Source organism: Amycolatopsis sp. NPDC004747, assembly GCF_053601335.1.
The window spans coordinates 53,953-108,701 of record NZ_JBSGBQ010000026.1; the positions used below are offsets into that span (position 1 = coordinate 53,953).

Consider the following 54,749-nt stretch of genomic DNA (forward strand, 5'->3'; position numbering starts at 1 on the left):
AAGTTCGGGATGGTCATCGCGCAACTCCCAGCTTGGCGTGCAGGCCGTCGAGGACTTCCAGGGCGTCGCAACCGGCGAAGACGTTGCCGTCCACGCCGTCGTAGGTGCCCTTGCCCGCCAGCAGGACGTACTCGGCGCCCAGCGACGCGGCCACGTCGGCCGCCTGGGCCGCGTAGGCGTCGTCGGTGCCGCACAGGCAGGCGATGCGGGCGCCGGAAGCGCGGAACGCGCCGGGCAGGTCGTCGGTCGCGCCCGGGTTGACGGCTTCGATCCCGCCCGCCTGGAACAGGTTGGCGGCGAACCCGGCCCGCGCGGTGTGCGCGGCGACCGGGCCGAGGGTCGCGAGGAAGATCTTCGGCCGCGAGCCCTCCGAAGCGAGGTACGCGTCCGAAGCGTCGCGAAGCGCCTCGAAGCCTTCTGCGTACCGGTGCCGTGGCAACCCGCCTTCCACGGTCGCCTCGGCAGGCGTCCGGACCACCGGCTTCTCGGCCAGGTTCGGGAACTCGCTGACGCCGGTGAGCGGGTCGCGCCGGGTGGCGATCCGCGAAGAGCGCTTCTCCCAGGTCGCCGCCAGCCGCCCGGCCAAGGCGCCGGAGCCCAGCGACGCCACCAGGCCGCCCTCACCCTCGATGGCGGTGAACTCGGCCCAGGCCGCGTGCGCGAGGTCGTCGGTGAGCTTCTCGACGTACCAGGAGCCGCCCGCCGGGTCGGCCACGCCGGCCAGCTTGGACTCCTCCAGCAGCACGGCGTGGGTGTTGCGGGCGATCCGCGCGGAGAAGGCGTCCGGACGGCCGATCGCCGCGTCGAACGGCAGCACGGTGACCGCGTCCGCGCCGCCGACGCCCGCGCCGAAGCAGGCCACCGTCGTGCGCAGCATGTTCACCCAGGGATCGCGCCTGGTCAGCATGGCAGGCGACGTCACGGCGTGCTGGCGCATCGGCGAGGTGAAGCCGCAGACCTCGGCGACGCGGGCCCACAGCCGGCGCGCCGCCCGCAGTTTCGCGATGGTGGAGAACTGGTCGGCGGTCGCGGCGAGCCGGAACTCCAGCTGCCCCGCGGCGGCCTCGACGTCGAGGCCCGCGTCCGTCAACGCCCGCAGGTAGGTGACGCCGGCGGCGACCAGCGCGCCCAGCTCCTGCGCGTCCGAGCCGCCGGCTTCGTGGAACGGCAGGCCGTCGGCGACGATCGTCCGCACTTTCGGGTACTTGCCGGCGACACGCGCCGCGAGCGCGGCCGCCGGTTCCAGCGCCACGGCGGAGCCGGACCGGGCCGCCAGCCCGACCGGGTCGGCGCCCAGCACGGCGGTGGCTTCGCTCGCCGGGATCTCGCGCTCGGCGAACAACTCGAACAACGCGTCCGCCGCGGCTTCGTACGAAGCACCCGCGTCCAGCACGACCGGCGCCAGGTCGAGGTAGACCTCGTTCAGCGCGTCGGCCAAGGCCGCGGGCGGCACCGAGAGCCAGATCGACGTCACGCCGCCTTCGAGGTCGGCGAGGATCGCCTTGTTGACTTCGCGCGGGTCTTCGCCGGTGAACCGCGCCCGGACGTCCCAGCCGGTGCCGACCTGGCCGTCCGGACGGGCGCCGCGCACGTACGGCGGCAGGCCGGGGAAGCCGATGTCGCCGGGGACGTCCTCGGCCGTGTACAGCGGCTGGATCTCGATCCCGTCGTAGGTGCGCGTGACGAGCTTGCTCTCCGGGGCGCCCGCGAAGTCCTCCGGCAGCTTCCCGCTCTTGCGCAGCACACCCGCGACCAGCTCTTGCCACTGCTCACGCGTCGCGTCGGGGAACTCGGCCGCCAGGTCGAGTTCGGAGATCGGCACTGACTCCGGACCGGCCACATCAGTCATAACCTGTGATGGTAGAGGCACCCGGCGGCGCCGACCTGTGAGTCTGGTCGCGCTAGGGGGCGGACCCGGGCCGGGTTAGGGGCCAGCTTGCAGAGACTGTCGGTCCCGTACGCCACAATTGGCGGGTGCCCCCCTCCAGCGAAGAGACACGAGTGGTCGCCGGTCGCTACCGGCTGCGTTCGGTGCTCGGCTCCGGGTCGATGGGCACCGTCTGGTCGGCCTACGACGAGTTCCTCCACCGGCAGGTGGCCGTCAAGGAGATGAAGGTGCCGCCGGGCATCCCGGCGTCGCAGGCCGACGAGCTGCGGGAGCGCACGCTGCGCGAGGCCCGCGCCATCGCCGTGCTCTCCCACCCGAACGTGATCATCCTGCACGACGTCGCCCGCGAGGACGACCAGCCGTTCGTGGTGATGGAGCTGCTGCCCTCGCGCAGCCTGGCGCACATCCTGCGCGACTACGGGCCGCTGACCGTCGGGCAGGCCGCGGCGGTCGGCATCGCCGTGGCGTCCGCGCTGGAGGCCGCGCACGCCGCCGGGATCACCCACCGTGACGTCAAGCCGGGCAACGTCCTGGTGGCCAGCGACGGCCGGATCAAGCTGACCGACTTCGGCATCGCCCGCAACGTCTCCGAGGCGACCATGACCCGCACCGGGATCATGCTCGGCTCCCCCGCCTACATCGCACCCGAAGTGGCCTCCGGCGGGGCCGTCACGCCGGCCGCGGACCTGTGGGGCCTCGGCGCGACGCTGTTCGCCGCGGTCGAAGGCGCGCCGCCGTACGACGCCGACGGCGATCCGCTGGAGACGGTCGGCAAGGTCGTCAACGGGAAGGTGCCGCAGCCGAAGGCCGGCCCGCTGGCCGACGTCATCGGCGCGCTGATGAAGAAGGAGCCGGGCAAGCGGATCACGCTGCGCGAGGTCCGGCACCGGCTGTACCCGCTGCAGACGAAGACGCCGCTCGACCTGTTCGGGCCCGAGCTGTTCCACACCCCGGACGGCAAGAAGACCTCCGCGCAGCCGGACGCGACCGACACGCAGATCATCAAGACCGTCCTGCCCGAGAAGGACAAGGCCAAGGCGGAGAAGAAGGCCGAGGCGTCGAGCAGCGAGCTCGCGGCCGACCCGGGCCCGCTGCCGTTCCTGCGCCCGCCCACCCCGGCACCGGCGGCGGCCCCCGCCGCGGGTGCGCCGACGGTGTTCGCCCCGGCGCCGCCGCGGCGCAGCTCCACGGCCACCGCCGTGCTCGTCGCGGTGGCGATCCTGCTCTTCCTCCTCGCCGCGGGCGGCGGGTTCGCGCTGGCCAGGGCGGTCGGCGGCCAGCCGTTGCTGCCACCGGACGCCGCCCCGCGGAGCCCGTCGAACGGCCCGACCGACGTCCCGCCGCCGACGCTGGTGCAGCAGTCCGGTGACGCGAGCTACGTGACCGGCAACGGCGGGCAGTTCGGCCTCCAGGTGCCGGAGGGCTGGCAGAAGTTCGTGGCCCCGCACACGACGACGAGGTTCGGGGCGAGCACGGCGGTCCAGTACGTCTCCCCGGACGGCCGCCGGTCGCTCCGGGTCGAGCGGCTGGCGAAGTACTTCACCCAGTTCCCCGACGACGGCGAATACATCGCCTGGCTGAAGGGGTCGTACCCGGGCAACGCGTTCTACCTGTTCCCGCCGACGCCCTTGCCCGACGGCAAGGGCACGACGCTGACGTACCGCCTGGCCGAGGGCGGCACCCTGCCCGAACACGAGGGGGGCGGCGGCACCCGGGTGACGTTCATGAACCTGGTCCAGGCGGGCACGAGCCTGTGGCTGCTCTCCGTCACCGTGCCCGTCGAGCAGGAGAACTCGGGCCGTCAGGACGTCTTCGACCGCGTCGCCAAGACGTTGAGCGTCTCGGACTGACCGCCGAGCACCTCGCGGGACACCTGTTCCTGCGCGAGGTGGCGCAGGCCGGCGAAGATCCGGTCGCCGAGGACGGTCGCGACCAGCCCGGCCTCGATGATCTTGTCGATCGACGTCAGGCCCCGCACCACGTCGACGTCGAGCTCCGCGACGCGCATGGCCAGTTCGGCGTACTCCTCGAGGTGGGCGGCCAGCGTCTCCTGGCCCAGCTCCTTGGCCGTCGCCAGGGCCGCGACCAGGTTGGCCATCGCGCGGTGCTCCGGCGGGTGCGCCTTCCAGCCGTGGCGGCCCATCAGGTCCGCCAGCAGCCCGGCCGCCCACTCGGCGGCCTCGTCGGACACCTTCGGCGGCGGCCCGGCCAGCTCCTGCTGGACGACACCCATCGTCCGGTGCGGCGTCTCGGCGCCGTCGATCGCGGTCAGCACGACGCCGACCGAGGCCAGCGACAGCCCGCCGACCTCGGTGAGCGCCTTGATCAGCCGCAGCCGCTGGACGTGCGCCGCGGAGTAGCGCGCCTGGTTCGGGCTGGTGCGCTCGCCCGGCGGGAGCAGGCCTTCGCGCAGGTAGAACTTGACGGTCGCGACCGGCACCCCGGACTCGGCGCTCAGCTCGGCCATCCGCATGCGTTTCCGCTCCGATCCCGGGGTTCGTCTCGGGGGCAACCCTGAAGACTTCTCAGCATGGATAGTTTAACTTCCCAAAACGGAGAGTTTAACTATCCGTTCTGGGAGGACCACATGACCATCCTTGCCGATCTCCGAAGCAGAACGAACACCTGGCACCGGCCGTCCGCGCTCGCGGCCGCCGCGCTGGCGGTGGTGGCGGTGCTGTGCGTGGCCGCCATGCTCCTCGACCAGCGGACCCTGGCGGGGGCGCCGATCTGGGCGAAACCGTTCAAGTTCGCGGTCTCCGGCGCGCTCTACTTCGCCACCTGGAGCTGGCTCGTCTCGCTGCTGCCGAAGTTCCGGCGCACGGCGAACTGGCTCACGAACCTCCTGGTCGCCATCTTCGGCGCCGAGTACGTCCTCCTGGTGTTCCAGGCCGCGCGCGGCCGGGCGAGCCACTTCAACGTCGCGACCCCGCAGGACGCCGCGATCTTCCGCAGCATGGCCGTGATGATCTTCGTGCTCTGGGGCGCCACGCTGGCGCTGACGGTGCTGATGCTGTTCACGAAGCTGCCCGACCGCGCGTCGCACTGGGCGGTGCGGGCCGGAGCCGCGCTGTCGCTGGTGGGGATCACGCTCGGCCAGCTGATGACGAACCCGACCGCGCAGCAGCTCGCGCAGTGGCGGACCGGCGGGCGGTCGGACATGGTCGGCGGGCACACCGTCGGGCTCGAAGACGGCGGCCCCGGCCTGCCGATCCTCGGCTGGAGCACGGTCGGCGGCGACCTGCGGATCCCGCACTTCGTCGGGATGCACGCCCTGCAGGCCCTGCCGCTGCTGGCCATCGCGCTGGCGGCGCTGGCCCCGCGTTTCCGGCGGCTGCGCGACGACGTCGTCCGCGCCCGGCTCGTCCTGATCGGTGCGGCCGGGTACGCGGGCCTGATCGCGCTGGTCACCTGGCAGGCGCTGCGGGCGCAGTCGATCGTGCACCCGGACGCGACGACGCTCGGGGCGTTCGCCCTGCTGGCCGCGGCGGCCGGGCTGGGTTCGTGGGCTACGGTGCGCGTCCGATGAACCTCTTCGACCTGGCCTTCCCGCTGGCCGCGCCGTTCTGGGCGCTGATGATCCTGGCGCCGCAGTGGCGGTGGACCGAGCGGGTCATGCGGTCGCCGTGGGTGCCGCTGCTGCCGCTGGTGTGCTACTTCGGGCTGGTGCTGCCGCACTTCGGCGAGTGGGGGCGGGCGATGCTGCGGCCCGACCTCGGCGTCCTGCAGGCGCTGCTGGCCACGCCGTGGGGCGCCGGGCTCGTCTGGGCGCACCTGATCGCGTTCGACTTGTTCATCGCCCGGTGGATGTACTTCGAAGGACGCGCCCGGAACATCTCGCCCTGGGTCGTCAGCCCGATCCTGCTGATGACGATCTTCCTCTCGCCGTTCGGGCTGGTGGTGTTCCTCGTGGTGAGGGCCGTCCGGTTACGCTCCCTCGCATGAGTGAACAAGAAGCCGCGAGCGCCATCGCCAAGCGCACCGGCGTGGACGCGCACGACATCGCGGTGGTCCTGGGATCGGGCTGGCGCCCGGCGGCGGACGTCATCGGGGAGTGCGAGACGGAGATCCCGTTCGCCGAACTGCCCGGCTTCACCACCCCCGGTGCGGTGGGCCACGGCGGCACCATCCGCTCGCTGAAGATCGGCGACAAGCACGTCCTGGTGATGCTCGGCCGGACGCACTTCTACGAGGGCAAGGGCATCGACCCGGTGGTGCACAACGTGCGCACCGCGGCGGCGGCCGGCGTCCGGACGGTGCTGCTGACGAACGCGGCGGGCGGCCTGCGCGAGGGCTTCCAGGTCGGTCAGCCGGTGCTGATCGCCGACCACCTGAACCTGACCGCGCGCTCGCCGATCGTCGGCGCGAACTTCGTCGACCTGACGGACCTGTACTCGAAGCGGCTGCGGGACATCGCCCGCGAGATCGACCCGTCGCTCGAAGAAGGCGTCTACGCGGGGTTGACCGGGCCGCACTTCGAGACGCCGGCGGAGATCCGGATGCTGCGCACGCTGGGCGCGGACCTGGTCGGCATGTCGACGGTGCTGGAGGCGATCGCCGCCCGCGCGGCCGGCGTCGAGGTCTTCGGCCTGTCCCTGGTGACGAACCTGGCCGCGGGCATGACCGGCGAACCGCTGAACCACCAGGAAGTCCTGGAAGCCGGCCGCGCCGCGGCCACGAAGATGGGCTCCCTGCTGCGCGAACTGGTCAGCCGCGCCTGACGAGTTCCGGCTTGAATCACGCACTCGCGTGATTCAAGCCGGAATCCGCGTGATCGGAGCCGGAACTCAGGCGAAGCTGGGGAGCTGGGCGGCGACCTCGGCCGAGGACGGCATCGCCGCGACTTCGGCGGCCAGGGCTTGGGCCGCGTCGCGGACCGCGGTGTCGGTGAGCAGGTGGCGGGCCTTGGTGGCGACGGCTTCGGCGGTGACCTCGGGGCCGATGAGGCGGTCGCCCACGCCGGCCGCGAGGACCGCGTCCGCGTTGGTGAACTGGTCCGCGCCCTGCGGCAGCAGCAGCTGCGGGAGAGCCGCGCCGAACGCGCCGAGCGTCGTGCCGCTGCCGCCGTGGTGCACCACCAGGTCGACGTGCGGGAGCAGCGCCGCCTGCGGGACCCACGCCTCGAGCCGGACGTTCTCCGGGACTTCGCCCAACGCGTCCTCGGGCAGCGACGGGCCGGTGGCGACCAGGACGTCGACGTCCAAACCGGACAGGCCGGCGATCGCCTCGGTGAGCACGCCCGCGTGGCCCATCGCCGTGCCGAGCGTCAGGTAGACCAGCGGACGCCGCTTGCCGAGCACGCCCGGCGGCAGCTCGCCCGGCTCGCTCCAGCCGACCGGGCGCAGCGGCACCCGGTGGGTGCGCGCCAGGAAGTCCGGGTCCTGCACCGACTCCGGGCAGATGTCGACGAACGGGCCGCCGAAGGCCAGGTCCTCGCCGACCTCGATGTCCAGGGAAGCCGCGTGCGCGCGGATCGCGTCCCGGATCTTCGTGGTCATCGGGTCGCCGGTCGACACGCGGCCGAAACCGTGTGCCACCACCGGCAACCCGGCCTTGATGGCGGCGAACGCCCCGCCCGAGTTGCCCGCCTCGCTCACCACCAGATCGGGCCGGACGTGCTCGAACAACGGCAGCAGATCGGCGACGAACCGTTTCGGCATCAGCTCGCCGAACACCTTCGCGACGACCGGGAAGAGCACCTCCCGCGGGATGTCACCCGGCGGGCCGGGCGGGCCCGCTTCGCCGAACACCTGGCCGAACGCCTGGCCGAAGGCGTCCTTGATGGCGAGCCCGGCGGCCGCCGTCTCGAGCCCGGCTTTGGTCAGCTGCGGCAGGAAGTCTTCCGAGGTGGCGAAGACGACGTCGTGGCCCGCCTCGCGCGCGGCGACCGCCAGCGGGACGAGCGGGAAGGTGTGGCCGAAGGACCCCAGTGAGGTGAAGAGTAAGCGCACCTACCCGACCATAGCCCGTAGGCTGTCGCGGTGACATCGGATTCCACCCTGCGTGACGCCGCTTCCCGCTGGATCGCCGCCGACCCGGACCCCGCCACCCGTGCCGAGCTGGAGGCCGTCCTGGCCCGGGCGGACGACGACCCCGCGGCCGCCGCGGACCTGGCCGACCGGCTGGCCGGCGCCCTGGAGTTCGGCACCGCCGGCCTGCGCGGCCCGGTGCGCGCCGGGCCGAACGGGATGAACGTCGCCGTCGTCACCCGCACGACGGCCGGGGTGGCGGAGTGGCTGAAGGCGCACGGGCACGCCGGCGCGCTGGTGGTCGTCGGCCGCGACGCGCGGCACGGCTCGGAAGCCTTCGCGACCGCCGCCGCCGAGGTGCTGACCGCGGCCGGCTTCGACGTCAAGGTGTTCCCTCGCCCGCTGCCGACGCCGGTGCTCGCCTTCGCCGTCGGACGGCTCGGCGCGGTGGCCGGGATCCAGATCACCGCGTCCCACAACCCCCCGGCGGACAACGGGTACAAGCTCTACGACGCCACCGGCGGCCAGATCGTCCCGCCGTCCGACGGCGAGATCGAGCGCGCCATCGAAGCCGCGCCGTCCGCCGCCGACGTGCCGCGGGCACCCGGCGCGGAGGTCGTCGACCTGCTCGACCGCTACCTCGACGAGGTCGCGACGCTGCCGCTGGGCTCCGAGCGCGCGGTGCGCGTGGCCGCGACGGCGTTGCACGGCGTCGGCGCCGGCACGCTGCGCGCGGCGTTCGACCGGGCCGGGTTCACCGACCTGCATCTGGTCGAAGCGCAGACCGCGCCGGACCCGGACTTCCCGACCGTGTCGTTCCCGAACCCCGAAGAGCCGGGAGCGACCGACCTCCTGCTGGCGCTGGCGTCCGAAGTGGACGCCGACCTGGCGATCGCGCTCGACCCGGACGCCGACCGGTGCGCGCTCGGCGTCCGCGAGCGCGACGGGAGCTGGCGGATGCTGCGCGGCGACGAGACCGGCGTGCTGCTCGGCTCGTACGTCCTGTCCACTGTGGATCGCACGGTGCTGCCGGACCCGCTGGTGGCCACCACGATCGTGTCGTCGTCGATGCTCGGCGAAATCGCCAAGGCCGAAGGCGCCCGCTACGCCGAGACCCTGACCGGCTTCAAGTGGCTGGTGCGCGCCGGGGAAGGGCTGGTGTTCGCCTACGAAGAGGCCCTCGGGCTGTGTGTGAACCCGGGCTTCGTGCGCGACAAGGACGGCATCGCCGCGGCGACGCTGGCCGCGGGGCTCGCCGCGCAGCTCAAGGCGCAGGGCCGGACGCCGCTGGACGTGCTCGACGAGCTGGCGCGGCGCCACGGCGTCCACCTGACCGACCAGGTTTCGCTGCGGGTCACCGACCTCGCCGTCCGCGGGCAGCTGATGGCCAAGGTGCGGGAGACCCCGCCGGCCCGGCTCGGCGGCGTCGACGTCACCCTCGAAGACCTGCTGCCGGACGCCGACGTCGTGCGCCTGACCGGCGAAGGCGTGCGCGTGGTCATCCGGCCGTCCGGGACCGAACCGAAGCTGAAGGCGTACCTGCAGGTGGTGGCCGACGTCCGCGAGGCGGCGCAGGAGCGGCTGACGGCACTGCGGGCGGACGTCGAGGAGCTGCTCGCCTGATGCCGAGGCTGCTGATCGTCCACCACACGCCGTCGCCGTCGACGCAGGCGTTGTTCGAGGCGGTCGTGGCCGGGGCGACGCACCCGGACGTCGAAGGGGTGGAGGTGGTCCGCCGGGCGGCGCTGGCGGCCACCGCCGTCGACGTCCTCGAAGCGGACGGCTACCTGCTGGGCACCCCGGCGAACCTGGGCAGCATGAGCGGCGCGCTCAAGCACTTCTTCGACACGATCTACTACCCGTGCCTGGACGAGACGCGCGGTCGCCCGTTCGGGTACTGGATTCACGGCAACAGCGACACTTCGGGCACCGAACGGCAACTGCTGGCCATCACGACCGGCCTGGGGTGGGCCAAAGCGGCAGAATCCGTCACAAGCACGGGTGAACCGGACAAGAAGACCCTGGAAGCCTGCACCGAACTGGGCGGCACCCTGGCCGCCACGCTGATGGGCTGACGAAAGTAAAGGGGCCTGTCACCGGAAGCCCTGGGGGTCGACCTCCGGCAACAGGCCGTGGCCAAGGGTTCGCCCGAGGGCGATCAACCTTGGCCTGTGAAGCGTACTACAGACGGTGCGATCATGACGAGTCGAAGGCACGACAACCTCTCGCCTGAGCCCTTCCGTGCACCCCCAGGGCACGGAGGGTCAGGCGAGAGGTGAGCCAACTGTAAACCACTGCATACGAGAGCTGTCAACATATGCGTACAGTGGTTCTCCGGCTAGAATTTCCGCGGCTGGATTCCAGGGGGTGGAGATGGCACGGGAGCGCACCTTCGCGGAGCGCCTGAGCGCCCTGATCGAGGCCGCTCGGGTCGACGGCCGCGCACCGCACAGCTACCGGGAGATCTCGGCCGCCGTCGAGCGGGCGGGCGGCCCGGCGATGTCGCCCGCCTACCTGCAGCAGCTCGCGACGGGCAAGCGCGTCAACCCGAAGATCCACTACGTCGAGGCGCTGGCGAGGCTGTTCGGCGTGCCGGTGACGTACTTCTTCGACGCCGAGGCGGCCGCGGCACCCACGGGCGAGGCCCAGCTGATGGCGATGCGGGCCCAGGAGCTGTCCCCGCAGGGCCGCCGTCAGGTGATGGACCTGCTGGAGCTCGTCGAACGCTACGAGCGGGCCGAACGCGAGGGCCGGAGCCCGGAGGACCGGGGCCCCGCGCGATGAAGGAGCGCGAGCTGCGCCGCCGCTGCCGGAAGCTGCTCAAGGAGCTGGATATCGGGCCGCCGCTGGACGTCGGGGAGCTGTGCGCCCGGCTGGGCGAGCGGCGCGGGAAGCCGATCCGGCTGCTGGCGTACCCGCTCGAAGTGCCGGGGCCGTTCGGCTGCTGGATCGCGACGACGTCCGCGGACTACATCTTCTACCAGGCCGAAACGACCAAATCGCACCAGGACCACATCATCCTGCACGAGCTCGGGCACATGCTGGCGGATCACCACCCGCACGGCGACGCCGAGCCCGCCGACTTCCTGCGCGGCCCGGCGGCCGATCTTGACCCGGATGCCGTACACCGCGCACTGCGCCGCTCGTCCTACGATGACGCGCACGAGTGGGAAGCCGAAACGGTCGCGACGATCATCCTCGAATGGGCGTCGGTCCTGAACTACACGATCCCCCGGCGCGCCGCTGACCGGGATCTCCGCCGGATCCAGGGGGCGCTCGGCGATCACCAAGGGTGGTTGTGAGCACACTTTTCAGCCCGGTCAACCTGATTGCCCTGGTGCTGTTCTCCGCCGCGCTGGCGTGGCGGATCTACCAGGTGGCGCGCGCGCCGACGGTGCCGAACTGGGCGGTCACCGCGTGCGTGGCCGGCTTCGCGGCGGCGTTCCTGCTGCAGCAGACCGTGGTCTCCGACGAGGTCGACGCGCTGCTGGGCCTGGGTGCGGCGCGGGTGGCCAACAACGCGCTGCTGGCGTGCGGCCTCTGCGCGCTGGTCGTCTTCTTCCTCGGCTCGGCGCTGGGCCCGCGCCGGTACCGCCGGGTGGCCGTCGAACTCGTCCCGCTGGCCGCGGCCATCACGCTGATGGTCGTCGCGATGGCCCTGACCCCGCCGGAGCTGCGCGGCCTGCCGCTGGGGCCGTCGACGATCCACGACGGCGGGGTCGCGGCGTTCTACCTCGGCGCCGGGCTGTACCTGATCTACGGGCTCATCGCCTGCACCGCCTGGATCGTGCGGTACCAGCGGGTGGCCGACCGGCACCTGCGGACCGGGCTGCGGCTGAGCGCCGTCGGCATGGCGAGCGCGGCCGCCGGCAGCGTCTTCCGCGCGCTGTACATCGTGGTGGCGTGGGTGTTCGGGCCCGTCGTCAAGATCCTGCTGCTGCTCGGGGTGCCGTTCGTGATCGTCGGCGGCATGCTGTTCCTCGCCGGGGTCACCTACCCCGGGCTGCGGGCGCGGGTTTCGGCGCTGCGGCGGCGCCGGCGGCACCGGCACGAACACGAAGCGCTGGCTCCGTTGTGGACCGTCCTGGTCGAGGCGTTCCCCAGCATCGTGCTGCGGACGCCGCCGCGAAGGCGCGGTGGCGTCAACCGGGTCCACTACCGCCGGGTGATCGAGATCCGCGACGGCCTGGTGCAGCTGTCGCCGTACCTCGACGCGGACTTCGGCGAGGTCGTCGCCGAAGATCCGAGCGCCGCGGCGGCCGCGCTGAAGGCGGCGCTGCGGCGGCACGCGGACGGCGAGCCGAGCGACGGCCGCGCCAAGCAGGTCCTGCCCGCCGGGGCGGACGACCTCGAATCCGACGTCCGGCCGCTGCTCGCGCTGTCGGCCGCGATGACGAACGGGAAGTGACGTGGACACCCTGATCACCGCCGGCCGGGTGCTGCCCCGGCCGGCCACCCCGGTCGAAGACGGCGCCGTGCTGGTGCGCGACGGCGTGATCGTCGCGGCGGGCCCGCGCGCGGACGTCGCCGCGCCGGACGCCACCCGGCACGACTTCCCGACCGGGACCGCGCTCGCTGGCCTGTTCAACGTCCACGTGCACCTGGCGTTCGACGCCTCGCGCGAGATGCTGGCCCGCTTCTCCGAGAGCGACGACCTGCTGGACGGCGCGCGTTCGCGCCTCGAGGCGATGCTGCGCAGCGGTGTCACGACCGTGCGGGACCTCGGCGACCGCGGGCACCTCGGCGCGGCCGTCCGGCGGTCGTTCGAAGGGACGGCCGCACCGCGGCTGCTGGTCTCCGGGCCGCCGATCACCGTGCCGGGCGGGCACTGCCACTTTTTCGGTGGCGCAACGGCATCGGATGACGAAATCCGCACGCTCATCGACGAAAACGCGGCCGCCGGCGCGGACGTGATCAAGGTGATGGCCAGCGGCGGCCAGATCACCGAAGGCGGCGCGGACATGTGGGAGTCGCAGTTCGACGCCCGGCAGCTGTCGCTGATCGTCGCGCACGCGGCGGCGCACGGGCTGCCGGTCGCCGCGCACGCCCACGGCGCCGACGCGATCGAGGCTGCCGTCGAAGCCGGGGTGTCGACGGTCGAGCACTGCAGCTTCATGACCGGGCCGCGGTCGTTCGACCGCCGGGAGCACGTGGCCAAGCGGATGGCCGCCGAGGGGATCTCGGCGTGCTCGACGAGCAGCCGCAACTGGCGGACGATCGTCGAGCGGCTCGGCGAGGAGCTCGGGATGGCGGTGTACGGGCGGCTGCCGTGGCTCGAGGAGCAGGGCGTCCGCCTGCTCGCCGGGACGGACGCGGGCCTGGCCGGTTCGGTGTTCGACGATCCGGCCGGCGCGCTGGAGCTCTACGAATGGCTCGGCTTCTCCCGGCGCCGGATCCTGGAGATCGCGACCGAGGACAGCGCGGCCGGGCTGGGTCTCGGGGACGTGACCGGACGGCTCGAAGGCGGGCTCGCGGCGGACGTCCTGGTCGTCGAGGGCAACCCGCTGGCGTCGCTGGCCGCGCTCCGCAACCCCCTGCTGGTGCTGGCTCAGGGCCGCGTCGCCTGACTTACCCGATCGGGGAATGCCTACTTTGGTGACAGCGTTTTAAAACAGTGTTACGGTAGCTGCACCACCCCGAAGGAGCTCCCGATGCACGGACCCACCCAGCTGTTCACAGTGATCGCCCTGGTCTCGCTGCCGACCGTCATGTACGGCGGCTACGCGCTGCTGGGCGTCATGCGCGACCGCAAGCTGACCGAGCACCAGCGCGCGATGTTCCGCGCCGGCCACGCGCACGCCGGCGTCCTGCTGATCCTCGCCCTGGTCGCGCTGCAGATCCTGAGCCGCACGACGCTGTCCGGGACGACGTTGTGGATCACCTGCTTCCTGCTGCTGTTCGGCATCCTCGCCCAATCGGGTGGCTTCTTCCTCCACCTGCTGCCGAACCGCGGCAAGCTCGGCGGGCGCGTGACGTCCGTCGGCGCGGTGCTGCTGGCCGCGGCAACGCTGCTCACGGCGTACGGGGTCGCTTTCGCCTGAGCGCCGGTCGTTAAGCTGGTGACGTGCCTGAATACCTGCCGACCGCGCCCTACAAGGGGACCCGGGACTTCCTGCCCGCCGAAATGTCCGTGCGTACCCAGGTGTTCGGTCATCTCTACGACGTCCTCGAGCGCCGCGGCTTCCTCCGCTACGACGGCCCCATCCTCGAGTCGGCCGAGATCTACGAGCGGAAGTCCGGTCAGGAGATCGCCGACAAGCAGCTGTACACGCTGACCGACAAGGGCGGACGGCGGCTGGCGCTGCGGCCGGAGATGACGCCGTCGGTGGCGCGGATGATCGCCGGGAGCGCGAAGTCGCTGTCGTTCCCGGTCCGCTGGTACAGCCACCCGAACTGCCACCGCTACGAGGCGCCGCAGCGCGGCCGCGTCCGCGAGCACTGGCAGATCAACGCGGACATCTTCGGCTCGGACAGCGCCAACTGCGAGATCGAGATCTTCGAGCTGGTGCACGACATGATGGCCGCGCTGGGTGCGACGCCGGACATGTTCGTGCTGCGCGTCAACGACCGGAACCTGCTGACGTCGGCGCTCACCGACGTCGCCGGGGTGTCGGCGGACCACCTGTCCCAGGTGTTCGCGCTGGTCGACCGCTGGGAGAAGTACCCGCGCGAGAAGCTGGCCGAGAGCGCCGGCGAGATCGGGCTTTCGGACAAGCAGTTCGAGAAGCTGGCCGAGACGCTCGACGCGGGCGAGGCGCTGCTCGACGAGCTGCCGGCCGAGGTGCGGGAGCAGTCGAACCTGGTGCGCGTGCTGAACAGCAGCGCGGGTTCGCTGGTGAAGTACGAGCCGATGATCGTGCGCGGGCTGGCGTACTACACGTCGACCGTGTTCGAGGTCTTCGACACCTCGCCGGAGAACCGCCGCGCCCTCTTCGGCGGCGGCCGCTACAGCGACCTGGCGTCGATGTTCACCCCGCTGCAGATCCCGGGCATCGGGTTCGGCATGGGTGACGTCACGCTGATGGACTTCCTGGACACGCACGGGCTGACGCCGTCCCCGCGCAGCGAGGTCGACGTCATGGTGATCCCGGTGACCGACGACCTCTCGGACGCGGCCCGGTCGGTCGCTTCGTCGCTGCGCGCCGCGGGGCTGCGGACGTCGACGCCGATCGAGCACCGCAAGCTGGGCAAGGAGCTGACCCGCGCGGACAAGGCGGGCGCGGCCGCGGTGGTGATCGTCGGCCAGGAGGACTGGGCCGCCGGGAACGTGACGGTCCGCAGCCTGGCGACGCGCGAGCAGAACCCGGTCGCGGTCGCCGACGCCCCGGCCGCCGTGCGGGCGCTGCTGGGGTAAATCGGCTCGACTCCCTTCCGGGGCCCGGGCATCCTGGGCGCCGGGAGGGGAGGCCGATGATCGAGTACGAAGATGTGCGGCAGTGGGTCGAATTCGACGTGGCCGTACGGCGAGCGTCGGGATATCGCCGCGGAAGGCGGCTGAGCCGCCGGCCTTCGCGCGAAGAGCTGGCCGAAGCCGTGTGCGACGGCGACGGGTACCTGCGCGAGGCCGCCGTCCGACAGCTGGCCGTGCGCACCGGACCCGAAGTGCTGCCGCTGCTGCTGCTCCGGTGCGTCGACTGGGTGCGGCCGGTCCGGGAGCTCGCCCGGTCGATCGTGCTGTCCAAACTGGACGATGAGTCGCTGCGCGTGGTGCTGCCGCTGCTCGGCGTCCTGCGACGGCGTCAGGTCGACGGCTGGATGACCGCGCTGCTGCGTGAGGCCCTGCCGGGCGTGCTCGAGGACGCGTTGGCGCTCGAGGACCGGGAAACCCGCCGGTGGGTGCACGCGGAGGCGGTCGGACTGCTGTCGAGCTCGCGGCTGCTCGGCATCGCGGTGGGCGACCCGGACTTCGTCGTGCGTTCGTCGTGCGGCAACGCGCTGCTCGACCGCGGCGAGTACGTCTCGGAGCTGCTGGCCGGCGGGGCGCCGAAGGTCCGGATGCGGGCGTTGACGCTGCTCGGGCCGGAGGCCGCGGTGGCCCACCTGGCGGACCGGTCGTCGGCGGTCCGGTCGATGGCGCAGGCGCTGGTCCTGAAGGCGGGCGGCGACCCGGCGGCGCACTACCGGGCGATGCCGCTGTCGTTCGGCGTGCTCGCGGGGCTCGGCGAGACGGGGATCGCGGCCGACGCGGCGGTCCTGGAGCGTCACCTCGCCGACGGCCGGCCCCGGATCCGCCGGACGGCGGTGCGCGGCCTGCGCCGGATCGCGCCGGAGTCGGCTTCGGTGCGGCCGCTGCTGACGGACCCGTCGCCGTCGGTGACCCGCCAGGCGGTGGCGTTCCTGCGCGGCCGGTCCGTCGACCCGGTCGCGCTGCGGGCCCTGCTGTCCCGCGGCCGTCCGGTCCACACGCGCCGGGCGGCCGCGGCCCTGCTCCGCGACCAGGACACCTGGCTGCGCCTGCACACGAACCTCACCCTGCTGACCGACCCGGACCTGGCCGCCGACGCCCACCGCGACATCCACGCCTGGCTCCACCACTCGGCGTCCACCTACACCACCCCGAGCCCGGACCTGGCCGCGGAGATCGACGCGGCCTGCGCCGCCCTCGCCCCGGCCTTGGCCCGCGAAATCCGCTTCGCTCTCCCGAAACCCACGTGATCAGCCCCGCAACTCACGTGATCGAGGCCGGATCTCGCGTGATCAGAGGCGCATCTCGCGTGCTCACAGGGGCATCACGCGTGATTGGGGAGGCATCAGGCCGATGCCCGCCCGATCACGTGTGATGCCCCTTCAATCACGCGAGTTCCGGCCTCGATCACGCGGGATACGGGCCTGGTCACGTCGGTTCCGGGTCTGGTCACGTGGGGTCGGCGCGGAGGAGGCGGAGGGTGAAGGTGGCTCCGGCTCCGGGGCGGGCCGCGGCCGCGATGGTTCCGCCGTGGCCCGTCACCACTTCGCGGACCAGGGCCAGGCCGAGGCCGAAGCGGCGGCCGTCGCCGTCGGAACCTCGGGCGAAGCGCTCGAAGATGCGGTCCGCGTCGGCGGCCGGGAAGCCGATTCCCGTGTCGCGGACGCGCAGTTCCACGTGCCGCTCGTCCGGGACGCCGAGCCAGACCTCGATCGAACCACCCGGTGGTGTGTGGCCGAGCGCGTTGTCCAGCAACGCCGACAGCACGCGGCGCAACGCCGTCGGCACCCCCTGGACCACGTACGGCCGCCGCTCGCGGGTCACCGCCAGGCGGACCTGACCTTCGGATGCGCGCACCGCCTCCGCCGCCACCGCCTCCTCGGCCAGCACACCCAGCTCGACCAGCTCCAGCGACGGCCGTTCGCCGCACGCCTGGGCCGACAGCAGCAGGTCCTCGACGACCTCGCCGAGTTCCCGCGTGCCGCGCACCAGCTGGTCGAGGTCCGCCGCGTCGCGGCCGGACGAGCGGCGGGCCAGCAGCTGCGCGCGCGTGTGCAGCCGGGTCAGCGGCGCCCGCAGTTCGTGGGACGCGTCCGCGACGAACGTCCGCTGCCGCCGCAGCGCGTCTTCCAGCGGCCGGATCGCCCGGCGGGCCAGCACCCGCCCGCACCCGAAGGCGGCCAGCAGCGCCAGCACTTCCGCGACGCCGAGCCCGGTCACCAGCGACGCGCGGTCCTGGATCTGGTAGCGCTCCTCGAAGAACGCCTGGGAGACGACGCCGCCGCGGTTCTCCACCCGGAACGTGTACGTCATCCCGTCGATCGACCGCCGTTCGGTGTGGACGTCGCCGGGCGCCGGCACCAGCGCGTTCAGCTCCGGGATCGGCATCCCCGCCGGTGGCGGCCCCGCGGGCGCCTGCGCCCCCGGCGTGAACAGCCAGACGCAGCCGGGCGGGGTCGCGCCGGGGCCGAGCTGGATCGTCCTGGCCAGCAGCCGGTCCGCGTCGGCGTGCTGGCCGGACAGCAGGATGCCGTACGCGATCGCGCCCGCGACGGCCACCAGCAGCGACACCACCACGGCGATCTGCGCGGTGATCACCCACCGCGCCCGCCGCAGGGCCCGTTCCTCCGGTTCCGGGCTCATACCACGCCGATCTGGTACCCCAGGCCGTGCACGGTCCGCACGGCGTCCCGGCCGAGCTTGCGCCGCAGGTAGTAGACATAGGTGTCCACAATGGACTCCCCGGTGGTGTCGGCGAACACGCGCGTGCGCAACGCCGCCCGCGGGTGGATCGCCTTCGGCCGCTGCGCCAGCGTCCGCAGCAGCTCGAACTCCCGCCCGGACAACGTGATCCGCTCGCCGCGCGGCAGCACGACCTCGTGGCGCTGCAGGTCGAGCGCCGCCGTGCCGAGCGGCAGGCACTCGGCGCCGTCGAGGTCGCGGCGGCCCAGCGCGCGCAGCCGCGCGAGCAGCTCCTCGGCCTCGAACGGCTTGACGAGGTAGTCGTCCGCGCCGGCGTCGAGGCCGGCCACGCGGTCGGCCACCTCCCCCAGCGCCGAGAGCACCAGCACCCGCGTGGTCACCGCGCGGGCCCGCAGCCGCCGCAGCAGCTCCAGCCCGTCGAGCACCGGAAGCCGGCGGTCGATGACCAGCACGTCGTACCGCCCGGTGAGCCCGAGGTGCAGGCCCCGCTGGCCGTCGTACGCCGCTTCGGTCTCGTAGCCTTCGTCGGTGAGCAGCTCCCCCAGCATGCCCGCCAGTTCCCGGTCGTCTTCGACCAGTAGCACCTTCGGTTTCGCCACCCCGTCGCGCACCGATCCATCTTGACAGTTATTTCCGAACTTGAATAATCAACTTTTCCCGGTCAGCGGTACAGGTTCGGCCGTCAGGAGTACGTCGGTGCTCCCCCTGCGGGCATCGCGCCGGTCGAGCCAGCCCAGCACCGGCGCGGTCATGATGGTGGTGACCAGCGCGACGAGCACCAGCACGGTGAACAACGCCGGCGAGACGATCCCGGCGGCCAGGCCGACGTTGAGCGCGATCAGCTGCATCAGCCCGCGGGCGTTGACCAGCACGCCGACGCGCGTCGCGATGGCCTGCGGCTCCCCCGCCAGCCGGGCCGCGCCCCAGGACGCGCCCAGCTTGCCGATGATCGCGACCACCACGCACAGCACCGCGAACGCGAGCAGCTTCGGGTCGGCGAGCAGGGCGAACCGGGTGTTCAGGCCGGAATAGGTGAAGAACAGCGGCAGGAACACGATCCGGCCGATCGGCATGATCTTCGCGAGCACGGCGTCGGCGGACGGCGTCCGGGGGAACGCGATCCCCACGCAGAACGCGCCGAACACCGCGTACAGGCCGATCACGTCGGTGAACCAGGCGGCGGCGAACAGCGTCATCGCGGTGACGAGCACCCGCTGGTCGAGCCCCATCCGCTCGCTGCGCATCGCCTTCGCCAGCAGCCGCCGCCCGACGATGAACACCAGCCCGGCGAACAGGACACCACCGCCCAGCGCGAGCGCGATCGGCCCGGCCGACCCGGCGTGCATCCCCAGCACGACCGCCAGCAGGAGCCAGGCCAGGACGTCGTCGAGCGCGCCGCAGGCCAGCGCCAGGGAGCCGAACTTCGTCCCGGCGATCCCGCGTTCGGTGATGATCCGCGCCAGCATCGGGAACGCCGTGATCGCCAGCGCGACCCCGACGAAAGCCGCCGACGTCACCGGCGAAACGCCGTCCTTGCCGATGCCGACCCACGACATGCCGACGACCGCGACCCCGATACCGAGCAGGAGCGGCACCAGCGTCCCGGCCGACGAGACGGCCGCGACGGACTTCCGCGACTGCCGGATGCTGCGGGGGTCGAACTCGTAGCCGGCGCCGAACATGTAGATGACCAGGCCGATCTGGCCGCCGACGTAGAGCAGCGGCCGGATCCCGTCCGGGAACAACGCCGTCTGGACGTCCGGCAGCAGCAGCCCGAGCAGCGAGGGGCCGAGCAGCACGCCGGCGATCATCTCCCCGACCACCGGCGGCTGGCCGAGCTTGACCGCGGCCAGGCAGACCAGCCGGACGACCACGAGGATCACCACGACGGCGAGGAAGAAGACCGGTGCCGCTTCGGACGGGCTCATCGGTTGCCTCCGGCGAAGTAGGTCGAACACAGGGCTTGGCGGCGGGCGTCGAGGACCATGTACGTGCCGAACACGAGCTGGGCGAAGCTGCGCCAGACGTCTTCCCAGCGGTCGCGCACCGCGAGCCACACCAGGGGCGCGCGCCCGTGCCGGGCCCTGCGGGGCGTGAGCAGCACCGGGCCGCGGTTGGGGATGGAACGCGTGTGGGCGGCCGTCGAGGCGAGGCTGAAACGGCGCAGCACTTCCTGCGCGACGACCCGCATGGTCGGCGGCGCGAGCCCGCGCGCCGGACAGGCCCGGTTCTGCGCGACGCCGAACGGGATGAACTCCTCTTTGGTGGACTGCTCGGCGAAATCGGGGTAGCTGAAGCACAGCACCGTCCCGGCCGGGATGGTGAGGTCGTCCAGCTCGATGTCCGCGGTGGAGATCCGGTGCGCGATGCCGAACAGCGGGTACGCGCGCAGCCCGTCGTCGATGATGCCGTCGATGTCCTCCGGATGCTCGGCCAGCCGCTGCTGGCCGCTTTCGTCCTGCGCGATGATCATCAGCAGGTGCGCCATCGCCTCCGACATCTGCACGACGGCGGTGGTGAAGAAGGTGCCCTGCAGGTAGTAGGCCTGTTCCTCGGGGGTCAACGACTCCGGGAGCGGGTGCGGGACGTCGGCGAGCCGCTGCCTGAGGTACTTCGTCAGCCGGGCCCGGCGGCGCATGTTCCGCGGCCGCACGCACTTCAGCGCCGAGGCGACGTCGTCCGCGTGCGCCACGATGAGGTCGCGTGCCTCGGGCGGGCACGGCTCGTCGAACACCAGCTCGTAGTACAGCTCCGCCCAGATCGGCATCATCTCGTCGCGCAGCCGGACGAGCCCGGGGCGGACGCCGTCCAGTACGTGGCCGGCCACCCGCCGGGCCAGCTCTTCGGAGTCCTTTTTGGACTTGACCAGGATGTGGCGGGTGCACTTGGCGACCTCGTCGTAGCGCGGCCCGGCTTCCAGGTGTTCCTGGTGCACCTCGGGCCCCGGCGACAGCCAGTACCAGAACAGGTCGGACAGCGCGGCGCCCCGGCTGCGGCCGTTCGCGGCCGGATCGGCGTAGACGCGCTTGAAGTCGGCGGCGCCGACCTGCGGCCCCGGGACCGTCACCACGTCCTGGCCGTTGACCAGCGCGAAGATCCGCATCCGCAGCGCCACCACGCGTTCCGGCAGCCAGGCGAGCACCTTGCCGATCATCGGCGCACCTGGTCCGGGGTCAGGTCGGCCGGGTGCCGGCCGCCGCACATCGCGAGGGCCTGGTCGAAGTCGTCGCGCAGCAGTTCCAGCACCCGCGTGACGCCTTCGCGCCCGCCCGCGGCCAGGCCCCACACGACCGGGCGGCCGACGCCGACCGCGTCCGCGCCGAGGGCGAGCGCTTTCACGACGTCGGTGCCCCGCCGGATCCCGCCGTCGAGCAGCACCGGGATCGCCCCGCCGACCGCCGCCGCGATCCCGGGCAGGACGTCGATGGTCGCGGGTACGGTGTCGAGCTGGCGGCCGCCGTGGTTGGACACCACGATCCCGGCGACGCCGTGGTGGACGGCCAGCCGCGCGTCCTCGGCGTGCAGGACACCTTTGATCAGCACCGGCAGCTTGGTCTTGCCCCGCAGCCACGCGATGTGGTCCCAGTTCAGGCCGGCCGACATGACGATCTCGCGGACGTGGCTGGCGTTGCCACCGCTGCGGTTCTCCAGCTCGAGGTTGCGGAGGTTCTCCACGACCAGGCCGGGCGGCAGGTCGTGGAAATCGTTGCGGTCGTCGCGCTCGCGGCGGCCGAGCACCGGCGAGTCGACGGTGACGACGAACGCCTTCACGCCCGCGTTCTCGGCCCGGCGCACGATCGCCTCGGTGAACTCCAGGTCCGGCTGCAGGTAGAGCTGGAACCACAGGCCCGGGTCCGGCGCGACCTCGCGGGCGGCCGCGGCGATGTCTTCGATCGCCGTGGTGGCCGCCATGCTGACGATCATGATCGTGCCCGCGCGGGCCGCCGCCCGCGCCGTGGCCAGTTCGCCGTCGGCGTGGGCGAGCCGGTGGAACGCGGTGGGCGCGACGAGGATCGGCATCGACGACGGCGTCCCGAGCAGTTCGACGCTGAGGTCGCGTTTGTCGCTGCCGCGCAGCACCCGCGGCAGCAGCCGCAGCTTCCGGAACGCGGATTCGTTCTCCGCCAGGGTGATCTCGTCCTGCGCGCCGCCGGCGAAGTAGTCGTAGTGCACGGGGTCGAGGCGCTGCCGGGCCGCCGCCTCGAACTCCGCGACCGTGCGCATCAGAGCTCCCGGGTGAAGAACGCGGTCAGCGGCTCGACGTGCACCTCTTTGTCCCACTCGTTTTCCAGGTTCTCGGTGACGTGGTGGGTCGCGACGAGCTCGCCGCGCCGGTAGTGCCGGACGATCGGGTGCAGGTAGTGGCCTTCGCCGTGGTCGTTGGCCTTGTCCTGGGCGGCCCGGGCGACGAAGTCGAACGGGTCGACCTTGTCGTGGTCCGGGCCGTAGTCGAGGGTGACGACGTAGAAGTCGTCCGGCGGGTTCTCGAGGACCCGGTCGACCGGCACCTCTTCGAGGTAGCGGGCGGTGTCGCCGTCCACGACCACGACGTCACCGAGGAAACCGAACTGCTGGTACAGCGCGGAAGTCCGGTTGATCCGGGTGATCACGGCTTCGGTCAGCGCGTCCGGTTTGGCGGGCAGCTCGGTGTGCGGCCACGGGACTTCGTGGTAGCGCTCGTTCAGCACCTTGGCCAGCGCGCGGACGCCGTAGCGGAAGCCGTGGATGAACGCGCTGGTGGCCTTCTTGAAGTCGCGGACCTGCGTGATCGTGCCGGCGAAGTGGAGGCCGGGCACGTTGACCGACTCCCAGCTCGGCGTCTGCGCCGGGAACCGGTCGTCGATGGTGAGTTCGGGGCGGCAGTCCTCGTCGAAGAGCGAGGCGTCGAAGCGGAAGCCGGTGCAGCCGATCACGCGGTCGTAGCGGATCTCCTTGATGACCTCGTCGGCGCGGGCGAAGGCGAACTTGACGTGGTAGCCGTCGGCGTCCTTGCGGACTTCGCGCACGTCGCCGTCGAGGATCGCGTGCTGCAGCTTGAGCTGGTACATGTCGAGGATGCCCGCGTTGTAGGCGCGGAGGTGGCCGACGAAGTGCGTGCGCCAGGCCAGCTTGACCGGCCGCGGCCCGCCGACGTGCACGACGGCGGCCTGCTCGATCAGGTTGTCCGCGGTCTCGAAGGCGGAGTTCCCCTTGCCCAGCACGAGGACGCGCTGGTCGGTGAAGCTCTTCGGGTCGACGTCGACGTCCACGTACTGGTCGATCAGCTCGGCGCCGGGGAACCGCGGGATGTACGGCTTGGTGACGCCGGTCGCCATGATCAGCCGGTTGGCCCGGAACTCGGCGTCACCGGCGGTGAGGACGAAAGTTTCGCCCTCGCGGCGGATGCGCGTGACGCGGGTGTCGTAGCGGACCTCGACCTTGTGCTTCTCGACGTAGTCGGCGAGGTAGCGCAGGAGGTCGGGCGCGTCCGGGAAGAGCTTTTCGCTGTAGTCGGTGAAGAGGACCGGCTCGTCGTCGCCGTCGGCGAGGATCGAGTTCCAGTCCATCCGCATGCGCAGCTCCGGGTCGGTGTACCCGGTGTGCTTCTTGTTGATGGAGATGAGGGTGCGGTGCCGCGGGAAGGTCTCGAAGAAGTGCCCGGGCGCGGACCCGGCCTCCAGCACCAGGTACCGGTGCCCGGCGTGCCCGAGGTGCTGTCCCAGCTGCACCCCCGCCGGCCCGGCCCCGACGACCAGATAATCGAGCACTTCCTCCGCCACGACGACCTCCTGGGGCTCGGCACCGACCACTTGATCGGCGCCGAGCCTGCTCCGGAGATCTCAGAAAAGCCTCAGAGCCCGGCTTTCCCGGGAAAGTTTCGCGTCAGCGGCTCGTGATCGGAGCCGGGACTCGCGTGATCAGCGGCCGGCTGCGCGGGCCAGGCGTTCGGGGTAACGCTCCCCCGCGATGGCCTCGGCGGGAGCCGCCGCCGCGATCGCGGCCAGGTCGTCGGCCGTCAGTTCCAGCGAAGCCGCGGCCACGTTCTCCTCGAGGTACTTGCGGCGCTTGGTGCCCGGGATGGGCACCACGTCCTCGCCCTGGGCCTGGACCCACGCCAGCGCCAGCTGGCCCGCCGTCACGCCCTTGTCCGAGGCCAGCTGCCGCAGCGCCTCGACGATCGCCATGTTGCGCTCGAAGTTGCCCTCGGCGAAGCGGGGCAGGCCGCGGCGCATGTCGTCCTCGGGCAGGTCGGCCATCGACGTCACCGCGCCCGTCAGGAACCCGCGGCCCAGCGGCGAAAACGGGACGATCCCGATGCCGAGCTCCCGGCAGGTGTCCAGGATTTCGCCTTCGATCCCCCGGGTCCACAGTGACCACTCGCTCTGCAGCGCCGTCACCGGGTGCACCGCGTGCGCGGCCCGGATCGTCGCCGCGCTCGCCTCGGAAATCCCGGCGTACCGGATCTTTCCGGCCGCCACCAGCTCGGCGAGAGCTCCCCAGGTCTCCTCGATCGGCGTGTCCGGGTCGACGCGGTGCTGGTAGTACAGGTCGATGTGGTCGACGCCCAGCCGGCGCAGCGACTCGTCGCACGACTGCTTCACGTACGCGGCGTCACCGCGGGCGCCCATCGCGCCGTCGTTCCACACGATGCCGAACTTCGTCGCGAGCACGACGTCGTCGCGGCGGCCGGCGATCGCGCGGCCGACCAGCTCCTCGTTGACGCCGCCCGCGTAGACGTTCGCCGTGTCCAGCAGCGTCACGCCGAGCTCGAGCGCGCGGTGGATGGTCGCGATCGACTCGTCGTCGTTGTCGCGGACGCCGTAGGCCTGGCTCATCCCCATGCAGCCGAGCCCCTGGGCGCCGACCTCCAGGCCGCCCAGCTTCCTGTTCTTCACGCGGAAATCTCCTCCATACCGGGTTCCACGCCGAGCACGTTGCGCTCGACCTGGGCGTAGTTCTCGATCTTGTAGTCGAGGATGTCCAGACAGCCCTGCAGCTCGGCGATCCGCTCGGCGACCGACCGGCGCTGCTCCACCAGCAGCGCCTTGCGGCGGCCCGCGCTCGCGACGCCGTGCCGGCGCAGCGACGCGTACTCGCGCATGCTCTTGATGGGCATCCCGGTGGTGCGCAGCTTGGTCAGGAAGCCCAGCCAGTTGAGGTCGTCGTCGGAGTAGGCCCGGCGGCCCGCGGCGTCCCGCGCGGGCGGGTCGAGCAGTTTGATGCGCTCGTAGTACCGGAGGGTGTCGATGGACAGTCCGCTACGTCGCGCGGCTTCCGCTATCGAGTAGCTCATGGCCCGACAGTACGACCTGGAGTGCACTCCAGGTCAACTCTTCACCCTGGTCTTCCATAACACCGTTCCGATACGCTGGGTACATGGCGCGACCCCGCACGCACGACGAAGCGCTCCGGCTCAAGCTGCTCGACCGGGCCGGCGAGCTCCTCGCGGCCGACGGGCCGAAGGCGCTTTCGCTGCGCAAGCTCGCCGCCGACGCCGGGACGTCGACCACCGCCGTGTACTCGCTGTTCGGCAGCAAGCCCGACCTGGTGAACGCCCTGTACACCGAGGGCTTCCGCCGCTTCGGCGCCCGGATGGCCGGGACGCCGCTGACCGGCGACGCCGTCGAGGACCTCGTCGCGCTCGGCAGCGCCTACCGCACCAGCGCGCTGGCCGACCCGCACCTCTACGGGATCATGTTCACCAAGTCGGTGCCCGGGTTCGAGCCGAACGAGGACGCCGAGAAGCTCGCCCGCGAGACGCTCAAGCCGCTGGAACGGATCATCCGCCGCGCGATCGCCGACGGCGTCTTCCTCGACGTCCCGCCGGAGACGGTGGCGGTCGGCTGCTGGGCCATCGTGCACGGCCTGGTGTCGCTGGAGCTGACCGGCAACCTGCCGGAGGAGTTCGACGTCACGGGTGCGTACGAAGCGGCCCTGCGCGCGAACGCCTCCGGCTGGCTGCGGCCTCACCTCAGCGGCAACGTCCCGTCGTAGACGACCACGCCCTGCGCGTCCCACGCCTTGACATGGCCTTCCGAGTCCGGCCCCAGCCTGCTGACCGGGAGCCAGATGGCGAACATGCCGTCGGTCACCAGGGTGTCGGCCCCGTTCCCGTTGCCGAAGTCGATCACGGCCTGGGTCGCCGAGCGGGGCACCAGCACCGCGAACGGCGTCCGCGAACGGCCCGCCCCGCCGCCGTTTTCGACCGCGCCCAGGGTGCTGAGCACGAGCCTGCGGGCGGGTACCGCCGGGCCCGCGTACATGTCCGGGTAGGCGCGCTCCCGCGGGCCACCGGGACCCGGCTCCGTCGTGCACGCGACGACCCGGTCGCCCAGGCGGCCGAGCACGACCTGGTAGCTCTGCTCGGTCAGCAGCGGGCCGGGCTGGTAGGCGGCGGCGTCCACGATCGCCTCCTCCGCCGCACCCAGGCAGTCGCCCAGTGCCCGGCCCGCGGCCGAGGTCCGGTCGGCCGGGGCCGGCCGGTCGGTGACCGAGAGCAGCGGCGCCGGCGCGGCAGGCAAGGAGAGCTCCGGCCGGGCACCCGGCCCGCCGCCGATGGTCAGTTCGGCCTTCGCCGGGACCGTGAGGGTGAACACCACGAACTGGCGGCTGACCGGCGAGGCGTCCACGCTCCACGACCCCGAAGAGCCTCCGGCCGTCTTCAGGCCGAAGTCCGCCTGTGGCCAAGCCGGGTCGACCACCCCGGCGGCCAGGCCGGTCGCGCTGTGCAGCAGCAGCCCGGACCGGCTGCCCGGGGCGTACGCGGGCGCAGCCGCCGGGTCGGACAGGGTCACCGTCGTCTCGGTGACCTCGCAGAACATCGGCTTGCCCGCGGCCGTGGCCGCGACCACCGCGTCGGTGCCGAGCGCCTGGGTGAACAGCGGCACCCAGTCCGCGCGGTCCGGCACGCTGCCCGTCTTCCCCTCCGCCCGCACGGCGGCCCAGCACCGGTCGAGCGCCGAAGTGGCCAGCTTGGCGTCCAGCGTCAGGCCGGTGCTCGCCGCGGGCGGCGCCTCGGCGGGCTGCCGCAGCGGCCGCGTCACCACGACCGCGCCGGCGGCCAGCACGAGCACCGCGGCCGCGGCCGCGTACCAGAGGTGCTTCGTCCGCCGTGGTTTGCCGATGCCCCGGCGGAGTCCGGTGCGCAACCGCGCCCGGACGTCGTCCGGCAGCTCCTGCCGGGCCGGCAGGCCGAGGTCGTCGCTCATTTCTCCTCCAGCAGCGTGCGCAGCCGGGCGCGGGCCCGGGACAGGTGGGCGCGGACGGTGACCTCGGCGACGGCCAGCAGCGCCGCGGCGTCGGCGACGCCGAGGTCGCCGAGCAGGCACAGCTCGACGACCTCTCGCTGCGCCTTGGGCAACGTCCGGACGGCCGCGAGGACCGCGCGCAGCCGCTGTTCGCCGTCGAGCCGCTCGGCCACGGCGTCGGCGTGGTCGGTCACGACCGGCGGGTCGGGCAGCTTCCGAAGCAGCCTCAGCCGTCTTCGCACGCCGCGGTACTCGTCGCGGGCCGCGTTGGCGGCGACGGTGTAGAGCCACGGCAGCGCGCTGTCCCGCACCAGCCGCACGTCCGCGCGGCGGCGCCAGGCGGTGAGGAAGGTGCTGGAGGTGAGGTCTTCGGCCGCCGACCACGAGCCGGTCAGCCGGTAGGCGTGGTTCCAGACGGCCTCGGCGTGCCGCTCGAAGAGCTCGGTGAAGGCCGCCTGGTCGCCCTCGGCCGCCCGGTCCCACAGAGCGCGGTCATCCACCGGCGCCCCCGTCGCTTGGCTGGTCACACCTCTCAGTGGCCGGCGTCACCGCGGTTGTTGTGCGGCCGGTCGGATTCCCTCGCGAACGAGGTGTCTTCGAAGTCGAACTCGTGCTTGCTGCGCTCGAACACCGCCTCGGCCTCGAAGCGCGCGTGGTGGAACCGCAGGCCGCCGGTCGAGGACGTCCGCGCGAAGCGGGCGGCGCCGCGGAACCGGGCCCAGGAGAAGAAGGCACCCTCGCGGAAGTCCGACCGGTCGAAGTTCGCCAGCGCGGTGAACTCCGTGCCGTAGAAGCCCACCCGCCGGCAGAAGGTGGTCTGCTGCATGTGCACCGCGCCGACGAACCGGGCGTGGCTGAAGTCCGCCGCCTGCGCCTCGCAGCCGCTGAACCGGAAGTCGACCAGCTGCGCGCGCTGCAGGTCGATGGCCAGGCCCGGCCAGAACGCGGGGTCGTCCCGGCGCAGGTGCGTCCGCAGCAGCTCCTGCACGGCGAGCCGGACCTGCAGCTCCGCCTCGTCGTACTCGGGCTTCGCCGGCTCCTCGGCCTTGCTCCGCACCGCGTCCACGCCGCGGATGCCTTGCTTCGGGCCGTCGAACGGCATCCGCAGGTACGCGCACCACACGTTGACGATCGTCTGGCGCTGCTTCGGGTTGTCCTGCCCGAGCCGCTCCAGCGCGTACAGCCCGCCGAGCCGCACCGGTGCCTTCTCGCTGCCGAGCTGCTCGACGGCCTTCGTGTACAGCTCGGTGACCCGCCGCTCCTCCAGGTCCCGTTCGGTCACCGCCGCGACCCGGGTCGCCTCGGCCAGCTGCAGCTCCAGCGTGCGCTGGCGGCGCGTCGCGAGCCACAGCGCGAACACCCCGCCCGCGCCCGCGCCGATGCCGAACGCCGTCTTGACCGCGTCGATCCGGACCGGCGCCTCCGGCCGCCCCGACCAGGCCAGGAACAGCCAGAGCAGCGCCCCGGTGGCGGCCGCGACCGCGACGGCGGTCACGGCGATCCACCGCCACTTCAGGACCGGCACCGGCTCAGACGGCGCCGTACTGGCGGTCACCCGCGTCGCCGAGGCCCGGGACGATGAAGCCCGAGTCGTTGAGGCGTTCGTCGATGCTTGCCGTGACCACCCGGACCGGCAGGCCGGTCTTCTCCAGGTGCGCCAGGCCTTCCGGGGCCGCGAGCGCGCAGATCGCCGTGACGTCGTCGGCGCCGCGGCCGGTGAGCAGCCGGATCGTGTACTCCATCGAGCCGCCGGTGGCGAGCATCGGGTCGAGCACCAGCACCGGCCGGTCGGCGAGCGATTCCGGCAGCGACTCCAGGTACGGCGTCGGCTTGAGCGTCTCCTCGTCGCGCGCCAGGCCGACGAAGCCCATCTGCGCGTCCGGGATCAGCTTGTGCGCCTGGTCGGCCATGCCCAGCCCGGCGCGCAGCACCGGCACCAGCAGCGGCGGCTTCGCCAGCTTGTAGCCGTCGGTGCGGGCGACCGGCGTGTGGATCTTCTCGGCCTTCACCGGCACGCCGCGCGTGGCTTCGTAGACCAGCATGACGGTCAGCTCGTGCAGCGCGGCCCGGAACGCGGCGCTGTCGGTGCGCGCGTCGCGCATCGTGGAGAGCCGGGCCTTCGCGAGGGGGTGGTCGACGACGTGCACATCCATGCGCGTCAATCTAGCTGTTTCGCGAAGCTCTTCACCCAGCCGCGCTGCCAGGGTGTTTCGACGGCTCGCTCGTTGTAGTGCGCTCGTGTCCACGCGACGGCTTCTTCGGCGGGGACGCCGGAGAGGACCGCCAGGCAGGCCATCACCGTCCCCGTCCGGCCCGCGCCGCCGTAGCAGGCGACTTCCACCCGTTCGGTCTTCGCCCGTTCGTGGAGGGCCTTGATCTTCGCGCGGGCGTCCGCGGGCCGGGTGGGCAGCAGGAAGTCGGGCCAGGTGATCCACTCGTGGGGCCAGGTGATGCCCCCGCCGTGCTTGCGCCGCAACCGGCTGGTGCCCAGGTAGAGCCCGTAGTCGGGGGTGGGTTCGTCGGGGCGGGGGCGGCCCAGGCCACGCCCGTGCACGCGGGTGCCGTCGGGGAATTCGACCATCGGCACAGTGTCCTCCGGAAGATGGACACGCAGGGTGGTTTTCGCCGATAAGCTGCGCCGGGTGAGCGAACTGACGCCCGACCAGATGCGGGCTTCCGACGCGGACCGTGAACGCGTCGCCCAGGTGCTGCACAACGCCCTCGCGGAGGGCCGGATCACGGTGAACGAGCTGGAAGAGCGGCTCACCACGGTGTACGCGGCGAAGACGCTGGGAGAACTCAAACCGGTGACGGCGGACCTGCCGTCGTCGTCCGCGGCCGTTGAGCCGGCCACCACCCGGGCGCTCGGGTTCCCGGACCAGCGGATCGGCGGCCACCCGGGCAGCCCGGTGTCGATCGGCGTGCTGTCGGGAGCGGTCCGCAAGGGCAGCTGGGTCCTGCCCCCGCAGCACAACAGCTTCGCGTTCTGGGGCGGCGCGGAGATCGACCTCCGCCAGGCCCGCTTCGCCGACCGCCACTGCACGATCACCGCCGTGGCGATCATGGGCGGCATCCAGATCACGGTCCCGGACGACATCAACGTGGACGTGACGGGCATCGGCCTGATGGGCGGGTTCACCCTGGAGGACAAGTCGGGCGCGCCGCCCGCACCGCCGACGGCCCCGACGGTGAAGATCAACGGGCTGGCGTTCTGGGGCGGGGTCGTCGTGTACCGGAAGCCGGCGAAACGGGACGAGCCGCCGCAGATCGAAGGGGCCTGACCTCGTCGTTGTGACGCGCTCAGCACCCAGCGTCACAACCGATGGGGGCTCGCACTGTCGGACCCGCCGCCTAGACTCAGGCGCATGACAGCCACGACCAGCACGTCAGCGGCGCCGGCCACCCCGGCACCGCTGGTGGACGCGACTCGCGACGACGCGAGCCTGCGCCGCTTCCTGCTCGGGCTGCCCGGTGTCGACCAGGTCGGCGTCGAGCAGCGCGCGGCGGGCCTCGGCACGCGCAGCATCAAGAAGGACGCCAAGCGGTGGGCCATCGACACCGCCATCTCCATGGTCGACCTGACCACCCTGGAGGGCGCCGACACCCAGGGCAAGGTGCGGGCGCTGGCCGCGAAGGCCGTGCGGCCCGACCCGGAACGCCAGGACACCCCGCGCGTCGCCGCCGTCTGCGTGTACCCCGACCTGGTCGCCACCGCCGTCGAAGCCCTCAAGGGCAGCGGCGTGCACGTCGCGAGCGTCGCCACCGGCTTCCCCGCCGGGCGCACCAGCCGCGAGATCAAGCTGGCCGACACCAAGATCGCCGTCGACGCCGGCGCGCACGAAGTCGACATGGTGATCGACCGCGGTGCCTTCCTCGAAGGCCGGTACATGGCGGTCTTCGAGGAAATCCGGGCCGTCAAGGAAGCCTGCGGTGACGCCCACCTGAAGGTCATCCTCGAGACCGGCGAGCTGGCGACCTACGACAACGTCCGGCGCGCGTCGTGGCTGGCGCTGCTGGCCGGCGGCGACTTCATCAAGACCTCCACCGGCAAGGTCTCCCCCGCCGCGACGCTGCCGGTCACCCACATCATGCTGCAGGCCGTCCACGACTGGCACGTCCAGACCGGCGAGCTGCGCGGCGTCAAGCCCGCGGGCGGCATCCGGACCACGAAGGACGCGATCAAGTACCTGGTCGCCGTGCACGAGGTCGCCGGCGAGGCGTGGCTGACCCCGGACCTGTTCCGCTTCGGCGCGTCCAGCCTGCTCAACGACCTGCTGCTGCAGCGCCGCACCCAGGTGGACGGCCACTACAGCGGCCCCGACTACGTGACGGTGGACTGATGCCCGTTTTCGAGTACGCACCGGCGCCGGAATCCCGCGCCATCGCGAACCTCAAGGACCACTACAAGCCCTTCGTCAACGGCGAGTTCGTCGACGGCTCGGGCGAGCCGCTCAAGACGATCAACCCGGCCACCGAGGAGGTGCTGGCCGAGGTCGGCACCGCGTCGAAGTCCGATGTGGACGTCGCGGTGAAGGCCGCGCGCAAGGCGTACAACGGTGTCTGGTCGAAGATGCCGGGCACCGAGCGCGCGAAGTACCTCTTCCGGATCGCCCGGCTGATCCAGGAGCGCTCGCGCGAGCTGGCGGTGCTGGAGAGCCTGGACAACGGCAAGCCGATCAAGGAGTCGCGCGACTCCGACGTCCCGACGGCGGCGGCGCACTTCTTCTACCACGCCGGCTGGGCCGACAAGCTGGAGTACGCGGGGTACGGCCCCAATCCGCGGCCGCTGGGCGTGGCGGGCCAGATCATCCCGTGGAACTTCCCGCTGCTGATGCTGGCCTGGAAGATCGCCCCGGCGCTGGCCACCGGCAACACCGTGGTCCTCAAGCCGGCCGAGACGACGCCGCTGACCGCGCTGGTCTTCGCCGAAATCTGCCAACAGGCCGAGCTGCCGCCGGGCGTGGTCAACATCCTGCCGGGCGCGGGCGACATCGGTGCGTCCATCGTGGAGCACGCCGACATCGACAAGATCGCCTTCACCGGCTCCACCGAGGTCGGCAAGGCGATCCAGCGCCAGGTCGCGGGCACGCCGAAGAAGCTGACGCTGGAGCTGGGCGGCAAGGCGGCGAACATCGTGTTCGAAGACGCGCCGCTCGACCAGGCCGTCGAGGGCATCGTCAACGGCATCTTCTTCAACCAGGGCCACGTCTGCTGCGCGGGCTCGCGCCTGCTGGTCCAGGAGTCGATCGCCGAAGAGGTCCTCGAGAAGCTGCGTTACCGCGTTTCGACGCTGCGCATCGGCGACCCGCTGGACAAGAACACCGACATCGGCGCGATCAACTCCGCCGAGCAGCTGGCCAAGATCCGCGGGCTCGTCGAATCGGGTGACGACGAGGGCGCGCAGCGCTGGACCAGCCCGTGCCCGGTGCCGGACCGCGGGTTCTTCTTCGCCCCGACGGTGTTCGCGAACGTCCACCAGTCGATGCGCATCGCGCGCGAGGAGATCTTCGGCCCGGTGCTGTCGGTGCTGACGTTCCGCACGCCGGACGAGGCAGTCGCGAAGGCGAACAACACGCCGTACGGGCTGTCGGCCGGCATCTGGACCGAAAAGGGCTCCCGGATCCTGTGGATGGCGAACCAGCTGCGCGCCGGCGTGGTCTGGGCCAACACCTTCAACCGCTTCGACCCCGCCGCCCCGTTCGGCGGCTACCAGGAATCCGGCTTCGGGCGCGAAGGCGGCCGCACCGGGCTGGAGGCGTACCTGAATGTCTGACCGGATTTCCGTCGCCAAGACGTACAAGCTGTACATCGGCGGCAAGTTCCCCCGTTCGGAGTCCGGCCGGGTGTACCCGGTGACCGACGGCAAGGGCAAGTTCCTGGCGAACGCCGCCCACGCGTCCCGCAAGGACGTCCGCGACGCGGTGGTGGCGGCCCGCAAGGCCTTCCCGGGCTGGGCCGCGGCGACGGCCTACAACCGCGGCCAGGTGCTCTACCGCTTGGCCGAGGTCCTCGAAGGCCGCCGCGACCAGTTCGTCGCCGAGGTTTCGGCGTCGGAAGGACTGGCGGCGAAGAAGGCCGAGTCCGTGGTGGACGCCGCGATCGACCGCTGGGTCTGGTACGCGGGCTGGACGGACAAGATCGCCACGGTCCTCGGCGCGGCGAACCCGGTGGCGGGCCCGTACTTCTCGTTCACCGTCCCGGAGCCGACCGGCGTGGTGGGTGTCCTGGCGCCGCAGGGCTCGTCGCTGCTGGGCCTGGTCGAGGTGCTGGCCCCGGTCCTGGCCACGGGCTCGACGGCGGTGGTGGTCTCCAGCGCGGAGCGCCCGCTGCCGGCGATCACGCTGTCGGAGGTCCTGGCCACCTCCGACGTCCCGGGCGGGGTGGCGAACATCCTCACCGGGCGGGCCTCGGAGCTGGGCCCCTGGCTGGCGTCGCACGGAGACGTCAACGCACTGGACCCGACGGGAGCGGCCCCGGCCGACCGCCCGGGCCTGGCGCGCGAAGCGGCGAACACGGTGAAGCGGGTCCTGACGGTCCCGGAGGCGGAACCGGACTGGACGACGGCACCGGACCTCACCCGCCTGCGGCGGTACCTGGAGGCCAAGACGGTCTGGCACCCGCTGGGCGTCTGAGGTCACGAGCGGAGGCCGCCACCCGGGCACACCGGGTGGCGGCCTTCAGTGATGTGGTCGATTCCCCGACGCGCAGGGTCCCGCAGGTGACCGCGCGTCGTGTGCCGCCGACGGGCGCGGCGGGAGCTTCGGGTCGAGCAGCACGCCGGTCGCCCTCGCGACTTCACACCACCCGGCGCACCGGCCCGCTAGCTCATCGTCACCGAGAAGTCCGTCAGCGTGAACCGGGCCTTGCCGCCGCCGGTCGAGCAGAACTCGATGCCGTAGCCGATCTGGTTGACCGTCGGGTTCGCCGGGACCAGGCCCTTGCCGATCGCCCACGCGATCATCGCCTTCAGGTCCACGCTGCCCGAATACTGCGTCGACCGGGACACGAACGCCACGTACCCCTCGTCGTCCGCCCAGACGTCGTAGGTGAAGCCGCCTGCCGTGTACGTCGTCAGCTTGTCGCCCGACGGGACCTGCTTGCGGTTCTCCGTCCAGACCATCACCTCGGTGACGCCCTTGCCGTTGCCGACGCCGTTCAGCCACAGGTCGTAGGCCACGTCGTAGATGCCGATGCCCGGGCCGCGCCCGGCGAAGGTGGATTTGATCACCGAATAGTCGTTGAACGGTTTTCCGTTCTGGTTGTTGATGTCCTTGTGCACGTTCGGATAGGTTTTCACCGACGTCGAATCCGGTTGGGTGGAATCGACGTACCAGTTGTCGTACGCGCACGCGCGCAGCGTTTCCGGGCCCGCTTCCCCGGCGTTCCACATGTTGTTGTGCACGTAGTAGCCGCCGTCCGGCCAGCCACCGTCCGGGTCACTGGTGGCGAACTCCGGCGTGCGGCAGTTCCGGACCGGCGTCGTCGACGGTGGCGTCGGCGTCGGCGGCGGTGAAGCCGCAGGTGGGGGCGAGGAAGGGGCAGCCGAAGCCGACGTCACGGACGCCGTGGGCGCGGCCGATGAGGAGGCCGGCGGCGAAGGTGTTGGCACCGGCGCGGCCGCGACGCCGTCGACAGGCGCGCCGCCGCACCCGGCGACCGGCAGGAAGCAAATCGCCAACAACACGGCCATTGTTCTTCGTCGCATTTTCCCGCCCGCGGCTGCAATTCGGCAGAACGAGGCGGAACCCTAACACGGAAAACCGTGGATCAGTCCGGGTCGAGGTCACCGGAGGTGATGGGACGGCCGGGCAGCGGGGAGCCCGGCCGCGCGCTGAGACCGTCGATCATGATGCCGACGCACCGGCGCGCCGCCATCTCCGCGACCTCCGGCGTCTTCGCGCGCGCCTGGCGCAGCAGCGTCGCGAACAGGATCGCGATGTCGCCCGCGCCGACGTCGTCACGGAGCTTGCCCTCCTCCTGCGCGCCCTCGACGAAGGCGTCGAGGACCTCCAGGATCTCGTCGCGCAGCCGGCGGACCTCCGGGTCACTTTTGAGGATGACCAGCGCCCGGTGCGACACCATCGCCAGCTGCACGCTCAGCTGCAGCTCCACCGACTGCCGCAGCAGCCGCTCGAGCGCGCGCCACGACGACGTCTCCTCCGCGGCGATCACGCGCGCGTCGATCAGCACCCGCTCGAAGTTGTCCATGGCGACCGCGCGGACCAGCGCGTCGCGGTCCGGGAAGCGGCGGTACAGCGTGCCGACGCCGACGCCGGCCGCGCGGGCGATCTCCTCCATCGGCACCTCGGGACCGGAAACGGCGAAGATGCTCTTCGCGGCGGCCAGGATCTGGTCGCGGTTGCGGCGCGCGTCCGCCCGCAGGGTGGTCTCGGGGTCTGCCGTCATGCCGTTCGCCTTCCGCTGAATCGCGCGGGGTGATTCTCGCATGGTCAGGGAGCCACGCACTCCCTCCTCGAACGGGTAGCCGGCATCTAGTGGACGACTTCCTTCCGCTTCGGTACCTTGGACCAGAGAACCGGAATGTAATCCTCCGCATACTTTCCGTCCGATTTAGGGGGTTCGAAATGACCGAAGTGGCCGAGCCTGCGACCCGCGGCGACACCTTCCCGCTGACCCGCACCTGCCCGTTCGCCCCGCCGCCGGCCTACGAAAAGCTCCGCGAGGCGGGTCCGGTCCAGCGCGTCGGGCTGCCCGACGGCTCGGAGGCCTGGGCCATCACCCGTCTGGAGGAGGTCCGGCAGATGCTGACCGACCCCCGGTTCAGCTCCGACCGCTTCAACCCGGGCTTCCCCATCCTCACCAAGGACGGCCGTCCGATGCGCCGCCGCTTCACCGCTTCGCTGATCAACATGGACCCGCCGGAGCACGGGGCGGCCCGGCGCGAGGTCGTCGGCGAGTTCACCGTCAAGCGGATGAAGGCCCTGCAGCCGCGCATCCAGCAGATCGTCGACGAGCACATCGACGCGATCCTGGCCGGGCCGAAGCCCGCGGACCTGGTCTCGGCGCTGTCCCTGCCGGTGCCGTCGCTGGTCATCTGCGAGCAGCTCGGCGTCCCGTACGCCGACCACGACTTCTTCCAGTCCCGCAGCTCCACCCTGCTGAACCGGGAGGTGACGCAGGAAGTGCGGGTGCAGGCGGTCGAGGAGCTGCAGAACTACCTCGACGAGCTGGTCTCGGCGAAGGAGGCCGACCCGACCGACGACCTGCTCGGCCGCCAGGTCCTCAAGCAGCGCGAGGAGCACGGGGACGTCGACCACGACTCGCTGGTTTCGCTGGCTTTCCTGCTGCTCCTCGCCGGGCACGAGACGACGGCGAACATGATCTCCCTCGGCACCGTGGCGTTGCTGGAGAACCCGGACCAGCTCGAGATCATCAAGAACGACCCGGGCAAGACCCTCGACGCCGTCGAGGAGCTGCTGCGGTACTTCACCATCGCCGAGTTCGCGACCTCGCGCGTCGCCACCGAGGACGTCGAGATCGGCGGCCAGCTGATCCGCGAAGGCGAAGGCGTGCTCGGCCTGAGCTATTCCGGCAACCGCGACGCGGCCGCGTTCGACAACCCGGACGAACTGGACATCGAACGCGGGGCGCGCCACCACGTGGCCTTCGGGTTCGGTCCGCACCAGTGCCTCGGCCAGAACCTGGCCCGGATGGAGCTGCAGATCGTCTTCGACACGCTCTTCCGCCGCATCCCGGGGCTCAAGCTCGCCACCCCGGCGGACCAGCTGCCGTACAAGCACGACTCGTCGATCTTCGGTCTCTACTGCCTGCCCGTGACCTGGTGAGGGAGACGTCATGACCGCCGTCCACGAATTCCCGATGACGCGGACGTGCCCGTTCGCGCCACCGCCGGCGTACGCCGAGATCCGCGAGGAGGAGCCGGTCACCCGGGTGCGGCTGCCCGAGGGCAAGCAGGCCTGGGTGGTCAGCAGGCACGAGGACGTCCGGACCGTGCTGAACGACCGGCGGTTCAGCGCCGACCGGCAGCACCCGGACTTCCCGCAGCTGATCCCGGGGTTCCGGCGCCCGGACGACGAGCGCACCATGATCACCATGGACGCGCCGGAGCACGGGCCGGCGCGCCGGGCCGTGCTCGGCGAGTTCACCGTGCGCCGGATGGAGGAGCTGCGGCCGCGCATCCAGGAGATCGTCGACGAGCGGATCGACGCGCTGCTGGCCGGCCCGAAGCCGGGCGACCTGGTCGAGACGCTGTCGCTGCCGGTGCCGTCGCTGGTCATCTGCGAGATGCTCGGCGTGCCGTACGCCGACCACGACTTCTTCCAGGTGAACACGGCGAAGCTGCTCAAGCGCGCGACGCCACCGCAGGAACGGCGGGCCGCGGCCGAGTCCGTGCGCTCCTACATGAGCGACCTGATCGGCGAGAAGGAGGCGAACCCGCCGGACGACCTGCTCGGCCGGCAGATCGTCAAGCTGCGCGAAGAGGGCACCTACCGGCGGGCCGCGCTGGCCGCGACCGGGTTCCTGCTGCTCGTCGCCGGGCACGAGACGACGGCGAACATGATCTCCCTCGGCACCCTGGCCCTCCTGGAGAACCCGGACCAGCTGGCGCTGATCAAGGACGACCCGGGCAAGACCCTCGACGCCGTCGAGGAGCTGCTGCGGTACTTCACCATCGTCGACGCCGCCACGGCGCGGCTGTGCGTCGAGGACGCCGAGGTCGGCGGGCAGCTGATCCGGGCCGGCGAAGGCGTGCTGGCGCTGGGCTACGCGGCCAACCGCGACGAAGCCGCGTTCGAGAAGCCCGACGAGCTGGACATCGAACGCGGCGCGCGCCACCACGTCGCCTTCGGGTTCGGCCCGCACCAGTGCCTCGGCCAGAACCTGGCCCGGATGGAACTGCAGATCGTCTTCGACACGCTCTTCCGCCGCATTCCCGGGTTGCGGCCGGCCACGCCGGTCGGTGAACTGCCGTTCAAGGACGACGCGGGTATCTACGGCCTGTACCGGCTGCCGGTGACCTGGTAGAGACGAACTGCCAAACCACCACAGGAGAAGAGGACCATGAAGATCATCGCGGACACCGGCAAGTGCGTCGGCGCCGGTCAGTGCGTACTCACCGAGCCCTCGCTGTTCGACCAGAGCGAGGAGGACGGCACGGTCATCGTGCTCGACGACCAGCCCGAGGGCGACCTGGTCGAGAAGGCCCGTGAAGCGGTGCACGTCTGCCCGAGCCAGGCCCTCTCCCTCCAGGAATAGCCCTCCCGCGCTCGTGAGTGGTAAGGCGGGTTCTAACCCGCCTTACCACTCACGACACTTATCCACATCAGTTTCCGTTATCCACAGATTCAGGATGTGCTCACAACCGCGCGTCTAAAGGCGCCATGGTCGAGACATGCCTCTGCACACACGCTGGTCGGCCGACCGCCTACCGGACGGAGCCCGCCCCAGCTGGCAACCGCTGCTCGACGCCCAACACGGTGTCGTCAGCGGTGAACAGCTCCGCTCGTACGGCCACACCAGAGCGGACATCGAGGCCAACGTCGTGGCCGGCCGGTGGCAACGCGTGCTACCAAGGGTCTACGCGACATTCACCGGAGAGCTGCCCCGGCCCGCCCGCTTGTTCGCGGCTTTGCTCTATGGCGGCGCGAACGCCGTCCTCAGCCACCACACGGCAGCGGAGGAATGGGGGCTGATACCCCTGGCGGATCGGCCGGCGGAGATCACCGTGCCGTACACCAGTTCCGCGATCTCGCAGCGTCCCCTCGTCGTCGTCCACCGTTCGCGAGCGCTGCGGTATACGACGCTGGCGACCACACCAGCCCGGACCCGCAAACCCGACACGATTCTCGATCTGGCGGTTTCGCAGCCGACCGCACGGGAGGCGACGTTGCTCGTCGTCGACCTGGTGAGCCGGAGCTCGATCCCCGTCAACGACGTTCAGGATTGCCTGCTGCTGCGGCCGCCGTACCGCTATCGTGCCGCCATTCGCCGTGGACTCGGCCTCGTCGCCGACGGGCTGATGTCAGCGCTGGAAGTCGAGTACCTCGAGAACGTCGAAGACCGCCACGGGCTACCTCGCGGCGAACGACAGACGCCTTTCATCGTCGACGGGAAGACATTGTGGGAGGACGTCACCTATGACGTTCACGGCGCCGCAGTCACGATCCGGCTTGACGGTCGAGCCACACATGCAACCGGCGGCGTCGCATTCCGGGACCGTCGCAGGGACAACGCTGCCGAGCTCGCAGGTCGAGCGCGCCTCGTCTACGGCTGGCAGGACGTTCGATCATCGCCGTGCGCGGTGGCAGCGGAAGTGCGCAAGATCCTCTTGCGCGAGGGCTGGTCACCCGAGGGAAGCCGAGCAACGACTTGTCGACAATGCCGGCCACCCCGGTCGTGAGTGGTAACGCGGGTTAGAACCCGCGTTACCACTCACGACAACCCAGCCACCTACTCAACGGGACTTCTACTTGACCGCGCCCATGGACAGGCCGCGGACCAGGTGGTTCTGCGCGATCCAGCCGACGATCATCACCGGCAGCGACGCCAGCAGGGCCGCCGCGGACAGCTGGGCCCAGTACAGGCCTTCGCTGGTGATGAACCCGACGAGGAACACGGGAACCGTGCCGGCCCGCGCCGCGGTCAGGTTGACCGCGTAGAAGAACTCCGTCCAGGAGAAGATCACGCAGATCAGCGCGGTCGCCGCGATCCCGGGCGCGACCACCGGCATGATGATCTTGCGCAGCAGCGTCGGCAGGTTGGCGCCGTCGATGCGGCCCGCCTCGATCATCTCGTGCGGCACCTCGAGGAAGAACGACCGCATCATCCAGATGGCCAGCGGCAGGTTCATCGAGGTGTACAGGATGACCAGCGCCCACACCGTGTCGAGCAGCTCGGTGTTCTGCGAGATCACGTACAGCGGGATGATCGCCGCCACGATCGGCAGCATTTTCGTCGAGAGGAAGAAGCCGAGCGCGTTCGACGTGCCTTTGACCGGCGCCAGCGACAGCGCGTACGCGGCCGGGACGCCGAGGAGCAGCACCAGCAGCGTCGAGAGGATCGTGACGAACGCCGAGTTCGACAGGTACGGCAGGAATCCGCCGCTCAGGACGTTGCCGAGCTGCTCGAACGTCGGGGTGAAGAACAGCTTCGGCGGGTCGGTGTAGGCGTCCGCCTCCTGCTTGAACGCCGTGAGGATCATCCACAGCAGCGGGAAGACGAACAGGATCGCGATCACCCAGGTCGCGACGGTCAGCGAGCCCTTGCCGTAGTGGCGCTTGCGATGGACGACGGTGGTCACTTGATGCCTCCGCTCACCGAGAAGGTCCGGAACATCAGGCGCAGCGCGAAGGTCGCCACGATCATCGTCAGGATCACCACGATCACGCCCATCGCCGAGGACTGGCCGACGTCGAAGCCCTCGAACGCGCGCTGGTAGATGTAGTACGGCAGGTTGGTGCTCGCCGTGCCCGGGCCGCCCTGGGTCATCAGGAAGATCGCGTCGAAGCTGTTCACGATGTAGATCGCGCCCAGCAGCGTGGCCAGCTGCAGGAACCGGGACAGGTGCGGCAGGGTGATGGAGACGAACGTCCGCCAGCGACCGGCACCGTCCACATTGGCCGCTTCGAGCACGTCCTTGGCCTGGCTCTGCAGGCCGGCCAGGATGAGCAGCATCATGAACGGCGTCCACTGCCACACGATCTGGGCCATCACCGACGCCAGCGGGAACTCCGAGAGCCAGTCGACGTCGGTGCCGAAGACGAAGTGCAGCAGCCCGTAGGTCGGGTCGAACATCGTCGTCTTCCACAGCAGCGCGCCGGCCGCGGGCAGGATCAGGAACGGCGTGATCAGCAGCGTCCGGACGACGCCGCGGCCGAGGAACTTGCGGTCGAGCAGGATGGCCAGGCCGAGGCCGAGCAGCAGCGCGACGAACACGCACACCACGGTCAGCAGGACCGTGTTGAGCAGCGCGACCAGGAACGTCGTGTCGCTGAAGACGTCGACGTAGTTCTGCAGGCCGACGAAGTGCCGGGACCCGGGCCGGACCAGGTTCCACGACTGGAACGAGTAGAACACGGTGAGCAGGAACGGCAGCTGCGTCACCGCGATGACGAAGATGAGCGCGGGCAGCAGCGGCAGCCGCCGCTTGGCCGTGGTGCTCAGGCCGCGTTTCTCCGCGACCTTCTCCTGGGTGGTGGACGTGGGGGTGGATACGGAGAGCGTGGACATCACTGCACCGCCTTGTACGAGTCGCCCACGGTTTGCGCGTAGTCCTGGGACTGCTTCAGCGCGTCTTCGACGGATTCGCGGCCGGCGATCGCGGCCGACAGCTGCTGGCTCACCCGGGTGCCCAGGTCCTGGAACTCGGGGATGCCGACGAACTGGATGCCGGGGTAGGGCACCGGGTTCGCCATCACCTTCTGCTGGTTGGCGTCCGCGATGCCGTCCAGCGTCGGCTTCGCGTACGCCTTCGCCGCGTCGGCGTACTCGGGGATCGCGTACGTCGACTGGCGGACGCCCGGCGGGACGCGGTTCCAGCCGTAGGTCCGGCCGACCTTCTGCACGTACGCCTTGTCGGTCATCCAGGCCATGAACTTCCAGGCCGCGTCCTTGTCCTTGGCCACCTTCGGGATGCCCAGGGCCCAGGTGTAGAGCCAGCCGCTGGCCTGGGTCTTGACCACCGGGGCGGGCGCGTAGCCGGACTTGCCGACGATCTTGCTGCTGGAGGGGTCTTCGTTGGTGCCCGCCATGACCGTCGCGTCGTACCACATCGCCGCGTTGCCCTGCGTGTAGCGCGTGCCGCACTCGGAGAACCCGGCGCTGGAGGCGCCGACTTCGCCGTGCTCGCGGATCAGGTTGACGTAGAAGTTCGCGGCCTGCGTGAACTCCGGCGAGGTCAGCTTGGCGTTCCAGTTCTGGTCGAACCACTGCGCACCGAAGGTGTTGGCCACGGTCGTGAACGGCGCGAGGCTCTCGCCCCAGCCGGGCTTGCCGCGCAGGCAGATGCCCGCGACGCCGGCGGCCTTGTCGTCGAGCTTCGCGGCGAAGTCCGCGATCTGCTGCCAGGTCGGCTTGGCAGGCATGGTGATCCCGGCCTTGTCGAAGAGGTCCTTGCGGTAGGCCAGGAACGACGACTCGCCGTAGAACGGCACCGCGTACATCTGGTTCTTGTAGGACAGCGAAGTCTTGATGCTGGGGATGAAGTCGCCTTCGTCGTAGCCGGGGGTGGCCGCCATGTGGGGTTCGAGGTTCTCGAGCCAGCCGTTGGCCGCCCACTGCGGGGCCTCGTAGTTGCTGATCATGACGACGTCGAACTCGCCGCCCTCGGTGGCGGTCGACGCGGTGATCTTCGCGCGGGCCTGGTTTTCCGGCAGGGACACGAACTTGAGGTTGATCCCGGTGGCCTTCTCGAACTCGGGCGCGAGCGAGATGGCGTCCTTCATCTGCGGGTTGGACACGATGGCGATGACGAGCGTCGAGTTGCCGGTGCCCAGCGAGCCGGCGCCCGCGCAGCCGGTGGCCAGCAGCGACGTCGCCGCGAGGAGGGTGAGGAGCTTACGCACGGCCACCTCCGGGGAGGACTTGCACCTTCAGGCCCGCGCCGCTGCGCATCTTGGCCAGCGCCTCGGGGTACTGCTCGAGCGGCAGGGTGTCGGTCAGCAGGGCGTCGGTGTCGATCGCGCCGGACGCGACGAGGTCGAGGGCGGCGCCGAAGCTGTGCAGCACGGCCATCGAGCCGACGACGGTGATCTCGTCGTTGTAGATGCGGAACGGCGAAAGCGCGACGCGGGCTTCGGCCGGGGCGACGCCGAAGACGAGCAGCCGTCCGCCTCGCCGGATCGCGTCGAAGGCGGCCTCGATGGCGGGCGCGGCTCCGGTGCAGTCGACGGCGACGTCGAACTTCTCGCCGTTCAGGTCGCTGACGTCTCCTGCGGTGGCGACGGCACCGAGGCTCGCCGCCCGGGGCAGCCGGTCGGGGTTGCGGTCGACCACCGTGACCTGCGCGCCCGAGCGCTGCAGCAGCTGCTGCATGATCAGGCCCATGGTGCCGGCACCGACGACGAGGAAGCGTTCCCCGGCCTCGACACCGACGCGACGCACGCCGTGCACCGCACAGGAAACGGGCTCGACCAGCGCGCCCTGCTCCCAGGTCATCGAGTCCGGCATGCGGTAGCAGTTGGCCGTCGGGACGGCGACGAACTCCGCGAAGGCGCCGTCGACGGTGTCGCCGGTGGCGTTCCAGTTGGCGCAGAGGTTGCCGTGGCCGGCGCGGCAGGGGCCGCAGTAGCCGCAGAACAGCGACGGGTCGACGGCCACCCGGTCGCCGACCTTCCACTCGCCCGGCACGTCCGCGCCGAGCTCGACGATCTCCCCGGCGAACTCGTGCCCGGGGACGATGGGGTACGGGGTGGGCGGGAAGTGCCCGTCCGCGATGTGCAGGTCGGTGCCGCAGATGCCGCACGCTCCGACCTTGACGACGACCTGACGTTCCCCGGGTTTCGGATCGGGCACCTCGCCGACCCTGATCTCACCGGGCCGGTCGACGATGGCGGCACGCATGCCTTACCCCTTCCTCGCCGCTCATATGAGCAACATTGACCTATCGCGTCGAGAACATGTGAAGGCATTACAGGTCTGACGTCGGTATTACGTCAACCTTTCGGCTGGATTTCGCGCTATTATGCTCAGATGAGCGCTTCCCGTAAGGACGCTTCGCTGACTGAGGCGATGCTGCTCGCCACCGTCGCCCGGCGCTTCTACGTGCAGGGACGCTCCAAGCTGGAGATCGCGGGCGAGTTCGGCGTCAGCCGGTTCAAGGTGGCGCGGATGCTCGACACGGCCATGGAGTCCGGCCTGGTCAGGGTGGAGTTTTCGCTGCCGGCGCCGGTCGACCTGGCGCTGTCGGACGAGGTCCGCTCGGCGTACGGCCTGGAGCGCGCCCTGGTGCTCGAACGCTCAACCGAGCGCGAGCCGAAGGAGGTCGTGCGGGCGAAGATCGGCTCGCTGGCGGCCCGGCTGCTGGAGGAGATCGCGGTCCCGTCCGACGTGATCGGGCTGTCGTGGGCGCGGTCGGTGAACGCGATGACGGAAGCGGTCCGGGCGCTGCCGCGCTGCCCGATCGTCCAGCTCTGCGGGGTGCAGGCCGGGATGGACATGCGCGGCCGGTCGGTGGAGACGGTCAGCCGCGTGACGTCGGTGTCCGGCGGCGACGCGTACCCGATCTTCGGGCCGCTGGTGCTGCCGGACCGGCGCACGACGGAGACGCTGCGGCGCCAGCCGGGCATCGCGGAGACGTTCGGCCAGTTCCGCCACCTGACGAAGGCGGTGGTCAGCATCGGCGCGTGGCAGCCGGGCGAGTCGACGGTGTACGACGCACTGGACGAGGCCGAGCGCGCGGCGATCGCGGCCCGCGGGGCGACGGCCGAGGTCGCCGCGCGCCTCTTCGACGCCTCGGGCAACGCGTTGTCGACCGGCTTGGCCCACCACGTCCTGGCGATCAGCCACGAGGAGCTGATGGCGGTCCCGGAGGTGATCGCCCTGGGCTACAGCAAGCCGAAAGCCGCGGCAGTCGACGCGGTCCTCCGCTCGGGCATGGTCTCGACCCTGATCACGGACGCCGCCGCGGCGGTCCCGCTGCTGGCGCTGGCGGCGAAGAACCCGCCGGTACTCCCCCAGGCGTAGCTCGTCGCCGGAGCCGTACCCCACCGGGCGCAGCCGCCGGTGTTCTGCGTCCGGGACAAAACCCGGGTCGGGCCCGATGTGCTCGACCCCGCGGTTCACGAGCCTGGAGCACGTGAAGACTTCTCCCCGCCGGCGGCAGGCCGTCGTCTGGTTGCACGTCGTTTCGTCCGTCGCCTGGATGAGCCAGGCCCTCGCGCTGGTCGTGCTGATGTCGTCGGGCGCGCCCGCGATGGCCGACCGGCTCGACTCCGTCTTGCTCGCGCCCATGGCCAACGTCTCGGCGTTCACCGGTCTCCTGCTCGCCGGCGCGACGGCCTGGGGCTACTTCCGGCATTGGTGGGTGCTCACGAAGTTCGCGCTGACGTTGCTCCAGCTCTACGCCGGGATCTTCCTGCTCTCGCCCGCGCTCCGGGAGTCCGCCGACACCGGCACCGTCGCCTGGGCGCAGGTCGCCGGAGCGTCGCTGATGGCGAGCGCGCTCGCGTTCCAGGCGTGGCTGTCCGTCGCGAAACCGGGCCGCAGGACGCCGTGGTCGCCCACCGCCAAGCCACCGACCGCACCGGGCTGGGTGTTCGTGGCCGGGATCGGCGCACCGGCGTTCGACGTCGCCGCCGGGCTCGCCCTCGGCTACCCGCTGCCGGCGGCGGAGCTGATCACGCTGGTCGTGTTGCTCGGCTTCGAGCGGCGACGACGGCTCGCCCCGGTGGGCTGAGCCTCAGAGGCCGTATTCGATGGCGGTGGCGTCCGGGCTCGCCAGCAGGGCGTACTCCACCATCGACGCGGCCGACGCGGCCGGGGCGACAGCCACGACGACCGCCGCGGCGAAGAAGAGCCCGGCCAGCACGCGCTTGAAGTTCCCCATGGTCCCCTCCCGGGTCGCGAAGCTTCCACGCTAACCCGAAACCGCGCCGCCGGACTGCGCCGTTGGGCGCAACCCGGCGGCTAGTGCGCGCCCACCCCGGTCACCCGGACGACCGCCATCCCGGCCTCGTCCGACGCCGCGAGGTCGACCTCGGCGCTGATGCCCCAGTCGTGGTCGCCCGCCGGGTCGTCGAAGATCTGGCGCACCTTCCAGACGTCCGGTTGCTGCTCGATCATCAGCAGCTGCGGGCCGCGCGCGTCCGGGCCGGTGCCGAGCGTCTCGTACTCCTCGAAGTAGTCCTCGATCGCTTCCTGCCACGCATCCGCGTCCCAGCCGCTCGCCGCGTCCAGCTCGCCGAGCGGGAACCACGCCCGGCGCGCGAACAGCTCGACCCGGCGGAACAGCTCGTTGCGCACCAGGACGCGGAACGCGCGCTCGTTGCGGGTGACGGCGGGCGGCTCGGACGGCGGCCGCGACGAGACCGGGCCCTCTTCTTCCGGGTGCCGCAGCGCTTCCCACTCGTCGAGCAGGCTGGAGTCGACCTGGCGGACGAGCTCGCCGAGCCACTCGATGAGGTCCTGCAGCGGCTCGGTCTTCGCCTCGTCCGGGACCGTGTGGCGCAGCGCGTCGTAGACGTCCGCGAGGTAGCGCAGCACGAGCCCTTCGGACCGGGCGAGCTGGTAGAAGCCGATGTACTCGACGAAGTTCATCGCGCGCTCGTACATGTCCCGCACGACCGACTTCGGCGACAGCTCGTAGTCGTCGACCCACGGGTGGCCCTGCCGGTAGCTGCGGTAGGCGTTGTTCAGCAGCTCTTCGAGGGGCTTCGGGTAGGTGACGTTCTCGAGCAGCTCCATCCGCTCGTCGTACTCGATGCCTTCGGCCTTCATCGCCTGCACGGCCTCGCCGCGCGCCTTGAACTGCTGCTGCGAGAGCACCGGCCGCGGATTGTCCACTGTGGATTCCACAATGGACACTACGTCGAGCGGGTACGACGGCGACTCCAGGTCCAGCAGCTCGATCGCGGCCAGCGCGAACGGCGAAAGCGGCTGGTTGAGCGCGAAGTCGAACTGCAGGTCGACGGTGAGCCGGATGATCCGGCCCTGTTCGTCCGGTTCGGACAGTCGTTCGACGACGCCGGCGGCGAGCAGGGCGCGGTAGATCGCGATGGCGCGCAGGATCAGCTTGCGCTGCGACGCGCGGTCCTCGTGGTTGTCCTCCAGGAGGTGCCGCATCGAGTCGAAGGCGTTGCCCGGGCGCGAAATCACGTTCAGCAGCATCGAGTGCGTGACCTTGAAGCTGGACGTCAGCGGCTCCGGGTCGGCGGCGATGAGCCGGTCGAACGTGCTCTCGGTCCAGTTGACGAACCCCTCGGGCGCCTTCTTCCGGACGATCTTCTTTTTCTTCTTCGGGTCGTCGCCCGCCTTCTCGAGGGCCTTGGCGTTCTCGACGACGTGGTCGGGCGCCTGGACGACGACGTAGCCGTCGGTGTCGTAGCCCGCGCGCCCGGCCCGGCCGGCGATCTGGTGGAACTCGCGCGCCTTGAGGTGGCGCTGGCGGACGCCGTCGTACTTCGTGAGCGCGGAGAAGACGACCGTGCGGATCGGGACGTTGATGCCGACGCCGAGCGTGTCGGTCCCGCAGATCACCTTGAGCAGCCCGGACTGGGCCAGGGTCTCGACCAATCGGCGGTACTTGGGCAGCATCCCGGCGTGGTGGACGCCGATGCCGTGGCGGACCAGCCGCGAGAGCGTCTTGCCGAAGCCGGCGGCGAACCGGAAGTCGCCGATCAGCTCGGCGATGGCCTCCTTCTCGGCCTTCGACGTCACGTTGATGCTCATCAGCGTCTGCGCCCGCTCGATGGCCGCGGCCTGCGAGAAGTGCACGACGTAGACCGGCGCCTGGCCGCCGTTGAGCAGCTCGGACATGGTCTCGTGCAGCGGCGTGAGGGCGTACCGGAAGGTCAGCGGGACCGGGCGCTGCGCCGAGGTGACCACCGCGGTCGGGCGGCCGGTGCGGCGGGTGAGGTCCTTTTCGAAGAAGGAGACGTCGCCCAGGGTCGCCGACATGAGGACGAACTGGGCGTTCGGGAGCTCCAGCAGCGGCACCTGCCACGCCCAGCCGCGGTCGGGCTCGGAGTAGAAGTGGAACTCGTCGGCGACGACCTGCCCGACGGGCGCGTCGGCACCGAACCGCAACGCGATGTTCGCCAGGATTTCGGCCGTGCAGCAGATGATCGGGGCGTCCGGGTTGACGCTGGAGTCCCCGGTCATCATGCCGACGTTGTCCGCGCCGAAGATGTCGATGAGCTGGAAGAACTTCTCCGAGACGAGGGCCTTGATGGGCGCGGTGTAGTAGCTGCGGCGGCCCTGGGCGAGCGCGGTGAAGTGCGCGCCGACGGCGACGAGGCTCTTCCCGGAGCCGGTCGGCGTCGAGAGGATGACGTTCGATCCGGAGACCACCTCCATCACCGCCTCCTCCTGCGCCGGGTACAGCTCGATACCCCGTTCGGCCGTCCAGGTCGTGAAGGCTTCGAAGAGGGCGTCGGGGTCGGGATCCGCAGGCAGGAGGTCGGTGAGAGTCATCAGGCGTCCATCGTGCCATCCGCTCGTCGCAAAGTCGGCAGGGGCGATCGCATCGCGACTGGGAAACCCGTAGGCTTCGCGGTACCGCGCGTCGACTGGGTGATACTTCCGGTGTCGCGCGCACACGGGCGGTACTCCGGAGGGCTTAGGAATGGCACAGGACATCATCCCGATCGAACTCGGCCTGCCGCAGGGCGACGTCGTCACCCTGTGGGCGCCGCGCTGGCGGGAAGACGGCGAGGAGTGGGAAGCGTTCCTCGGCGACGAGGACGACCTGTACGCCTTCGCCGACGCCGCCCACCTGGCCGCGTTCGTGCGCACGTCCGAGCGGCACGACCTGCTGGACCACCCGGCGTGGGACGCGGTGCCGTCGCTGAACGTGCCGGAGCTGATCCCGGACGAGGACCACACCTACGACCTCGTCGGCGTGCCGGAGCTGGTCGCCGAGGAGCCGGACGTCTGGCACATCGCGGAGCTGGCGGAGATCGTCGGCATCGTGCGGTCGCTCGCCGACGTGTGCGACCTCGAGGAGGTCCACGAGATCCTCGACTCGACCGAGGGCTTCTCGCTGCTCGACCAGGGCACGCTGCCGTTCACCGGGAGCGTCGGCGTCCAGGTGTGGAACGACCTGTCCGAGACGGTGTCGCAGAAGTGGGACACCGTGCTCGACGCGATCGACGGCCTGGTGACCCAGCCGGAGGTCGACGAGAAGGTGCTGGAGCAGACGGCCGAGGAGCTGGCGGCGTTCCACGAGGAGTCCGCGGAGGCCGAAGCCGGCGCCGAGGGCGAAGAGGACCTCGAAGCGCTGTCCTCGGATGAGGACGAGGACTCGATCGAGGAAGAGGGCCCGGTCGGCTTCTGGGCCGAGGTCGGCATCGACCCGATCAAGATCATCACGTCCGGCGCGGAGTACTACACGCTGCGCTGCTACCTCGACGACGCCCCGGTGTTCCTGGGCAGCGAGGGCGAGATCGACGTGTTCACGTCGCCGTCCGCGCTCGCCCGCGCCCTCGCCGACGGCAAGGAGCTGGCCGACACCGACCTCGCGGACGTGTCCACGTGGGACGAGGTCCTGGCGAAGGCCACGGCGGGCGAGCTCGAGATCGAGGTCGACGCCGAGAACACGTACGTCCTGACCGGCCTCGACGCGGACATCGCGGAGGGCCCGGAGGCGATCGACCCGACCCAGCTGGAGCTGGCGGTCGAGCTGATCACGGACGCGGCGGAGTGGGCGGGCGACGACTCGGCCGAGACGGCACTGGCGGGCAACGAAAGCCTGGGCTGGCTGGTGTCGTTCGTCCTCCGCCCGGACCCGACCCGCCTCGAGCCGTCGGCGCCGTTCGACGCCGAGCAGAGCGCGTGGCGGAAGCTGGTCGAAACTTTCGAGAACCGGCTTACGGTCGCCTGAGTTCCAGCTTTCGAAGGCCGCCTCCCGCACACTGGGGAGGCGGCCTTCGTCGTGTCGTCCACCCAAGTACGCGAGTCGTCCTTCCAGGTACGCGAGTCGTCCCTCCAGGCACGCGAGTCGACCGTCTGGGTACACGCGGACCGGCCTTCCTGCCGTGCGAACCGACCGGTCCACAGGCAAGGGCGAGATGTGGACAACCCGACCGAACGCGCCCCTCGTCGCCGGTTTTCGTCGTGGGCGGCCGATACGCTGGAGACGGGGGGGCGCCCCCGCGGGCTGAGCGAAGTTTCGACGCGCCTGCGCGAGCGAGCGAGCCCCCGCGCGCCGCCCACCGGTCGGCTCGCGTACTCGGCCCGTCGACTCGCGTGCCCGAGCGGTCGGCTCACGCACCCACAGAGTCGGCCCGCGTACCCAGACGGTCGGCCCGCGTACCCGGACGGTCGGCTCGCGTACCTGGAGGGTCGGCTCGCCCTGGAGGGTTGCACGCGAGATCAGCACGGCATCTCGCGTGCCCAGCCCGGCAGCTTGCGTGATCGGGCGGGCATCTCGCGTGTCTGGAGGGGCATCACGGGTGATCCGAGGGTCGGCTCGCGTGATCGAACGGACGACACGCGTACCCAGACGGACGACACGCGTGCCTGGGCGGACGACACGGGCGTGGGGTCACGGGGTGGGGTGTTCGGCGCGGACCGGGACCACCGCCACGGCCAGCGCCGGGAAGATCGCCGCCACGCAGAAGGCGAGGGCGTAGCGGGTGTCGCCGATGACCAGGCCCAGCAGCGGTGGGGTCAGGGACGCCGCGATGTTCTGGGCCGTGTTCTGCGTGCCCATCGCGCGGCCGGACCACGCCAAGCCCGCCAGCTCCGCCGAGGCCGTGAAGCCGAGGCCGTTGTCCGCGACCGTGATGACCCCGGCCAACGCCAGGGCCAGCAGCACCAGCCACGGCCAAGAAGCGTCGCCGAGGGCCACCAGGAGCATGACGAGGCAACTGGCGAACGCAAGCAGCCGCATCGGGCGCAGCCGGCTGCCCGCCCGGTCCGACCACCAGCCCGACCCCAGGCGGCCCAAAGCCCCCAGCACCTGGACCACCGCCAGGTACCAGCCCGCCGACAACGGGCTCCAGTGCTGCACCGCCACCAGGTACACCGGCGCGAACGCCGACACCGCGAACTGCGGCACCACCAGCAGCGCGCTCGCCCCGTGCACCCGCCACAGCGCCGCCTGCCGGTACGGCGAAGGCGGTCGCTCCCCGGAAACCGGACGCGGCGGCCGTGGCGGGTCCGTCACCAGCCACGCCACCAGCAGCGCCACGACGATCGCCAGCCCGGCCGGCAGCAGGATCGCCGCCCGGAAGCCGTGGTGCGCGGCCAGCGGCGGCAGCCCCAGCGCGGCCACGCCCACGCCCAGCGGCTGGGCCGTCTGGCGGATCCCCATCGCCACGCCCCGCTCGGACTTCGCGAACCAGCCCATCACGACGCGACCGCTCGCCGCGTTCACCGAAGCCGTACAGGCGCCGGCCGCCAAAAACACCCCAAAGAGGAGCCCGACCGGGTGATTTCCTATCCCGGCGTACACCAGGAGTAACCCCGAGATGCCCAGGCCGAGGGCCATGATGAGGCGCTCTCCGTAACGGTCCGCAGCCGCGCCCCACACGATCAGGGTGAACAACAGCCCGATGCTCGGGGCCGCGACGACCGTGCCGGCCTCGGCCAGGGTGAGCCCCTCGGCGGCACGCATCGCCGGGACCAGGAACGGAAGGCCGTACAGGAACGAGCAGCTCGCCGTCTGCGCGGCGAGGCCGAGCGCCAGGATGAGCCATCGCCGCCGGCTCGTCGAAACCTCCGCGACCTGCGCCATCTTCGTCACCGTCTCAAATAATGAGAAGTTGTTCCTACATAGTGAACGATAGTTGGCACAGCTAAGGACCGCAAGCACGCTTGCGGTCCGAAGCGGGGAAGGTCAGGCGAGCGCGGCGTACCCGGGCTTGATCACGTCGTCGATCAGCGCGAGCCGGGCGTCGAAATCGATGAACGCGGATTTCATCGCGTTGATCGTGAACCAGCGGAAGTCGTCGATACCATAGCCGAACGTCTCGTGCAGCGCGGCGAATTCGCTGGTCATCGTGCATCCGCTCATCAGCCGGTTGTCCGTGTTCACGGTCACCCGGAAGCGCAGCTTGGCGAGCAGGCCGATGGGGTGCTCGGCGATCGAGCGGACCGTGCCTGTTTGGACGTTCGACGTCGGGCAGATCTCCAGGGGGATGCGGCGGTCCCGGACGTAGGCGGCCAACCGTCCAAGGTGGACCGTGCCGTCCGCGTCGGTCTTGATGTCCTCGGCGATGCGCACGCCGTGCCCCAGCCGCTCGGCGCCGCAGTGCTGAATCGCTTCCCAAATGGACGGCAGACCGAATGCCTCACCCGCGTGAATGGTGAAATGCGCATTGTTCTGACGCAGGTATTCGAACGCGTCGAGATTGCGGGTCGGCGGGAATCCGTCCTCCGGGCCGGCGATGTCGAACCCGGCCACGCCGGCGTCGCGGTACCGGACGGCCAGGTTCGCGATCTCGAGCGCCCGGGCGTGCTGGCGCATCGCGCAGAGCAACGTCCCGACGCGGATGGTGCCGCCGTTCGCGGCCACGCGCCGGGTGCCCTCCGTGAACCCCTCCTGGACAGCCTCGACCACCGCATCGAGTGACAGACCGCGTTCGACGAACAACTCCGGTGCGTAGCGCACCTCGGCGTAGACGACGCCGTCGGCGGCCAGGTCCTCCACCGCCTCCGCGGCGACCCTGACCAGCGATTCCTCCGTTTGCATCACCCCGCAGGTGTGCGCGAACGTCTCGAGGTAGGAAACGAGTGAGCCGGAGTCGGCCGCACGGCGGAACCAGCTGCCCAGCTCGGCCGGGTCCGTGGTGGGCAGACCGGCATACCCGGTCGCCTCGGCGAGCTCGGCGACGGTGGCCGGGCGCAGGCCGCCGTCGAGGTGGTCGTGCAGCAGCACCTTGGGTGCGCGGCGGAGTGTCTCGGTGGGCAGAACAGGGCTTTCGTCAGGCATCCCCCAACGGTAACCTCGTTGTCATTCCCCTACATGGCCGTAACTCTCAGGCTGGGGCTAACCCTCAGCGTTGAGGATCATGTCCCGAATCGGCCATCCGGGGGCAGCCTCCGCAATAGCCTCTTCACGGGGGCCATACAGACAGCAATTTTTGCAATCGATAAGCTTCGTGGCACGTCCCTCCATTTCCCCGCCGACGAAGGACACACAGCAGTGACCACTGACAACCACATTGCCGCCCCGTCCTTCGACCGGATGCGCAACATGCTGGTGCGCGCGGCCGAAGTGCGTGAGAGCGAGCAGCAGCAGATCTTCGACGCGCTCGACGACATCTACGCCCGCCTCGCGCCGGTGGACTCGCTGGGCGCGGTCCGCAAGCGGCTGTCCGAGATGCCCGACCGCACCGAGGTCAGCGTCCTGGCCGAACGCCTCGACGAGGCGATGTCCCGCCTCGAGGCGCAGGACAACGTCCTCGCGGCGCTGACCCGCGCGATCGAGGCCCTCCCGGACAAGCTCGCCAAGTCCTTCGCGCAGCTCGACGGCCGCCTCGACGGCGTCGCCGCGCGCTTCGAGGGCGTCGCCGGCCGGATGGACGGGCTCGAGGACAAGCTCCAGAACATCCACCGGCGGCTCGACGAGCTGGGCGGGCACCTCGACAAGCAGGACGCGAAGCTCGACTCGATCCCGCAGTCGGTGCACGGCCCGGTCCGCGAGCGGATCGAGCAGGCCGAGGCGACGCTGCGCGAGCGCGTCGACACCACGGACCACGAGCTGCGCGGCAAGGTCGACGAGCTCAGCCGCGTCACGCAGGAGCGGGTCGGCGAGCTGGGCCGCACCACGCACGAGCGGATCGACGCCAACACCGAGGCGCTCAAGGTCGCGCTGACCGAGACCGGCGAGATGATCGACGCGTCCGACCGGCTGGAGAACCTGGGCAACCGGCTCGAAACGGTCACCACCCGCCTCGACGACCTGGCCTCCCGCCTCGACAAGGTGGAGGACGGCTTCCTCTCCGGCATCGGCGACCTCGACGGCGCGCTCAAGGCCGGGCTGTCGAAGGTCGAGGGCACGCTGTCGAAGCAGCCGGACACCGACTCGGTGGACTCGCTGGTCCGCAAGAGCAACGACGAGAGCGTCCGCCGCATCGGCGGCCAGCTCGACGAGGCGATGGCGACGTTCGCGGAGCTGATGCTCGGCGGCGGCCCGGCGGTCCAGCAGATCGCCCCGCCCCCGCCGGCCCCGCGCCAGCCGCGCCGCAGCTCCCGCAACGGCCGCGCGCCGAAGCCGGCCGACGCCAAGGCCAAGGCGGGCGAGGGCTCGGAAGAAGCCACGGAGTAATTCAGCCCCACGAAGAGGCCCCCACCGGCTTGCGCCGGTGGGGGCCTTCTCGTATCTCGCGTGATCCAGGGCGGAACTCGCGTGACTGGAGCCGGAACTCGCGTGAGCCGGGGCGGAGGTCAGGCCGGCTTGGCGCGGGCCGCGGCCCCCGGTTTCCAGCTTACCGGGCACCACCGACGGTTTCGGGTGGCTCCGGCCGCTTCACCGGCGGCACGACGTCACTCGGACGGGTGATCATCTGCGCGACAATCATCACACCTCGGCGCGGATCGTCTCCACGACGATCGGGCCGGGCGAAGGGGCCGACGAGGCGATCGTGAAGCCGCCTTCGAGCGCTGCCAGGGCCGCCGGGACCGCGTCGGGGGTGTCCGTGTGCAGCTCCAGCAGGGGCTCGCCCTCGGAGACGGCGTCCCCCGGCTTGGCCAGGCACAGGATGCCCGCCGCGGCCTGGACCGGGTCCTCCTTGCGGGCCCGGCCCGCGCCCAGCCGCCACGCCGCGACACCCACCGCGTACGCGTCCAGCGACGCCAGCACGCCCGAAGCCGGAGCGACCACCGTGTGGACGTGCGCCGGGGAAGGCAGCGGCGCCGAAGGGTCGCCGCCCTGGGCCGAGATCATCCGGCACCAGACCTCGTACGCCTCGCCG

At 71.1% G+C, this 54,749-nt stretch carries 55 protein-coding genes (2 of these 55 only partly in view); 26 read left to right on the top strand and 29 right to left on the bottom strand.

Annotation, left to right across the window (positions count from 1 at the left end; translation table 11 throughout):
- Positions 1–17, bottom strand: partial view of a methylmalonyl-CoA mutase gene (scpA, locus tag ACWEGE_RS33925; protein ID WP_449664550.1) — the 5' portion only. It extends 2,152 nt beyond the left edge of the window; the window shows 17 of its 2,169 coding nt (coding positions 1–17); it begins with the start codon at positions 15–17; the stop codon falls past the left edge of the window.
- Positions 14–1,849 carry a methylmalonyl-CoA mutase family protein gene (locus ACWEGE_RS33930; RefSeq protein WP_449664551.1) on the bottom strand — a complete coding sequence of 612 codons (1,836 nt, stop codon included), beginning with the start codon at positions 1,847–1,849 and terminating at the stop codon, positions 14–16. The genes scpA and ACWEGE_RS33930 overlap by 4 nt, the downstream gene beginning before the upstream one ends.
- Before the next feature lie 152 nt (positions 1,850–2,001).
- On the opposite strand from ACWEGE_RS33930, the gene ACWEGE_RS33935 reads away from it, so the two are divergent.
- Positions 2,002–3,738 (top strand): serine/threonine-protein kinase, encoded by a 1,737-nt coding sequence (locus ACWEGE_RS33935; protein WP_449664608.1) that lies wholly within the window; start codon positions 2,002–2,004, stop codon positions 3,736–3,738.
- Here ACWEGE_RS33935 and ACWEGE_RS33940 read toward each other — a convergent pair.
- The gene (locus tag ACWEGE_RS33940; protein ID WP_449664552.1) at positions 3,690–4,355 is read right to left on the bottom strand and encodes a MerR family transcriptional regulator; all 666 of its coding nucleotides are present in this window, start codon (positions 4,353–4,355) and stop codon (positions 3,690–3,692) included. The two genes, ACWEGE_RS33935 and ACWEGE_RS33940, sit on opposite strands and share 49 nt — an antisense overlap.
- A gap of 120 nt (positions 4,356–4,475) precedes the next feature.
- On the opposite strand from ACWEGE_RS33940, the gene ACWEGE_RS33945 reads away from it, so the two are divergent.
- From ACWEGE_RS33945 to ACWEGE_RS33955, 3 genes are read left to right on the top strand one after another with little or no spacing between them, the layout of a single operon-like run.
- Entirely contained in the window at positions 4,476–5,417 is a 942-nt protein-coding gene (locus tag ACWEGE_RS33945) for a hypothetical protein (protein ID WP_449664553.1), read from the top strand.
- Positions 5,414–5,833: an ABA4-like family protein gene (locus ACWEGE_RS33950; protein ID WP_449664554.1), complete on the top strand. Its 420-nt coding sequence runs from the start codon at positions 5,414–5,416 to the stop codon at positions 5,831–5,833. Before ACWEGE_RS33945 ends, ACWEGE_RS33950 begins: the two co-directional genes overlap by 4 nt.
- Positions 5,830–6,609, top strand: a complete 780-nt coding sequence (locus ACWEGE_RS33955; RefSeq protein WP_449664555.1) for a purine-nucleoside phosphorylase — start codon at positions 5,830–5,832, stop codon at positions 6,607–6,609. Before ACWEGE_RS33950 ends, ACWEGE_RS33955 begins: the two co-directional genes overlap by 4 nt.
- Before the next feature lie 66 nt (positions 6,610–6,675).
- Here the strand turns inward: ACWEGE_RS33955 and ACWEGE_RS33960 are convergent, their stop codons facing one another.
- On the bottom strand, positions 6,676–7,839 hold the full coding sequence (locus ACWEGE_RS33960) for a glycosyltransferase (RefSeq protein ID WP_449664556.1): 1,164 nt from the start codon (positions 7,837–7,839) through the stop codon (positions 6,676–6,678).
- A 30-nt stretch (positions 7,840–7,869) separates the two neighbouring features.
- Between ACWEGE_RS33960 and ACWEGE_RS33965 the strand changes: the two genes are divergently transcribed.
- The 9 genes from ACWEGE_RS33965 to ACWEGE_RS34005 all read left to right on the top strand — a co-directional run bounded on the left by ACWEGE_RS33965 (position 7,870) and on the right by ACWEGE_RS34005 (position 16,512).
- The gene (locus ACWEGE_RS33965; RefSeq protein WP_449664557.1) at positions 7,870–9,480 is read left to right on the top strand and encodes a phospho-sugar mutase; all 1,611 of its coding nucleotides are present in this window, start codon (positions 7,870–7,872) and stop codon (positions 9,478–9,480) included.
- Positions 9,480–9,932 carry a flavodoxin family protein gene (locus tag ACWEGE_RS33970; RefSeq protein WP_449664558.1) on the top strand — a complete coding sequence of 151 codons (453 nt, stop codon included), beginning with the start codon at positions 9,480–9,482 and terminating at the stop codon, positions 9,930–9,932. The genes ACWEGE_RS33965 and ACWEGE_RS33970 overlap by 1 nt, the downstream gene beginning before the upstream one ends.
- Positions 9,933–10,230: 298 nt before the next feature.
- The gene (locus ACWEGE_RS33975) at positions 10,231–10,641 is read left to right on the top strand and encodes an XRE family transcriptional regulator (RefSeq protein WP_449664559.1); all 411 of its coding nucleotides are present in this window, start codon (positions 10,231–10,233) and stop codon (positions 10,639–10,641) included.
- Complete coding sequence (locus ACWEGE_RS33980; protein ID WP_449664560.1) at positions 10,638–11,159, top strand: hypothetical protein; 522 nt, start codon at positions 10,638–10,640, stop codon at positions 11,157–11,159. Before ACWEGE_RS33975 ends, ACWEGE_RS33980 begins: the two co-directional genes overlap by 4 nt.
- Complete coding sequence (locus ACWEGE_RS33985; RefSeq protein ID WP_449664561.1) at positions 11,156–12,265, top strand: MAB_1171c family putative transporter; 1,110 nt, start codon at positions 11,156–11,158, stop codon at positions 12,263–12,265. Before ACWEGE_RS33980 ends, ACWEGE_RS33985 begins: the two co-directional genes overlap by 4 nt.
- 1 nt (position 12,266) lies before the next feature.
- Positions 12,267–13,424 carry an amidohydrolase family protein gene (locus ACWEGE_RS33990; RefSeq protein WP_449664562.1) on the top strand — a complete coding sequence of 386 codons (1,158 nt, stop codon included), beginning with the start codon at positions 12,267–12,269 and terminating at the stop codon, positions 13,422–13,424.
- Positions 13,425–13,508: 84 nt separating this feature from the next.
- Positions 13,509–13,898 carry a hypothetical protein gene (locus ACWEGE_RS33995; RefSeq protein ID WP_449664563.1) on the top strand — a complete coding sequence of 130 codons (390 nt, stop codon included), beginning with the start codon at positions 13,509–13,511 and terminating at the stop codon, positions 13,896–13,898.
- A 23-nt stretch (positions 13,899–13,921) separates the two neighbouring features.
- Positions 13,922–15,211: a histidine--tRNA ligase gene (hisS, locus tag ACWEGE_RS34000; RefSeq protein ID WP_449664564.1), complete on the top strand. Its 1,290-nt coding sequence runs from the start codon at positions 13,922–13,924 to the stop codon at positions 15,209–15,211.
- A gap of 56 nt (positions 15,212–15,267) precedes the next feature.
- Positions 15,268–16,512: a HEAT repeat domain-containing protein gene (locus ACWEGE_RS34005; protein ID WP_449664565.1), complete on the top strand. Its 1,245-nt coding sequence runs from the start codon at positions 15,268–15,270 to the stop codon at positions 16,510–16,512.
- Between the two features lie 199 nt (positions 16,513–16,711).
- Here the strand turns inward: ACWEGE_RS34005 and ACWEGE_RS34010 are convergent, their stop codons facing one another.
- The 8 genes from ACWEGE_RS34010 to ACWEGE_RS34045 form a co-directional block, all read right to left on the bottom strand.
- Complete coding sequence (locus tag ACWEGE_RS34010; protein WP_449664566.1) at positions 16,712–17,905, bottom strand: sensor histidine kinase; 1,194 nt, start codon at positions 17,903–17,905, stop codon at positions 16,712–16,714.
- Positions 17,902–18,549: a response regulator transcription factor gene (locus ACWEGE_RS34015; protein ID WP_449664609.1), complete on the bottom strand. Its 648-nt coding sequence runs from the start codon at positions 18,547–18,549 to the stop codon at positions 17,902–17,904. Before ACWEGE_RS34015 ends, ACWEGE_RS34010 begins: the two co-directional genes overlap by 4 nt.
- A gap of 63 nt (positions 18,550–18,612) precedes the next feature.
- Positions 18,613–19,893, bottom strand: coding sequence for a cation:proton antiporter (locus ACWEGE_RS34020; RefSeq protein WP_449664567.1), 1,281 nt, complete (start codon positions 19,891–19,893; stop codon positions 18,613–18,615).
- The gene (locus ACWEGE_RS34025) at positions 19,890–21,119 is read right to left on the bottom strand and encodes a cytochrome P450 (protein ID WP_449664568.1); all 1,230 of its coding nucleotides are present in this window, start codon (positions 21,117–21,119) and stop codon (positions 19,890–19,892) included. Before ACWEGE_RS34025 ends, ACWEGE_RS34020 begins: the two co-directional genes overlap by 4 nt.
- Positions 21,116–22,189: an alpha-hydroxy acid oxidase gene (locus tag ACWEGE_RS34030; RefSeq protein ID WP_449664569.1), complete on the bottom strand. Its 1,074-nt coding sequence runs from the start codon at positions 22,187–22,189 to the stop codon at positions 21,116–21,118. The genes ACWEGE_RS34025 and ACWEGE_RS34030 overlap by 4 nt, the downstream gene beginning before the upstream one ends.
- Positions 22,189–23,724, bottom strand: a complete 1,536-nt coding sequence (locus ACWEGE_RS34035; protein ID WP_449664570.1) for an NAD(P)-binding domain-containing protein — start codon at positions 23,722–23,724, stop codon at positions 22,189–22,191. The genes ACWEGE_RS34030 and ACWEGE_RS34035 overlap by 1 nt, the downstream gene beginning before the upstream one ends.
- A gap of 138 nt (positions 23,725–23,862) precedes the next feature.
- Complete coding sequence (locus tag ACWEGE_RS34040) at positions 23,863–24,786, bottom strand: aldo/keto reductase (protein WP_449664610.1); 924 nt, start codon at positions 24,784–24,786, stop codon at positions 23,863–23,865.
- A gap of 50 nt (positions 24,787–24,836) precedes the next feature.
- Positions 24,837–25,238: a MerR family transcriptional regulator gene (locus tag ACWEGE_RS34045; RefSeq protein ID WP_310971071.1), complete on the bottom strand. Its 402-nt coding sequence runs from the start codon at positions 25,236–25,238 to the stop codon at positions 24,837–24,839.
- A gap of 83 nt (positions 25,239–25,321) precedes the next feature.
- On the opposite strand from ACWEGE_RS34045, the gene ACWEGE_RS34050 reads away from it, so the two are divergent.
- Entirely contained in the window at positions 25,322–25,939 is a 618-nt protein-coding gene (locus ACWEGE_RS34050; RefSeq protein ID WP_449664571.1) for a TetR/AcrR family transcriptional regulator, read from the top strand.
- Here ACWEGE_RS34050 and ACWEGE_RS34055 read toward each other — a convergent pair.
- The 5 genes from ACWEGE_RS34055 to ACWEGE_RS34075 are packed head-to-tail and all read right to left on the bottom strand — an operon-like array spanning position 25,912 to position 29,773.
- Positions 25,912–27,153, bottom strand: a complete 1,242-nt coding sequence (locus tag ACWEGE_RS34055) for a hypothetical protein (RefSeq protein WP_449664572.1) — start codon at positions 27,151–27,153, stop codon at positions 25,912–25,914. The two genes, ACWEGE_RS34050 and ACWEGE_RS34055, sit on opposite strands and share 28 nt — an antisense overlap.
- Positions 27,150–27,719: an RNA polymerase sigma factor gene (locus tag ACWEGE_RS34060; protein WP_449664573.1), complete on the bottom strand. Its 570-nt coding sequence runs from the start codon at positions 27,717–27,719 to the stop codon at positions 27,150–27,152. Before ACWEGE_RS34060 ends, ACWEGE_RS34055 begins: the two co-directional genes overlap by 4 nt.
- Before the next feature lie 5 nt (positions 27,720–27,724).
- Positions 27,725–28,687 (bottom strand): pentapeptide repeat-containing protein, encoded by a 963-nt coding sequence (locus tag ACWEGE_RS34065; RefSeq protein ID WP_449664574.1) that lies wholly within the window; start codon positions 28,685–28,687, stop codon positions 27,725–27,727.
- A 34-nt stretch (positions 28,688–28,721) separates the two neighbouring features.
- The gene (gene upp / locus ACWEGE_RS34070) at positions 28,722–29,345 is read right to left on the bottom strand and encodes a uracil phosphoribosyltransferase (protein ID WP_449664575.1); all 624 of its coding nucleotides are present in this window, start codon (positions 29,343–29,345) and stop codon (positions 28,722–28,724) included.
- Positions 29,346–29,350: 5 nt separating this feature from the next.
- Positions 29,351–29,773 (bottom strand): protein-tyrosine phosphatase family protein, encoded by a 423-nt coding sequence (locus ACWEGE_RS34075; protein WP_449664576.1) that lies wholly within the window; start codon positions 29,771–29,773, stop codon positions 29,351–29,353.
- Between the two features lie 85 nt (positions 29,774–29,858).
- On the opposite strand from ACWEGE_RS34075, the gene ACWEGE_RS34080 reads away from it, so the two are divergent.
- From ACWEGE_RS34080 to ACWEGE_RS34095, 4 genes are all read left to right on the top strand, one after another.
- Positions 29,859–30,473, top strand: a complete 615-nt coding sequence (locus ACWEGE_RS34080) for a DUF1707 SHOCT-like domain-containing protein (protein ID WP_449664611.1) — start codon at positions 29,859–29,861, stop codon at positions 30,471–30,473.
- Positions 30,474–30,557: 84 nt separating this feature from the next.
- A complete protein-coding gene (gene deoC, locus ACWEGE_RS34085) occupies positions 30,558–31,532 on the top strand; it encodes a deoxyribose-phosphate aldolase (protein WP_449664577.1) in 975 nt (324 codons plus the stop codon).
- The gene (locus ACWEGE_RS34090; protein WP_449664578.1) at positions 31,532–32,965 is read left to right on the top strand and encodes an aldehyde dehydrogenase family protein; all 1,434 of its coding nucleotides are present in this window, start codon (positions 31,532–31,534) and stop codon (positions 32,963–32,965) included. The genes deoC and ACWEGE_RS34090 overlap by 1 nt, the downstream gene beginning before the upstream one ends.
- A complete protein-coding gene (locus tag ACWEGE_RS34095; RefSeq protein ID WP_449664579.1) occupies positions 32,958–33,824 on the top strand; it encodes an aldehyde dehydrogenase family protein in 867 nt (288 codons plus the stop codon). Before ACWEGE_RS34090 ends, ACWEGE_RS34095 begins: the two co-directional genes overlap by 8 nt.
- Positions 33,825–34,012: 188 nt before the next feature.
- Here the strand turns inward: ACWEGE_RS34095 and ACWEGE_RS34100 are convergent, their stop codons facing one another.
- Genes ACWEGE_RS34100 through ACWEGE_RS34110 form a run of 3 tightly spaced genes read right to left on the bottom strand, consistent with a single transcriptional unit; the run spans position 34,013 to position 35,598 of the window.
- Positions 34,013–34,594: a GH12 family glycosyl hydrolase domain-containing protein gene (locus ACWEGE_RS34100; RefSeq protein WP_449664580.1), complete on the bottom strand. Its 582-nt coding sequence runs from the start codon at positions 34,592–34,594 to the stop codon at positions 34,013–34,015.
- 34 nt (positions 34,595–34,628) lie between these two features.
- Complete coding sequence (locus ACWEGE_RS34105; protein WP_449664613.1) at positions 34,629–34,979, bottom strand: hypothetical protein; 351 nt, start codon at positions 34,977–34,979, stop codon at positions 34,629–34,631.
- Positions 34,960–35,598, bottom strand: coding sequence for a TetR/AcrR family transcriptional regulator (locus ACWEGE_RS34110; RefSeq protein ID WP_449664581.1), 639 nt, complete (start codon positions 35,596–35,598; stop codon positions 34,960–34,962). The genes ACWEGE_RS34105 and ACWEGE_RS34110 overlap by 20 nt, the downstream gene beginning before the upstream one ends.
- Positions 35,599–35,777: 179 nt before the next feature.
- Between ACWEGE_RS34110 and ACWEGE_RS34115 the strand changes: the two genes are divergently transcribed.
- From ACWEGE_RS34115 to ACWEGE_RS34130, 4 genes are all read left to right on the top strand, one after another.
- Positions 35,778–36,998, top strand: a complete 1,221-nt coding sequence (locus tag ACWEGE_RS34115; RefSeq protein ID WP_449664582.1) for a cytochrome P450 — start codon at positions 35,778–35,780, stop codon at positions 36,996–36,998.
- Positions 36,999–37,008: 10 nt separating this feature from the next.
- Complete coding sequence (locus ACWEGE_RS34120) at positions 37,009–38,199, top strand: cytochrome P450 (protein WP_449664583.1); 1,191 nt, start codon at positions 37,009–37,011, stop codon at positions 38,197–38,199.
- Positions 38,200–38,235: 36 nt separating this feature from the next.
- On the top strand, positions 38,236–38,430 hold the full coding sequence (locus tag ACWEGE_RS34125) for a ferredoxin (protein ID WP_449664584.1): 195 nt from the start codon (positions 38,236–38,238) through the stop codon (positions 38,428–38,430).
- Positions 38,431–38,566: 136 nt separating this feature from the next.
- Positions 38,567–39,574 carry a hypothetical protein gene (locus tag ACWEGE_RS34130; RefSeq protein ID WP_449664585.1) on the top strand — a complete coding sequence of 336 codons (1,008 nt, stop codon included), beginning with the start codon at positions 38,567–38,569 and terminating at the stop codon, positions 39,572–39,574.
- 66 nt (positions 39,575–39,640) lie between these two features.
- Here the strand turns inward: ACWEGE_RS34130 and ACWEGE_RS34135 are convergent, their stop codons facing one another.
- Genes ACWEGE_RS34135 through ACWEGE_RS34150 form a run of 4 tightly spaced genes read right to left on the bottom strand, consistent with a single transcriptional unit; the run spans position 39,641 to position 43,734 of the window.
- Positions 39,641–40,474 carry a carbohydrate ABC transporter permease gene (locus ACWEGE_RS34135; protein ID WP_449664586.1) on the bottom strand — a complete coding sequence of 278 codons (834 nt, stop codon included), beginning with the start codon at positions 40,472–40,474 and terminating at the stop codon, positions 39,641–39,643.
- On the bottom strand, positions 40,471–41,403 hold the full coding sequence (locus ACWEGE_RS34140) for a carbohydrate ABC transporter permease (protein ID WP_449664587.1): 933 nt from the start codon (positions 41,401–41,403) through the stop codon (positions 40,471–40,473). The genes ACWEGE_RS34135 and ACWEGE_RS34140 overlap by 4 nt, the downstream gene beginning before the upstream one ends.
- Positions 41,403–42,743 carry an ABC transporter substrate-binding protein gene (locus ACWEGE_RS34145; RefSeq protein WP_449664588.1) on the bottom strand — a complete coding sequence of 447 codons (1,341 nt, stop codon included), beginning with the start codon at positions 42,741–42,743 and terminating at the stop codon, positions 41,403–41,405. The genes ACWEGE_RS34140 and ACWEGE_RS34145 overlap by 1 nt, the downstream gene beginning before the upstream one ends.
- Entirely contained in the window at positions 42,730–43,734 is a 1,005-nt protein-coding gene (locus ACWEGE_RS34150; RefSeq protein ID WP_449664589.1) for a zinc-dependent alcohol dehydrogenase family protein, read from the bottom strand. Before ACWEGE_RS34150 ends, ACWEGE_RS34145 begins: the two co-directional genes overlap by 14 nt.
- 129 nt (positions 43,735–43,863) lie before the next feature.
- Here ACWEGE_RS34150 and ACWEGE_RS34155 point away from each other — a divergent pair, with 129 nt between their 5' ends.
- The gene (locus ACWEGE_RS34155; RefSeq protein WP_449664590.1) at positions 43,864–44,856 is read left to right on the top strand and encodes a sugar-binding transcriptional regulator; all 993 of its coding nucleotides are present in this window, start codon (positions 43,864–43,866) and stop codon (positions 44,854–44,856) included.
- 112 nt (positions 44,857–44,968) lie between these two features.
- A complete protein-coding gene (locus ACWEGE_RS34160) occupies positions 44,969–45,568 on the top strand; it encodes a hypothetical protein (RefSeq protein ID WP_449664591.1) in 600 nt (199 codons plus the stop codon).
- A 3-nt stretch (positions 45,569–45,571) separates the two neighbouring features.
- Here the strand turns inward: ACWEGE_RS34160 and ACWEGE_RS34165 are convergent, their stop codons facing one another.
- Positions 45,572–45,718: a hypothetical protein gene (locus ACWEGE_RS34165; protein WP_449664592.1), complete on the bottom strand. Its 147-nt coding sequence runs from the start codon at positions 45,716–45,718 to the stop codon at positions 45,572–45,574.
- An 80-nt stretch (positions 45,719–45,798) separates the two neighbouring features.
- Positions 45,799–48,303, bottom strand: coding sequence for a DEAD/DEAH box helicase (locus tag ACWEGE_RS34170; RefSeq protein ID WP_449664593.1), 2,505 nt, complete (start codon positions 48,301–48,303; stop codon positions 45,799–45,801).
- 151 nt (positions 48,304–48,454) lie between these two features.
- On the opposite strand from ACWEGE_RS34170, the gene ACWEGE_RS34175 reads away from it, so the two are divergent.
- On the top strand, positions 48,455–49,711 hold the full coding sequence (locus ACWEGE_RS34175; protein WP_449664594.1) for a primosomal protein: 1,257 nt from the start codon (positions 48,455–48,457) through the stop codon (positions 49,709–49,711).
- Between the two features lie 663 nt (positions 49,712–50,374).
- On the opposite strand, the gene ACWEGE_RS34180 is transcribed toward ACWEGE_RS34175, so the two are convergent.
- Positions 50,375–51,568, bottom strand: coding sequence for an MFS transporter (locus tag ACWEGE_RS34180; RefSeq protein ID WP_449664612.1), 1,194 nt, complete (start codon positions 51,566–51,568; stop codon positions 50,375–50,377).
- A gap of 102 nt (positions 51,569–51,670) precedes the next feature.
- Complete coding sequence (locus tag ACWEGE_RS34185) at positions 51,671–52,765, bottom strand: adenosine deaminase (RefSeq protein ID WP_449664595.1); 1,095 nt, start codon at positions 52,763–52,765, stop codon at positions 51,671–51,673.
- A 213-nt stretch (positions 52,766–52,978) separates the two neighbouring features.
- On the opposite strand from ACWEGE_RS34185, the gene ACWEGE_RS34190 reads away from it, so the two are divergent.
- Positions 52,979–54,103: a PA containing protein gene (locus ACWEGE_RS34190; protein WP_449664596.1), complete on the top strand. Its 1,125-nt coding sequence runs from the start codon at positions 52,979–52,981 to the stop codon at positions 54,101–54,103.
- 252 nt (positions 54,104–54,355) lie between these two features.
- Here ACWEGE_RS34190 and ACWEGE_RS34195 read toward each other — a convergent pair whose 3' ends face one another.
- On the bottom strand, positions 54,356–54,749 hold the 3' portion of the coding sequence (locus ACWEGE_RS34195) for a thymidine phosphorylase (protein WP_449664597.1). The gene runs 890 nt beyond the window's last position; only the last 394 of its 1,284 coding nucleotides appear in the window; its start codon lies off the right edge, out of view — the gene reads right to left on this strand; its stop codon occupies positions 54,356–54,358.

What these genes read in the sequence shown, in the direction of transcription:
- ACWEGE_RS33930 (WP_449664551.1), bottom strand. Translation starts at nt 1,849, where the DNA reads ATGACTGATGTGGCCGGTCCGGAGTCAGTGCCGATCTCCGAACTCGAC.
- ACWEGE_RS33940 (WP_449664552.1), bottom strand. Translation starts at nt 4,355, where the DNA reads ATGGCCGAGCTGAGCGCCGAGTCCGGGGTGCCGGTCGCGACCGTCAAG.
- ACWEGE_RS33945 (WP_449664553.1), top strand. Translation starts at nt 4,476, where the DNA reads ATGACCATCCTTGCCGATCTCCGAAGCAGAACGAACACCTGGCACCGG.
- ACWEGE_RS33950 (WP_449664554.1), top strand. Translation starts at nt 5,414, where the DNA reads ATGAACCTCTTCGACCTGGCCTTCCCGCTGGCCGCGCCGTTCTGGGCG.
- ACWEGE_RS33955 (WP_449664555.1), top strand. Translation starts at nt 5,830, where the DNA reads ATGAGTGAACAAGAAGCCGCGAGCGCCATCGCCAAGCGCACCGGCGTG.
- ACWEGE_RS33970 (WP_449664558.1), top strand. Translation starts at nt 9,480, where the DNA reads ATGCCGAGGCTGCTGATCGTCCACCACACGCCGTCGCCGTCGACGCAG.
- ACWEGE_RS33975 (WP_449664559.1), top strand. Translation starts at nt 10,231, where the DNA reads ATGGCACGGGAGCGCACCTTCGCGGAGCGCCTGAGCGCCCTGATCGAG.
- ACWEGE_RS33980 (WP_449664560.1), top strand. Translation starts at nt 10,638, where the DNA reads ATGAAGGAGCGCGAGCTGCGCCGCCGCTGCCGGAAGCTGCTCAAGGAG.
- ACWEGE_RS33995 (WP_449664563.1), top strand. Translation starts at nt 13,509, where the DNA reads ATGCACGGACCCACCCAGCTGTTCACAGTGATCGCCCTGGTCTCGCTG.
- ACWEGE_RS34005 (WP_449664565.1), top strand. Translation starts at nt 15,268, where the DNA reads ATGATCGAGTACGAAGATGTGCGGCAGTGGGTCGAATTCGACGTGGCC.
- ACWEGE_RS34010 (WP_449664566.1), bottom strand. Translation starts at nt 17,905, where the DNA reads ATGAGCCCGGAACCGGAGGAACGGGCCCTGCGGCGGGCGCGGTGGGTG.
- ACWEGE_RS34020 (WP_449664567.1), bottom strand. Translation starts at nt 19,893, where the DNA reads ATGAGCCCGTCCGAAGCGGCACCGGTCTTCTTCCTCGCCGTCGTGGTG.
- ACWEGE_RS34025 (WP_449664568.1), bottom strand. Translation starts at nt 21,119, where the DNA reads ATGATCGGCAAGGTGCTCGCCTGGCTGCCGGAACGCGTGGTGGCGCTG.
- ACWEGE_RS34030 (WP_449664569.1), bottom strand. Translation starts at nt 22,189, where the DNA reads ATGCGCACGGTCGCGGAGTTCGAGGCGGCGGCCCGGCAGCGCCTCGAC.
- ACWEGE_RS34040 (WP_449664610.1), bottom strand. Translation starts at nt 24,786, where the DNA reads ATGGGGATGAGCCAGGCCTACGGCGTCCGCGACAACGACGACGAGTCG.
- ACWEGE_RS34045 (WP_310971071.1), bottom strand. Translation starts at nt 25,238, where the DNA reads ATGAGCTACTCGATAGCGGAAGCCGCGCGACGTAGCGGACTGTCCATC.
- ACWEGE_RS34050 (WP_449664571.1), top strand. Translation starts at nt 25,322, where the DNA reads ATGGCGCGACCCCGCACGCACGACGAAGCGCTCCGGCTCAAGCTGCTC.
- ACWEGE_RS34055 (WP_449664572.1), bottom strand. Translation starts at nt 27,153, where the DNA reads ATGAGCGACGACCTCGGCCTGCCGGCCCGGCAGGAGCTGCCGGACGAC.
- upp (WP_449664575.1), bottom strand. Translation starts at nt 29,345, where the DNA reads ATGGATGTGCACGTCGTCGACCACCCCCTCGCGAAGGCCCGGCTCTCC.
- ACWEGE_RS34075 (WP_449664576.1), bottom strand. Translation starts at nt 29,773, where the DNA reads ATGGTCGAATTCCCCGACGGCACCCGCGTGCACGGGCGTGGCCTGGGC.
- ACWEGE_RS34080 (WP_449664611.1), top strand. Translation starts at nt 29,859, where the DNA reads ATGCGGGCTTCCGACGCGGACCGTGAACGCGTCGCCCAGGTGCTGCAC.
- deoC (WP_449664577.1), top strand. Translation starts at nt 30,558, where the DNA reads ATGACAGCCACGACCAGCACGTCAGCGGCGCCGGCCACCCCGGCACCG.
- ACWEGE_RS34090 (WP_449664578.1), top strand. Translation starts at nt 31,532, where the DNA reads ATGCCCGTTTTCGAGTACGCACCGGCGCCGGAATCCCGCGCCATCGCG.
- ACWEGE_RS34095 (WP_449664579.1), top strand. Translation starts at nt 32,958, where the DNA reads ATGTCTGACCGGATTTCCGTCGCCAAGACGTACAAGCTGTACATCGGC.
- ACWEGE_RS34110 (WP_449664581.1), bottom strand. Translation starts at nt 35,598, where the DNA reads ATGACGGCAGACCCCGAGACCACCCTGCGGGCGGACGCGCGCCGCAAC.
- ACWEGE_RS34115 (WP_449664582.1), top strand. Translation starts at nt 35,778, where the DNA reads ATGACCGAAGTGGCCGAGCCTGCGACCCGCGGCGACACCTTCCCGCTG.
- ACWEGE_RS34120 (WP_449664583.1), top strand. Translation starts at nt 37,009, where the DNA reads ATGACCGCCGTCCACGAATTCCCGATGACGCGGACGTGCCCGTTCGCG.
- ACWEGE_RS34125 (WP_449664584.1), top strand. Translation starts at nt 38,236, where the DNA reads ATGAAGATCATCGCGGACACCGGCAAGTGCGTCGGCGCCGGTCAGTGC.
- ACWEGE_RS34130 (WP_449664585.1), top strand. Translation starts at nt 38,567, where the DNA reads ATGCCTCTGCACACACGCTGGTCGGCCGACCGCCTACCGGACGGAGCC.
- ACWEGE_RS34140 (WP_449664587.1), bottom strand. Translation starts at nt 41,403, where the DNA reads ATGTCCACGCTCTCCGTATCCACCCCCACGTCCACCACCCAGGAGAAG.
- ACWEGE_RS34150 (WP_449664589.1), bottom strand. Translation starts at nt 43,734, where the DNA reads ATGCGTGCCGCCATCGTCGACCGGCCCGGTGAGATCAGGGTCGGCGAG.
- ACWEGE_RS34155 (WP_449664590.1), top strand. Translation starts at nt 43,864, where the DNA reads ATGAGCGCTTCCCGTAAGGACGCTTCGCTGACTGAGGCGATGCTGCTC.
- ACWEGE_RS34165 (WP_449664592.1), bottom strand. Translation starts at nt 45,718, where the DNA reads ATGGGGAACTTCAAGCGCGTGCTGGCCGGGCTCTTCTTCGCCGCGGCG.
- ACWEGE_RS34170 (WP_449664593.1), bottom strand. Translation starts at nt 48,303, where the DNA reads ATGACTCTCACCGACCTCCTGCCTGCGGATCCCGACCCCGACGCCCTC.
- ACWEGE_RS34175 (WP_449664594.1), top strand. Translation starts at nt 48,455, where the DNA reads ATGGCACAGGACATCATCCCGATCGAACTCGGCCTGCCGCAGGGCGAC.
- ACWEGE_RS34180 (WP_449664612.1), bottom strand. Translation starts at nt 51,568, where the DNA reads ATGGCGCAGGTCGCGGAGGTTTCGACGAGCCGGCGGCGATGGCTCATC.
- ACWEGE_RS34185 (WP_449664595.1), bottom strand. Translation starts at nt 52,765, where the DNA reads ATGCCTGACGAAAGCCCTGTTCTGCCCACCGAGACACTCCGCCGCGCA.